The sequence below is a fragment of the Vogesella oryzae genome, assembly GCF_902829295.1.
Classification (GTDB): domain Bacteria; phylum Pseudomonadota; class Gammaproteobacteria; order Burkholderiales; family Chromobacteriaceae; genus Vogesella; species Vogesella oryzae.
Genome location: NZ_CADEPL010000008.1, coordinates 1 through 56,446, shown reverse-complemented (window position 1 = coordinate 56,446; position 56,446 = coordinate 1). Strand labels below are relative to the sequence as shown.

Here is a 56,446-nt window from a genome sequence, read left to right as displayed (position 1 = left end):
TCAGTGCCGCCAGCGTCTGCCGCGCTGCCGGCGCGCCCAGCATCTGCAGCGCGAGGAAGCGCTCCAGCGTCTGCTCGAAGGCGCCGTCCAGGCTGGCACCGACGCCCTCGATGGCGGCACGTTGCTGCGCATGCGGCCAACTGTCGTCGCGCACGAAGCGCGGACTGGTGGCGATCAGCGCCAGACTCTTGACGCCGGCAGGATGGCGGGCGGCCCAGTGCTGCGCGATCAGCCCGCCCAGCGACCAGCCCACCACCTGCACCGGCAGCGGGAAGCGCTCGGCCAGCTGGCTGGCGATGGTATCCGGGTTGAAACTGAGGCTGGCGGCGCTGCCGCCGTGACCGGGCAGGTCGACCAGATGGACGCAGAATTCGCCGGCAAGGTTGGCCGCAATGCGGTCGAACACGCCGCCGTGCAACCCCCAGCCGTGCAGCAGTACCACATCCGGACCACGGCCGTGGCTTTCGATAAAAAGGCTCATGAAACAACAAGGTGGGGCAAAAGCGCATTTTCGCAATACTGCCGGCGGAAAGATACCCGCCGTTGTGCCGGGGCGTGAAAACGCCGCCCGGTCATGACAACGGGGCGGCGTGCGGCACGGCGTTGTGACGCCGGTCTGGTTATCAGGCGCTCAGCGCGGCAGTGGCGGGCTCGATGCCGCCCAGACGATCCCAGTCCAGCTGTGCGGCCGGTGCCGGACGGGCAAAGTAGTAGCCCTGCAGCCGGGTGCAGCCCAGTTCACGCAGCGCCTGTACCTGCGCCGGCGTTTCCACCCCCTCGGCCACCACTTCCAGCCCCAGCGCGGCGGCCAGTGCCAGGATGGCGCGCACGATGGCGGCGGACTCGTCCTGGCAGTGCACTTCGCGCACGAAGGACTGGTCGATCTTCAGCACATCGAACTGGTAACGGTGCAAATAGGACAGCGCCGAGTAGCCGGTACCGAAATCGTCCAGCGCCAGGCAGATGCCCTGCTCCTTCAGCTCCTGCATCACGCGGATGGCCAGATCCGGCACGTCGATCAGCGCGCTTTCGGTCACCTCCAGATGCAGGGTGCCGGCCGGCAGCCCGTACTGGCGCAACAGCGGCAACAGCCAGTCCAGCAAGGTGCGGTCGTGGAAATGGGTGGACGACAGATTGATGTGCAGGCACACCTCGCCGTCCAGCCGGCCCTCGGCATACCAGGCGGCCAACTGGGCGCAGGAACGCTCGATCATGTAGCGGTCGAGCTTGAGGATCAGGCCGCTTTCTTCCGCCATCGGCATGAACACGCTGGGCGAAATCATGCCGCGTTGCGGGTGGTGCCAGCGCACCAGCGTCTCGAAGCCGGCCAGACGCCCGGTCTGGCTGTCGACGATGGCCTGGTAGTACGGCACCAGCTCGTAGTCGTTGGTCAGCGCGTGACGCAGCTCGGCCTCCAGCGCCAGCTGGTCGGCCTGGTCGCGGCGCAACTCTTGGTTGAACAGGGTGTAGCCGTGGCGGCCGCGCTGCTTGCTGCGGTACATGGCGTGGTCGGCATCGCGCAGCATGTCTTCGGCACGGCTGTAGTGGCTCTTGTCTGCCAGCACCACGCCGAGACTGACGGTGGTGAACACTTCGCGGCCGGACAGCACGATGGGGCGCTCGAACGACGCCACCAGCTGGCGGGCGATCTCCTCGCACTGGTCCATGGTATCGACACAGGACAGCAGCACCGCGAACTCGTCACCGCCGAGGCGGGCGAGGAAGTCGGCAAACTGCAAGGTGCCCTGGATGCGCTGCGCCGCCTCGATCAGCAGCAGGTCGCCGGCAAGATGGCCCAGCGAATCGTTGACCAGCTTGAAACGGTCCAGATCGATGAACAGCACCGCGAAGCGCTGCTCCGGGTCGAGCTGGAAGGCGTCCCAGCTGCGTTTGAGCACGCGACCGAAATAGTTGCGGTTCGGCAGCTTGGTCAGCGGATCGTGCAGGCTGTCGTGCTGCAGCTGGGCATTGACCGCATCCAGCTGGGTGGTGCGCTCGCGCACCCGCTGCTCCAGGTCGGCGTAGGCACGCTGCAGATCGTCCAGCGCCTGTACCCGCGCCAGCGCGCTGCCGATATGGTTGGCGACAAACTCCAGGATCTCCTGCTCCCGCCAGCTGTAACGGGTTTCCGCGGTATAGCTTTGCACCGACAGCACGCCGCGCAGCACGCTGCCGCTATACAGCGGCACGCCCAGCCAGCAGCAGGGGGGCGACTCCAGTGCCTCGTCGCCATCCAGCTGCCAGCGGGCATCGGCCAGCAACAGCGGCCGGCCGCTATGCAGCACCTGCTCTACCGGCCCGCGGCCCGGCGCGCGCGGCGCCAGTTCCGACTGGTACAGGTCGGCACAGTACGGGAAGCTCAGTTCGTCACGTTCCAGGTCATACAGCGCCACCTGGCAGTTGCCGGCATCGATCAGCTCGGCCAGCAGGCGGTGCAGGCCGGCGAAGAATGCTTCCATCGACAGGCTGGTATTGGACAGCTCGGCCATGCGGAACAGCATGGTCTGCAGCTGCTCGGTACGCTGGCGTTCGGCAACTTCGGCGCGCAGCCGCGCATTGGCGGTTTCCAGCTCGGTAGTGCGGCGCCAGACCTGCTTTTCCAGATCGGCACGGAACAGCAGCCGGTCCAGCGCGGCGGAAATATGGTGGCCGACAAACAGGAAGGCGGCCTCGGCATGCGGCTCCGGCCGTGGTTGGCCGTGGTAGCCCTGGATCACCATGGCGCCCATCACCCGGCCGCTGCCATTGCTCAGCGGCATGCCCATCCACCAGTCGCAGGCGGCGCCATGTTGCGGGATGCCTTCGCGCCGGCACAGCGAGACCAGGTCGTCGCCACCGAGCATCAGGCACTGGTTCTCGCGGATCAGCCAGGCCGTCAGCGAGGCATCCGGACCACGCGCCGGAAAGGTCTGTTCCGGCTGTGGTTTTAATGCATCACTTTGGTCAACAAAGTAGGGAAAACGCAACACTCCGGCGTTTTCGTCGTGCAGCGCGATATAGAAATTGTCGGCCGGCATCAGGAAACGCACCGCCTGGTGCAGCTGCGGCAGCACGGTGGCGAGGTCGTCGGCCTCGCTGGCAAGGCGGCTGATTTCCAGCAGGATGTGATGGGTCAGGCGGGCGGTGGACAGCGCCTCGTTCAGACCGGCGCCAAGCAGGTGGCCCGACAGCAGGTAGGCCAGGCGCGAGGTAAGCTCGTCGGCCACTTTCTGCCCGTGCCAAAGCAGCCATCCCAGCGGGGCGCTTTCACTACCCAGCCGGTGCAGGCGGACATGGTCCGGCAGGCTGGCAGCGGCGTGCAGCTTGTCCGGTTTCGGCAGACAAGCCGTATCGCCCCGCCTGGCCAGACAATGCCAGACAGTGCCTATCTTCCCCCAGACTGTTGCACCGTCAGGAGCCTGCAAGCGGGCCAGGAAATCCAGCGCCGCTTCGGCAGCTTCTTCCGGTGTAAACAGGAAATCAGCCGTACTGTTCATACAGTTCGTGTATACCCACTCGTGAGCGCTTGCACGGGGCATCCCCCCATGCACAGTGGCTGTTTTTATATTGGCAGCTTTTTACAACAAATGAAGCAGCAGTTTTAACTAATTACAGATAGTAATGCGGCTAACAACTCTGCCACGTCGTCGCGTGTATGCCCGGCCGTCAGTGATACGCGTAAACGCGCGCTACCTGCCGGCACAGTGGGCGGTCTGATCGCCGGCACCCAGATTCCGCGCGCACGCAGTGCTGCTGCCAGCTTCAAGACTTCCTTATTGCTGCCAATAATAATCGGTTGAATTGGCGCACGGGAAGAGCACAACGATAAAGAAGTTGCGCGCAAACCATTGCGCAGCACCGATATATGCTCATTGAGTAAATGACGACGCCATTTTTCGTCAGCAATCAGCTGCAGACTGCGCAAAACCGCAGCGGCCTGCGCCGGCGGATGGGCGGTAGTAAAGATGTAGGTGCGCGCCGTATTCACCAGCCAGTCGACCAGCTGGCGGCTGCCGGCCACGAACGCCCCCGCCACGCCGGCGGCTTTACCCAGCGTCGCCATGTACACCACCCGCGGGTGGTGCAGCGCATACTCCAGCAACGCGCCGTGCCCATCGCCCAGCAGGCCGAAACCGTGGGCATCATCCAGATACAGCCAGGCATCGTAGCGCTCGGCCAGCTGCAGTAAGTCGCGCAGCGGCGCCTCGTCACCATCCATGCTGTACACCGCGTCCACCGCGATCAACCGGCTGCGGGCCGGGGTATCGCGCAACAGCTGCTCCAGCTGCGCCAGATCGTTGTGGCGGAAACGCTTGAACTCGGCCCGCGACAGCAGGCAGCCATCGTTTAACGACGCGTGATTGAGGCGATCGGCAAACACCGCATCGCCACGCCCGACCAAACTGGTGATCACGCCGAGGTTGGCCGCATAACCGGAACCGAACAGCAGCGCGGACTCGCAGCCGACAAATGCCGCCAGCGCTTCCTCCGCCTGTTGCTGGATGGCGAAATGCCCGGCCACCAGCGCCGACGCCCCGCCGCCGACGCCCCAGTCGTCTATGCCCTGCTGCATCGCCTGCCGCAGCGCCGGATGATTGGCCAGCCCGAGGTAATCGTTGCTGGCAAATGCCAGATAGTCGCAGCCGTCGATCGTCACCCGCGGCCCCTGTGGCGAAGCCAGCGTGGGACGGCGGCGTAGGCGGTGCTCGGTAGCCAGCTCGCCCAGGGCGGAATCGATTTCGTCGGGACGCATGCGGCCAACCTTTCTAGTGCAATGGTCGAAAAAAAGCACCCGCCGACGGCAAGGTGCTTGTTCGGTGACGCAGTGTAGCGTCAGTGCTGGCGGTGGTTAGCGCCGGCAGCAGGTTACAGCGGTTGCAGACCCAGCTTGTCCATCAGCGCGCGGTCGGCATCGACATCCGGATTGCCGGTGGTCAGCAGCTTGTCGCCGTAGAAGATGGAGTTGGCGCCGGCCAGGAAGCACAGCGCCTGCATTGCCTCCGGCATTTCGCGGCGGCCGGCCGACAGCCGGATATAGCTCTTCGGCAGCGTCAGGCGCGCCACGGCGATGGTGCGCACGAATTCGGTCCAGTCCAGTTCCTCGGCGCCGTCCAGCGGGGTACCGGTTACTTTCACCAGATTGTTCACCGGCACCGACTCCGGCTGCGGGTCGAGGTTGGCCAGTTGCAGGATCAGCCCGGCGCGCTGCTCGCGGGTTTCGTTGAGGCCGACAATACCGCCACAGCACACCGACAGGCCGGCGCCGCGTACCTTGCCGAGGGTGTCGAGGCGGTCTTCATACTCACGGGTCTGGATGATGTCGGCGTACTTGTCCGGTGCGGTATCCAGATTGTGGTTATAGAAGTCCAGCCCGGCATCTTTCAGCTTCTCGGCCTGGCCGTCTTTCAGCAGCCCGAAAGTGGCACAGGTCTGCAGACCCAGCGCCTTGACCTGCTGCACCATGTTCAGCGTCTTTTCCAGATCGGCATCCTTGGGGCCGCGCCAGGCAGCGCCCATACAGAAACGCCCGGCACCGTTGGCCTTGGCATGACGCGCGGCCTCGACCACTTCTTCCACCGTCATCATCGGCTGGTTTTCCACCGGCGTTTCGTGATGCACCGATTGCGGGCAGTAGCCGCAATCTTCCGGACAACCGCCGGTCTTGATGGAAACCAGCGTCGACAGCTGCACCCGGCTGGGGTCGAAATGCTGGCGATGCACCTCGGCGGCACGGAAGACCAGCTCCATGAACGGCAGGTCGTACAAAGCCTCGACTTCCTGCTGGCTCCACAGAGCTTGTTCCGGATGCAGTTTGGGCGGGCGCTGGAAAGCGATGGTGGCCTGGGTCATCTGTGCTACCGTCATAAATTAGAGTAAAAACTAGGCGCATCATGCCGAGGACTGCCGCATGCTGTCAAACCTGCTTGGCCACCTTGTTGACAGCTGTTCATTATTTGAACAGCACTGCCAGTTCTGCGGCCAACGTCCGGCACCGCACGGCGTGTGCCAGTGCTGCCTGCCGGCCCTGCCTTATCAGATCACCGCGCGCTGTCCGCAATGCCATGCCCAGGTCAACAGCGGCCACGCCCCCTGCGGCGACTGCCAGCAACTGCGGCCGGCCTTTGACCGCCTGCTGGCCGCCTACGACTACGATTACCCGCTCGATGGCCTGATCGCGCGTTGCAAATACGGGCCGCAGCCGGCGCTGCAAGGCGCGTTGGCCGGGCTGATGCGAACGCTGTTACAACGCCATCCGGCACTGCCTGTGCCCGACCTCATCATTCCGGTGCCACTGGCGGCCGCCAGGTTGGCCGCCCGCGGCTTTAATCTGCCGGATGCACTGGCCGACGCCCTGGCTGTTACAATGCGCGCGCCACTGGCTCGCGATCTGTGTTGGCGCAAACGCAACACCGTGCCGCAGGCCGGCCTCGACCGTACCGAACGGCTGGCCAACCTGCGTGATGCCTTCGGCGTAAAACACCGCTGTGACGGTCTTTTCATTGCCATTGTCGATGACGTGGCAAGCACCGGCGCCACCTTGCATGCCCTGTCCAAAACCCTGAAAAAAGCAGGGGCAAAACGGGTAGAAGCATGGGTGCTGGCCAAGGCCCATTTTCGTCACACTTGACCAACCTGTTGATTTACTAGAATATTCGCCCCGCAACGATGTTTACCGTTGTTCTCTACCAGCCGGAAATACCGCCCAATACGGGCAATATTATTCGACTCTGTGCCAACACCGGCTGTGAATTGCACTTGGTCAAGCCACTGGGTTTTCCGCTCGAAGACGCCAAACTGAAACGCGCCGGACTCGACTATCACGAGTACGCCCGCATGGTGGTTCACGAGGACTGGGAAGCCTGCCTGGCCCACCTTGGCGAGCGCCGCATTTTCGCGGCCACCACCAAGGGTGCCACGCGGCATGACCGCATCGCCTTCCAGCCCGGCGATGTTTTATTGTTCGGTCCCGAATCACGCGGCCTGCCCGCCGAGATTCTCGACACGCTCCCGTCTACGCGGCGGGTGCGACTGCCGATGCGGCCCGAATCGCGTAGCCTGAACCTTTCCAATGCCGTCGCCGTGCTCGTGTTCGAAGCCTGGCGCCAGCATGATTTTGTCGGAGGGTTCTAGCCGCGCCTGCAACTCACCGTTGGCACAACAGCATAAGGAGAGGTCATGAAACCTTTTTACCGATGGCTGTGGCTAGTGTTCATCAGTGCTTTGCTGGTGGCTTGTACCACCGTCAGACCGGCAACTGCGACGCAGACTGCCAAGGTCAGTTACAAAAAATCTGCCGTCAACTCCGGAGCCTACTTCCAGAACGACGGTCCGGCCCTGCAAACCCCGGTCAACTTGGACCTGATACCGGATGCGATTCCGCAGGATGAGCCGCTGATCGCTTCAGCCAACAAGCCGTACTCCGCCCTGGGCATGAGCTTCCGCCCGGACGCATCGGAGAAGCCCTACCGCCAGACCGGCAAGGCTTCCTGGTACGGCAAGCAGTTCCACGGACGCAAAACCAGCTCCGGCGAACGCTACGATATGTTTGCGATGACCGCCGCGCACCCGACGCTACCGATTCCGAGCTACGCCCGGGTTACCAACCTGAAAAACGGCGAATCGGTCATCGTGCGCATCAACGACCGTGGCCCGTTTCACAAGAACCGCCTGATGGACCTGAGCTACTCCGCTGCCTACAAGCTGGGCATCGTGAAGTCGGGTTTCGGCAACGTGGTGGTGGAACGCGTGTTCCCGGTAGATGGCAGCGACCGTATCGCTACCCGTCCGCCGGCACAGCAGAAAGCGGCGCCGGGCGAGAGCTACTACCTGCAACTGGCTTCCTTCAGCCGCCTGGCCGCTGCCGAGGCCGAGCTGAAAGCGCTGCTGGCCAATCCGGCCAACGCGCATGACGAGAAGCTGGGCATCGTCAACCAGGACGGCCTGTACCGCGTACGCATGGGTCCGTTCAGTGACGACCATGAGGCGCTGCTGGTAGCCAACGCGCTAAACGTGGCACCCGTCATCACCCGTTAAACCGGGCCGGCAACACGGTAAACAACAAAAACGCGAGGCATAGCCTCGCGTTTTTTATTTGCCTGCCGCTGCCGCTCAGGACTTCTTGCAGGTATTGATCCCCAGCATGGCATACGGCGGACACCAGCCGAGCAGGCCGGTTGCCAGCGGCACCAGGCCGAGGAATGCCCACGGCGACTGCGGGCCGACAAAGGCCAAGGCGGTGATGGCCACGCCGGCCACGATGCGGATGATGCGTTCGGTACTGCCGATATTGCGCTGGAACATGGTTGCCAATCTCCGTGGCATGCTGACGGTCTTACTATATGCAGAAATATAGTGATTGGCAAAGCAGCCCCCGCGCGCGCTTGCGCCAGCGCAAACAAGCGCCCACCGCGCCGCAGTCGCCTGGCATCGATAATCGCCGGCAATTACCCCGCCGCCACGGCGGAACTGGCCTATGCCTGTAGCAGGGCAGACAGCCGCCTGCCTCCCGGGTTAACAGGAGGTCCCCATGAAAATGTTACTCACCGTCGATTTTCCGCACGAACCGTTCAACACCCTGGTGCGTAACGGTCAGGCCGGCGCCGTCATCGGCCGCATTCTGGACAGCATCCAGCCGGAAGCCGCCTACTTCACCGAACAGGACGGTCACCGCTGCGCGATCTTCGTGGTGGAAGTCGCCAATGGTGCCGCGGTACCGGCCCTGGCCGAGCAGTTCTTCCTCAATTTCAACGCCGGCTGCCAATTCCGCATCCTGATGACGCCGGCCGAACTGCAGCAGGCCGGGCTGGACGAACTGGGCAAACGCTGGAGCTGAGCCAGCTCCGTACCCGTTTCGCCCACCCGCAAACGACAAGGGCAAGCCATCGGCTTGCCCTTGTCGTTTGCCTCTGCGGCCAACGTTGGCCGCACGCTTTACTCTGCCAGCTGCGCCAGCAGCTCGGCCTGGCGCTCGGCCAGCAGCGCGTCGGTCAGCTCCACCATGTCGCCGTCCATCACGTAATCCAGCTTGTACAGCGTCAGGTTGATGCGGTGGTCGGTGACGCGGCCCTGCGGGTAGTTATAGGTACGGATGCGCTCGGAGCGGTCGCCGGAGCCGATCAGGCTCTTGCGCTCCGCCGCTTCCTTCTGCTGCTGCTCGCGCAACTGGATGTCGTAGATGCGCGCCGCCAGCACGCGCATGGCGCTGGCCTTGTTGGCGTGCTGCGAACGGCCGTCCTGGCACTCGGCCACGATGCCAGTCGGCAAGTGGGTGATACGCACCGCCGAGTCGGTCTTGTTGATGTGCTGTCCGCCGGCGCCGCTGGCGCGGAAGGTATCGATGCGCAGGTCGGCCGGGTTCAGCACCCCTTCGGCAATCTCGTCCGCTTCCGGCATCACCGCCACGGTGCAGGCGGAGGTATGGATGCGGCCCTGGGTCTCGGTGGCCGGCACGCGCTGCACGCGATGGCCGCCGGACTCGAACTTCAGCCGCGAGTAGGCGCCGTCACCGGCGATACGCACGATCACTTCCTTGTAACCGCCAAGGTCGGACTCGCTGGCGGACAGGATCTCGGCCTGCCAGCGGTTGCGCTCGGCGTAGCGGGTATACATGCGCAAGAGGTCGCCGGCGAACAGCGCCGCTTCGTCGCCGCCGGTGCCGGCGCGGATTTCCAGCAGGATGTTCTTGTCGTCGTTCGGGTCCTTGGGCAGCAGCAGCTTCTGCAGCTCCAGGTCCAGGGAATCCATGCGCGCCTTGGCTTCTTCAATCTCGGCCTGGGCGAATTCCTTCATCTCCGGATCGGCCAGCAGTTCGCCGGCCGTGGCGATATCGGCTTCGCTCTGGCGATAGGCATTGAATGCCTCCACCACCGGGGTCAGTTCGGCGTGTTCGCGGGTAAGCTTGCGGAACGCGTCCATGTCCGCGGTGGCGTTTTCGGCGGCCAGCAAATGGGTGACTTCTTCCAGCCGCTCGCAAAGGGTGGCCAGTTTCGCCGCAATCGACGGTTTCATTACTGCTCCGGGTGTAAGCGATACAGACGCGCGATCAGTTCGACCTGCGCATCGTGCGCCGCGCCGCTGCCGGTAGACAGCGCCTGCGTCGGCGGGTGCATCAGTTTGTTGGTGAGCTGCAGCGACAACGCTTCCAGCACTTTTTCGGGGGCGTCGCCACGCGACAGCTGCTTCAGCGCAGCGTCCAGCGCGTGACGGCGGATACGTTCCGATTCGTCGCGCAGCGCGCGGATCAGCGGCACCGACTCGCGGCGCTTGAGCCAGTCGACGAACTCCACCACACGGTGGTTGATGATGGTCTCGGCCTCTTCGGCCGCCTGGTTGCGCGCCTGCTGGCCCACTTCCACGATGCTGGCGATGTCGTCGACGGTGTACAGGTAGACGTCGTCCATGCGGCCAACCTCGGCCTCGATATCGCGCGGCACCGCCAGGTCGAGCATGAACATCGGGCGGTGGCGGCGCGCCTTGATCGCGCGCTCCACCATGCCCTTGCCGATGATCGGCAGCTGGCTGGCGGTGGAGCTGACCACCACGTCGTAGTGCTGCAGCTGATCCGGCAGCTCGGACAGGGTGATCGCGTTACCGCCGAACTCGGCAGCCAGCCGTTGGCCGCGCTCCAGTGTGCGGTTGGCGACGGTGATTTTCTGCGGCTGGCGGGCGGCAAAGTGCGTCGCCACCAGCTCGATCATCTCGCCGGCGCCGATGAACAGCACATTCAGCTCGCCCACCGAGGCAAAAATCTGCTCCGCCAGTTTTACCCCGGCGGCGGCCATCGATACCGAGCTGGCGCCCACCGCGGTCTGGCTACGTACATCCTTGGCCACGGCAAAGGTTTTCTGGAACAGGCCGTTGAGCAGGCTGCCCATGGTGCCGGCGCGCTCGGCATTGCGTACCGCGTCCTTGATCTGGCCGAGGATCTGCGTCTCGCCCAGCACCATCGAGTCCAGCCCGGAGGCGACGCGGAAAGCGTGGCGCGCGGTTTCGGCGGCATCCAGCTGGTACAGGTACGGCGCCACCTCGTCCAGCGCCATGCCGTGGTAACCCACCAGCCAGCGCAGCACCTGCTCCGGCTGCGCGGTGGCACAGTACAGCTCGGTGCGGTTACAGGTGGAAACGATGGTGACCTCGCGCGCGGCATGCGACTCCACCAGCTGCGCCAGCGCTGCCGACAACGTCTCGGCCGGAAAGGCCAGACGCTCGCGGATGGCAAGCGGAGCGGTGTGGTGATTGAGACCGATGGCAACCAGCTGCATGGGCAGGGCAATAACGCGCAGGGAGAAAACGGGCATTCTATACCAGCTAGCGCGCCGGGGCGACGTGCCGGCAAGCGGCGAGCCGAGTATCATGTCGCCAATCAAGGAGGGCACCATGCCGCTGAATCTCGCCGATATCCGTCTGGAATACAGCAAGAAAGAACTTTCCCCCGACGATTGCCTGCCGGATGCGGTGGCACAGTTCGAGCTGTGGCTGCACGAGGCCATCGCCGCCGAGGTGAACGAACCCACCGCCATGCACATTGCCACCGTGGACGAGCACGGCCGCCCGTCGGCGCGCATCGTGTTGCTCAAGGGGGTGGAAAACGGGCAACTGGTGTTCTACACCAACTACCTCAGCCGCAAGGGCCGCCAACTGACGGCCAACCCCTACATCGCGGTAACCTTCTTCTGGCCGGAGCTGGAACGCCAGGTACGCCTCGAGGGCAAGGTGCAGCAGGTAGCGCCGGAAGTCTCCGACGAATACTTCGCCAGCCGCCCCTACACCAGCCGCATCGGCGCCTGGGCCAGCGAACAGAGCAGCGTCATCGACGGCAAGAGCGTGCTGGTGACCCGCGCCGCCACCTTCGGCCTCAAGCACCCGCTGACCGTGCCGCGCCCGCCGCACTGGGGCGGTTACGCCATCGTGCCGGACCGCGTGGAATTCTGGCAGGGTCGCCCCAGCCGGCTGCACGATCGCGTGCTATATACCCTGCAGGCCAATGCCGGCTGGGAACGCTGCCGCCTGGCGCCATAACGCGCCGCCCACGCCTGCCACGTTGGCCGCAGCAATGCGGCCAAACTTTTTGCTGGCCAGCCGCGACAGCACGCCATCGCCGGCCGCACCCCACTACGGACACCCCATGCTTAACAACGACATCCTGCGCAGCGTGCGCTTCATCCTCAATATCGGCGACGCCAAGATGCTGGCCATCCTGCAGCACGCCGAACCGTACGCCGACGACGACTTCACCGCGCTGCTGAAGAAAGACGACGAAGCCGGCTTCCAGCCCTGCAGCGACGAACTGCTGTCGGCGTTTCTCGATGGCCTGATCATCGAAAAACGCGGCCGCCGCGACGATGCGCCGCCGCCGGCACCACTCTTGCGCCTGAACAACAACGACATCCTGAAAAAGCTGCGCGTGGCGTTCGAGCTGAAGCAGGAAGACATCGAGGCGCTGATCGCCCTCACCGGCCTGCAGGTCTCCAGCGCCGAAGTCGGCGCGCTGTTCCGCAAGCCCGGCCACAAGAACTTCCGCCTGTGCGGCGACCAGTTCCTGCGCTACCTGCTCAAGGGGCTGAGCATCAAGCTGCGCCCGGGCGCACAGCCGAAAGGCAACTGATGCTGCTGCAATGCCTGTACGGCTTTAGCGGCGCGGACGGCACGTTGCTGGAAGTGAAGCGGCTGGACCTGCCCGCCGGCAGCGCAGCGGATGCGGTGTACCACTGGCTGTGGCAACCGGCTGGCAGCGGCGGCTGGCAAAAGCTCACCTTCGCCGCCATGACCAGCGAACCGCAGCCCTATCGCCGCTTCGCCGAGGGCGAACTGTGGTTCGATGCCACTGGCGCACGGCTGCAACTGGGCAGTAGCGAACATCTGCTGGCCAGCGGCGTGGCCGATGGCTGGCAGGCGTCGGTGGCGGAATGGTTGCAGCGGCGATGATGCCGCCCGGCTTGCGGCAAGCACAGCGGATGAAGCTTGTAGACTGCGCGCCAAAGCGCCTGCGGCCAACCATACTGTGTTTGTCCGCCACCACCAGGAGTCATCCCATGCGATACATTCTGAGCAGCGCCGCCCTGCTGCTGGCCGCCGTGCCGGCGCTGGCCTTCGATGTCACCAGTCCGCAGCTGCTGCCGGGCAAGCCGATGAGCAAGGCGCAGGAATACAACGGTTTTGGCTGCAACGGCGGCAATGTGTCGCCGGCGCTGCGCTGGAAAGATGCCCCGGCCGGCAGCAAGAGTTTTGCCGTCACCGTCTACGATCCGGATGCCCCCACCGGCAGCGGCTGGTGGCATTGGCTGGTCTTCAACCTGCCGGCCGACACCCGCGAACTGGCCAGCGGCGCCGGTAATCCGGGCGGCGTGCTGCCGGCCGGCAGCGTGCAGAGCCGCACCGACTACGGCGTGCCCGGCTTCGGCGGCGCCTGCCCGCCGCAGGGCGACCGGCCGCACCGCTACATCTTTACCGTGCATGCGCTGAAAGTGGACAAACTGGAGCTGGGCGCCGATGCCATGCCGGCGCTGGTGGGCTATATGCTGAATGCCAACAGCCTGGGCAAGACCAGCCTGATCGCTACCTACGGCCGCTAGCACCTGCCCGCCGCCGGCTTGACAGCCCGGCGGCAGGCCACCAGCATGCGGCTCAGTCCCTCTCTGGAGCCGCCATGACAGCCCCCACCCTGCACCCTGCCACGCTGGCCGTCCGCGCCGGCGAAGAAGCCCACCGCCCGCACGCCGCGCTGGCGGTACCCATCGAGTTCGGCATCGCCCACGGCTACCCGGATGTGGACAGCTGGGAGCAGGTGGCGCGTGGCGACGTGCCCGGCCCGCTGTACGCGCGCAACACCGCCCACCCCACCAGCCTGGCACTGGAAGCCAAGCTGGCGGCGCTGGAAGGCGCGGCGGCGGCGGTGAGCTTCGGCAGCGGCATGGCGGCGATCAGCAGCACGCTGATGGCGCTGCTCAAGCCCGGCGCGCGCGTGGTGGCCGGCAAGGACACCTACGGCGGCAGCCACTACCTGCTGCAGCACACCCTGCCGCAGTGGGGGGTGCAGGTGACGCTGTGCGACACCACCGATGCCGCCGCCTTCATCGCCGCGCTGGCTGATGGCTGCGACCTGCTGTACCTGGAATCGCCGACCAACCCGCTGCTGAAAGTGCAGGACATCCGCCGCCTGGCCGCCGCCGGCCATGCCGCCGGCGCGGTGGTAGTGATCGACAACACCTTCGCCACCCCGGTAAACCAGAACCCGCTGGCGCTGGGCGCCGACCTGGTGCTGCACAGCGCCACCAAGTTCCTCGGCGGCCACGCCGACGCCATGGGCGGCATCGTCTGCGGCAGCAAGATGCTGACCGACCGTATCCGCCACTACCGCGAAATCCACGGCGCCTGCCTCGACCCGATGAGCGCGTTCCTGATCCTGCGCGGCATCAAGACCCTGGCGCTGCGCATGCGCCAGCACAACGACAACGCGCTGGCGCTGGCACAGTGGCTGCAACAGCAGCCGGCGGTGCGGCAGGTGAACTATCCCGGCCTGCCGGAGCACCCGCAGCACGCCATCGCCCGCGAGCAGATGCACGGCTTCGGCGGCGTGCTCAGCTTCGAGCTGGCCGGCGGTTTTGCCGCCGTGCGCCGGCTGCTGCCGCGCTGCCAGCTGCTGATCCGCGCCGCCACGCTGGGCACGGTGGATACCCTGCTGGGCGTGCCCAGCACCACCAGCCACGTGGAATGCAGCGAGGAGGAGCGCATCGCGCTCGGCATCCCCGGCGGGCTGGTGCGCTGCTCGGTGGGCATCGAGGACATCCGCGACATCATCGCCGATCTGCAGCAGGCGCTGGCCGAGTGACCCCAACAGCACAAAACGTTGGCCGCATGTCTTGCGGCCAACCTTGCACACCATGAGCTGGTACCTGTACCTGCTGGAATGCCGCGGCGGCAGCCTGTACACCGGCATCAGCAATAACGTCGAGAAACGCTACGCCGCCCACCTCAAAGGCAAGGGTGCGCGCTACACCCGCAGCTTCCCGCCGGAGCGCATCGCGCTGGTGGTGGCATTTGCCGACAAGAGCGAGGCACTGCGCGCCGAACTGGCGGTGAAGGCGATGAGCGCGGCGCAGAAGCGGGCGTGGCTGGCGGCGCAGCTGGGCCAGACAAGCGATTAGCCAGGCTAATCACACGCAGCAGTAATGCTGGCTTGTCGCCGCCAGCGGCCACGCGCACACTGCCGGGCATGTTCTGACCGGAAAGCGCCATGTTCCCTCTCGATACCCTCCCTAACGCCCTGCGCCACGGCCAACCGCTGCTGTGGCACAACCCCTCCCTGCAACCCGCCGCCGAGGCGCTGGCCGCCAGCCGCTACGGCCGCGCCAACATCGAAGCCGCCATCGCCCGCTGGCAGCGTTTCGCGCCGCTGCTGGCGCGGCTGTTTCCGGACAGCGTCGCCGCCGATGGCCGCATCGATTCACCACTACTAAGCCAGATCGACGAGCACGGCCAACCCTTGTGGGTGAAAGCCGACCACGCGCTGCCGATCACCGCCTGCATCAAGGCGCGCGGCGGCGTGTACGAGGTGCTGTGCCATGCCGAGGAGCTGGCGCTGGCCGCCGGCCTGCTGCCGGCCGGCAGCAGCTACGCCGTGCTGGCCGAGGCGCCGGCACGCGCGCTGTTCGCGCAGCACCGCATCCTGGTCGGCAGCACCGGCAACCTCGGCTACAGCGTCGGCGTGATGGCGCGTGCGCTGGGTCTGCAGGTGGAAGTGCATATGTCGCACGATGCCAAGGAGTGGAAAAAGCAGCGCCTGCGCGCGCTGGGCGCCGGCGTGGTGGAGCACCAGGGCGACTACGCACTGGCGGTGGCCGCCGCGCGCGACATCGCCGCTGCCGACCCGCACGCCTATTTCATCGACGATGAAAGCTCGCTGCTGCTGTTCTTCGGCTATGCCGCCGCGGCCTGGGACCTGGCGCCGCAGCTGGCAGCCGCCGGCCTGCGGCCAACTCCCGAGCAGCCGCTGCGCGTCTACCTGCCGTGCGGCGTGGGTGGCGCCCCAGGCGGTGTGGCTTTCGGCCTGAAGTGTCTGTTCGGCGACGCGGTGCAGTGCGTGCTGGTGGAACCGGTGGCCTCGCCCTGCATGCTGCTGCGCCTCGCCACGGACGACGACACGCTGTCGGTGTACGACATCGGCCTCGACAACCGCACCGTGGCCGACGGCCTGGCGGTGCCGCGCGCCTCCGCCACCGTGGCCGGCATCGTCGGCCCGCTGATCGACGCAGTGATCACCGTCAGCGACGCCAGCCTGCTGGCCGAAGTGCGCCGGCAATGGCAGCAGCACCGCCTGCGGCTGGAGCCCTCCGCCGCCGCCGGTTTCGTCGCCCACCAGCTGGCCGGCGAACAATGGCCGGGCGACATCATCCCGGTGGTGTGGACCACCGGCGGCAACGGCCTGCCGGACGAGGTATTCCTGCCGCTGCTGGCTGATTGATTACTCAATCAAGCAAACGCAAAAAGGTTGGCCGCAAGCTGCTCATGGCTTGCGGCCAACCTTTTTTATTCATTCGAGGTAAACGCCGGGCTTCGCGATACTCAGCACCAGCCTACCCCCCCCGACTTACCGCGTTGTCTAGCATAGACTACAACTCGACCATGACTGCGTTCCCAGTAATAGTGGTCAGCGGCAGGATTAAACAGAAGAGTTCCGGACATGCTCATTCACTCTGCAGCCATTTTTAGAAAATTAAACTATCTCCGCCTAATGACACTACTCAACACCTCCATTTTTGCCAATAAAGCAGCATCCAATACTTGGCCAGTCATCATGCGGTCCAATGCATCGACCGTCACATATTTTCCATTGTACTTGTCTAACATGGCATCGAATGTTATGGAAATTTTGCTACTCCCAAATGTTCCCATTTTATCCATTGCACTATTAAAATCATCTTGTATGGCTGCGAAAAAAAATCAACAAAAGTAGAGAAATTGCGATATAGCTCATCTGGCAATTTTTCACCATTACCCATGGTGAAGGTGTTAATTGAATCATCCTCACCAATTTTCATATCGTGCAATGCCTCGTCCCCAAATTTAAGGACGTTCACCACATGATATCTATACATTGCCGACTGCAGCGCCACTGTAATAAAGTATGTAATGAAATCATTAGCTACTTTTGAGTCCTTCATTGAATCCAAAAGTCTGTGAGATTCCTTATCAGACATACGAACCGCCCAAAAACCCATTTCTTTATAGGACACATAGGTAGGATTGTTATCTACAAGCAAGACAATTGGTTTATGCGAATCAATGGCGCCATTGCCATTTTTCTCTGACTGACGAATAAAGTAGGCAAAAGACGCAAACATCAAAGCTACAATAAAAAATCCAACAATAACTCCAATCATACCGCCCCCTTATTACAAAATTGCAAAATCAATAGCGCATTGAGGCCCGCTTATAGCGGCTATCCGTTAGAAAATCATACAAAACAGATATTTACTCCGCACCAGACGCAGCCACAACGCAATCAACAGTCCCGGCGCACTGGCTAACAGCCATATCCACTACAACTCAGACAGCAACACAGCTAAGCCGATGGTCAGCGCTACAGCTCAGTGGGATAAAATGAAAGGCATGCGGGCTCCATGAGCGATATGGTCAAACAAGCTGTTGGCATGTTAGCAGACCAGCCATGAGCTGGTGTGAACATGCAGATCGGATAAGCCAACGGCGCATCCGGGGCCGGAGTGCCTGCCTTTTACCGGGGTTCGCGGCACTTATCGAGCTACCGGGCTTGCATCTCCCCACACAGCCACGCCCCCAGTGCCGCAACCGCCGCGCTGCTGCCAACCGCATACAACGCGTAATAGCCCAGCAGCAACGGCGGCTGATCGTCCAGCCGGCACAGGCTGCCATCCTGCAGGTAGCGCGCCACCAGCAGCTGGCGGCCCAGTGCCACGCCATCGCCGGCCTGCGCGCTGCGGTAGGCCAGTTGTGCCTGATTGAAGTGGCGTTCGCCGGCGTCGCAGCCGGATGGACGGCCGTGGGCGGCCAACCATAGCGCCCACTCGCTGCCGGCCGGTGTTGGCGTGCTCCACGGCGCATCGTCGTGCAGCAGGCGGCCACCGTGGCCGGCGGGGTCGAAAGCGGGGGCGGCGACCGGGTAGCCGTACTCCGGCAGCACGAAGGCGGCATCCTGCGGCGCGTGCGGCAGGTAGCGCAGCGCCAGGTCAATGCCGGCCTGACGTAGCGCCGCCGGGCTGTAGGGCTGGTTGTCGGCCAGCAGATCGACGCTGATGTCCGGCTGCAGGCGGGCGAAGCGGCCCAGCCGCGGCAGCAGCCATTCCAGCGCCAGCGACGGTGGTGCCGCCAGCTGCACGCTGGCCGGTGCGGAATCACGCTGCAATGCGACCAACGTTGTTGCCACGGTATCGAAGCCGCTGTCACAGGCGGCAAACAGCTGCTGCCCGGCGGCGGTGAGCTGCAGGCTGCGGCCGCCGCGCTGCAGCAGGCTCAGCTGCAGCCGTGCTTCCAGCCGCTGCACGCGCTGGCTGACCGCGCCCTGCGTGACCGCCAGCTGTTCGGCGGCGCGGCGGAAACCGCCGCACTGCGCCACCGCGTGGAAGAACCACAGGTCGGCCAGCAGGGTAGCGTCGAGGCGGCGGCTCATGCGGCGGGCTTAGTAGGCGAAGCGCTCGCGCAGTTCTTCCAGGTTCAGCTCGCGCAGGATGCTCTCCTGCCGCTCGCGGGCGGCTTTTTTGCCCTTGCTGGTTTTCTTGGCGATGATCAGCTCGTTCTTCATCGAGTGTTCCCAGCCCACCAGCTCGGTAACGGTGACCTGGTAGCCGCGCGCTTCCAGCTGCAGGCAGCGCAGCACGTTGGTGAGCTGGCTGCCGAACTCGCGGGTGTGGATCGGGTGGCGCCACAGCTCGGACAGCGGCGTCTTGCCGAAGGTCTCGTTCTTCTTCTGCCGCAACACGGCGGCCACCTCGGCCTGGCAGCACGGCACCAGCACGATGTACTTGGCGTCCTTGGCCAGCGCGAAGCGGATGGCGTCGTCGGTGGCGGTGTTGCAGGCGTGCAGCGCGGTGATGATGTCCACCTGCGGCGGCAGCGCGTCGGAGGTGATCGACTGCTCGACGGTGAGGTTGAGGAAGCTCATGCCGTCAAAACCCAGCCGTTTGGCCAGATCCACCGACTTGTCCACCAGATCCTGTCGCGTTTCCACGCCGTAGACGTAGGCGGCGGGTTTGTCCTTCAGGAACAGGTCGTAGAGGATGAAGCCGAGGTAGGACTTGCCGGCGCCGTGGTCGGCCAGCGTCAGGCTGCCTTTTTCCGTCAGCACGTCGGCCATCAGCGGCTCGATGAACTGGTACAGGTGATAGACCTGCTTCAGCTTGCGGCGAGTGTCCTGGTTGATCTTGCCGTCGCGGGTGAGGATGTGCAGTTCTTTCAGCAGTTCGACCGACTGCTGCGGTTTGATTTCCGGGATCAGGCTCATGATGCTTTCTCGATTTTCACTGCCGCTATTGTAGCGCCTTGGTCAAGTCACCGGCCGGCTGGCTTACAATGTGCCATTCCCGTTTTCAGGTAGCAGATCATGGCCTTGCAGCTTCACGTCATTCCGGTCACCCCGTTCCAGCAGAACTGTTCCGTGCTGTGGTGCGATGTCAGCAACGAAGCGGCGGTGGTGGACGCCGGCGGCGATATCGCCCGCATCCGCGCCTTTATCGACGCCAAGGGCCTGCAGGTGACCAAGCTGCTGCTTACCCACGGCCATATCGACCACGCCGGCGGCGCGCGGGCGCTGGCCGATGCGCTGGGGGTGCAGATCGAAGGCCCGCAGCGCGCGGAAAGTTTCTGGCTGGACCAGCTGCCGCAGCAGGGGCAGATGTTCGGCTTTGCCCCCAGCCCGGCGCTGACGCCGGAGCGCTGGCTGGAAGAAGGCGACACGGTGCAGGTTGGCCGCGAGGTGCTGGAGGTGCTGCACTGCCCCGGCCACACCCCGGGCCATATCGTATTTGTCAGCCGTGCGGCCAACCTGTGCGTGGTCGGCGACGTGCTGTTCCAGGGCTCCATCGGCCGTACCGATTTTCCGATGGGCAACCACCAGCAGCTGATCGACGCCATCCGCAACAAGCTGTTCGCGCTGCCGGACGACATGACGGTGGTGCCGGGCCACGGCCCGTTCACCACCATCGGCGACGAGCGCCGCAGCAACCCGTTCGTGGCCGACCGCCGCTACGGCTGATGGACGCCGCCTTCCAACGCGCGGTGCTGGCGCAGCTCATGGCGATTCCGCCGGGGCAGGTCAGCACCTACGGCACGCTGGCGCAGCTTGCCGGCTACCCGCGCCATGCCCGCCACGTCGGCAAGCTGCTGGGCAATGCGCCGGAGGGCGCCGGCTGGCCGTGGTTTCGCGTGGTCAGCGGCAGCGGCAAGGTGTCGCGACCGGGCTCGGCGGAGGCGGATTTCCAGATCCTGCTGCTGGAAGAAGACGGCGTGGAAGTCGGCGCCGGCGGGCGAGTGAACCTGAAGCGCTACGGCTGGCCCGCACAATATTTCATTCCAAAGTCATGAAACGTTGTCATTAAATGTCGGCAATAAGACATTAATGCGACAGTTCTGCTGCAAAAACCGGCCAAGCGTGCCGGTTTTTTGTTGGCTTCTGCTATGCTCCGCGCCCCGCGGCGCCAGGCAAACAAGTGTTTGTCACACAAACAACCTTGCCGGCGCGGCGGGTTTTCATCCAACACGCAAGCAACAGAAGCACATCATGAACACTCGCACTACCCTGCTCGCCCTGGCACTGGCCTCCTGTGCCGGCTTTGCCCACGCCGACTACTCCTTCAGCAATGTCAGCGCCAACTGGCTGGACTGGTCCAATGGCACCCAGCAGCGCACGCAAAAAGGCCCGTTCGGCGGCAAGAACGATTTCGGCTACCTGGAAGCCGAAGGCGGCATGGGCGGCAACTGGGGCGACCTGTACGGTTTCCTCGATATCGAAAACCCGGACAAGAGCACGCATGAAGCCGCCGGCCAGAACCGCCGCTACGCCTCCAAGCTGGTAGGTCGTTTCAACGTTGGCCGCATCGGCGATCTGCCGGTACAGGTGTACGCCCATGTCTACGACTTCCGCGACGCCGACTTCTACGACCAGAACCGCGTACTGGGTCTGGGCACCGCGCTGTCCCGCGGCAACTTCTGGATCAAGCCGTTCCTCGGCGCACACCAGGAGTTCAAGCAGGGCGTCGGCGCCCACCGCAACGGCATGATGGCTGGCTGGGTGCTGGGCTACAGCTTCAACCTGGCGGGCCAGGCGATGATGGTCACCCAGTGGCACGAAACCGAATTCGCCCGCGAAGACGCCTACCTGGCCATGGCCAAGGATGGCGACGTGGTCCGCGCCCGCAAACTGGCCAACAACGGCGCGGTATCGCTGTGGTGGAACGCCACCAAGTCGGTAACCGCCGGCCTGACTTACCGCTACGCCGACCAGAAGCTGGGTTCTGCCACCTACCAGAACGCCTTCATCTCCACGCTGAAGTACAACTTCTAACCGTGTCGCCGCGCCGGGTGGTGCAGTAAACCACAGCCGGCCTGCATTATTTTGCAATGCAACAAAAACGCCAGTGCCTTGATGTACTGGCGTTTTTTGCTTTCTACGACTTTCGTTTATGTATCCAACAAGTTGCCTGATGCGCAAATAGTGTGATAAAGACTAAGGATAATTTTCGCTTTCGAACGCGCCGCCATGAGCCGATCTCCACGACACGACAAAATCCTGCAGCTGGTCCGCGAAAGCGGTTTCATGCCGATTGAAGAGCTGGCCCGCCTGCTGGATGTGACGCCGCAAACCATCCGCCGCGACATCAACCAGCTGTGCGAAGCCAATCTGCTGCGCCGCTATCACGGCGGTGCCGCGCTGGGCAACAGCGTGGAAAACGAGGACTACTTCTCGCGCAAGGGCAAGCTGCAGAGCGAAAAGGCGCACATCGCCGACATGATCGCGGAGAACATTCCCGACCATGCCTCGCTGTTCATGAGCATCGGCACCACCATCGAGGCGGTGGCGCAGGCGCTGACCACCACCCACAAGGGCTTGCGCGTCATCACCAACAACATCCATGTGGCGTCGATCATGTCGGCCAACCCGGATTTCACGGTAATGATCACCTCCGGCGTGGTGCGCGCCTCCGATGGCGGCATTACCGGGGTGGCGACGCTGGACTTCATCAACCAGTTCAAGGTCGATTACGCGGTGATCGGCGTCTCCGGCATCGAGACCGACGGCTCGCTACTGGACTTCGACTACCGCGAAGTGCGCGTGGCGCAGGCAATGATGAACAATGCCCGCCATCGCTTCCTGGCCGCCGACCACAGCAAGTTCGGCCGCAATGCGCTGGTACGCATGGGCCACATCAGCGAATTCAACGCCATCTTCACCGACGCGATGCCGCCGGAAAGCCTGAAAAAGCTGCTGGAAGAACACGGCGTGCGCATGTACCAGGCCGACCCGCTGTAACGCCTGGCCGCAGACAAAGACAAGGGCGCCGCTGGCGCCCTTGTGCTTGTTGCCGCCGCAGCGGCTACTCCTGCTCCGGCGTCCAGCGCACCACGCAGTTGCGCCCGGCCGCCTTGGCGCGGTACAGCATGCTGTCGGCGCGCTGCACCAGCGCCACCACATCCCACACCCCGTCGCTGCTGCACACCCCGGCGCTGAAGGTCTGGCGGAAGCGGCCGCGCGGCGATACCTGCTCCAGCCGCGCGAAGGCATCGCGCAGATCATCCAGCAGCTGCGTAGCCTGCTCGCAGCCCATGCCCGGCAATACGATGGCGAACTCCTCGCCACCGTAACGGCCGATCAGGTCGGAGCGGCGCAGCCGTTCGCGCAGGAAGCGCGACAGGCTGACCAGCACTTCGTCGCCGGCCTGGTGGCCATAGCTGTCGTTGACGTGCTTGAAGTGGTCCAGGTCCAGCATCACCATGCTCAGCGGCCGGCGCTCGCGCTGGGCGCGGGCAAACTCGTATTCCAGCCGCGCGAACAGATGGCTGTGGTTGAGCAGGCCGGTCAGGCTGTCGGTGGAGATATAGGACCGCAGCTGGCGGTAGCGGCTGGCGCGGGTGCTGACCGTCACCACCAGCTCCTCGCTGGACACCGGCTTGGTGAGGTAGCCGTCCACCCCCAGCGTCAGCGCGTCCAGCTGCATGTGCTGGCGCTTTTCCATGGTCAGGAAAATGATGGGGATGCCGTCCATCAGCCGCTGCTGGCGGATGATGCGCGCCAGCACCTGGCCATCGCACTCCGGCATATACATGTCCATCAGGATCAGGTCCGGGCGGAAGCGCTCGATCGCCTCCAGCGTCTGGCTGGGGCGGGTGACTTCCTCGGTGAGAATGCCGTGGCGGTTGAGTACCGCCGCATACAGTCCGGCCAGCGAGCTCATGTCCTCCACCAGCAGCACACGCAACGGGTTGCGGCGGTCCGGCAGCATCGGCTGTACCAGGCCGTCCAGCAGCTCGCGTACCGCCAGCGGCCAACCCAGAAACCCCTGCCCGCCGGCATTCACCGCCTGCAGCCGGGCGGCAAAGTCCCGTCGCGGGCTGGCAAACAGCAGCGGACAGTTCAGCGGGCCGATAAGCGGCAGCATGCTGTCGGCCTCGAAGCTGTGGTAGACGATCACCGCCCCCGGCTCGTGCAGTTGCAACGCCTGCTGCAGCGCCGGCTCGTCATGGAACACTTCCAGCGCGTAACCGAAACACGCCAACTGCTCCAGCAGCGCCGCTGCCGGCGCCTGAGCCTGGGGTGCCAGCAGGAACAGGCGGTGGCTCGGCGTCACGTTGGCCGCCAGCGGTTTGCCGGCGCCCGGCAACGGCAGGCTGGCCAGCTGGGTCACCAGTGCCAGCTGCTGGCGTAGTGCCAGGTTGTCAGCGTTGCCCAGCCGGCGCTTGCCGATATGCCGCCACAGCGTGGTCAGTTCTTCGTTGGCACGCAGCACCGGCTCGACGGCCAGCTGCTCGGCCAAACCCTGCAGGCACTGGCTCAGCGCCATGAAGCGGCGCTGCAGTTCCGGATCCCAGCGTTGCAGCAATTGCTGGCCGACGTGGTCCATCTCGCGCGCAACGCTGGCCAGGGTTTGTGAAGCAGGCGTGGTCATAGACATTACAAACGATTGCAAATGGATGTGGCGAGTATAGCGGCAGCACGCCGGCCGAAGGTGGGCAGCTGCTATAATTGTTCCTTTTCACCCTCGGACAGGGCAGAGCCTGGCTCTGCAACGGCAGCATGAACGTCTTTTACGAAGAAAGCGGCAGCTTCAAGGTCGGCAGCGTGGTTTCCCGCGCCGAAGCCAGCCTGCAGATCGATACCCAGCATGGCAAGCGCACCAAGCTGAAAGCGGCCAACGTATTTCTGGAATTCAGCAGCCCGCTGCAGGATTTCCTGCCGGCTGCGGAAGCCATCGCTGCCGATATCGACGTGGATTTCCTGTGGGAATGCTGCGGCCAGGACGAGTTCGGCTTCGAGACGCTGGCTGCCGATTACTTCGGCCACGCGCCCAGCGCGCTGGAAAACGCCGCCATCCTGCTGCGGTTGTACGCCGCGCCGATGTACTTCTACAAGAAGGCCAAGGGCAGCTTCAAGGCCGCGCCGGAAGAAACGCTGAAAGCCGCGCTGGCCGCCATCGAGCGCAAGAAGCGCGAGCAGGAGCAGATCGACGCGCTGGCCGCCGAGCTGGCTGCCGGCAGCCTGCCGGACATCATCCGCGACAAGCTGATGACCCTGCTGTACCGCCCGGACAAGAACACGCTGGAATTCAAGGCCTTCGACCAGGCCTGCAAGGCCACCGGCCTGCCGCCGCTGCGGCTGGCGGACAAGGTCGGCGGCATCCAGTCGGTGCCGGCCTACCTGATGGCCGGTTTCGAACTGGAGCACTTCCCCAAGGGCACCGGCTTTGGCAACTATGTGCCGGCCAGCATGCCGGAAGAGCTGCCGCTGGCCACGGTCAAGGCGTTCTCCATCGATGACGCCGCCACCACCGAGATCGACGATGCACTGTCGGTACAGTGGCTGGATAACGGCAACATCCGCGTCGGCATCCACATCGCGGCGCCGACGCTGGGCATCGCACAGGGCTCCGAGCTGGAAAAGATCGTGCACCAGCGCCTGTCCACGGTGTACTTCCCCGGCGACAAGATCACCATGCTGCCGGACGATGTGGTGCAGCAGTTCACGCTGAAGGAAGGCCACGACTGCCCGGCGCTGAGCCTGTACGTGGACGTGACCCCGGCGTTCGAGCTGGTGGAGTTCGACAACCGCATCGAGCTGGTACACATTGCGGCCAACCTGCGCCACGACCAGCTGGAGCAGGTGTTCAACGAAGACACGTTGGCCGCACCCGGCTTCGGCCCGGATTACGCCTTCAAGCGTGAACTGGTATGGCTGTGGCAGTTTGCGGGTGCCCGCGAGGCGTTCCGCGGCAAGACCCCGGACCCGAACCGCCCGCCGCAGGTGGACTACAACTTCAACGTGGTCGACGGCAAGGTGATCATCAGCATCCGCAAGCGCGGCTCGCCGATGGACAAACTGGTGTCCGAGCTGATGATCCTCGCCAACAGCGAATGGGGCCGCATGCTGGCCGAGGCCGACATTCCGGCCATGTACCGCGCGCAAAGCATGGGCAAGGTGCGCATGACCACCCGCCCGGAACCGCACGTCGGTCTGGGCGTGCAGCAGTATGCGTGGAGTACCTCGCCGCTGCGCCGCGCCGCCGACTTCATCAACCAGCGCCAGCTGGTGGCGATGATTCGCGGCGAGGAGCCGCAGTACAAGCAGGGCGACGCCATGCTGTTTGCCATGCTGCGCGACTTCGATGCCGCCTACAGCGCCTACCTCGGCTTCCAGGACAAGATGGAGCACTTCTGGTGCCTGCGCTGGTTCAGCCAGGAAGGCATCAGCGAGCCGACCGCCACCTACATCAAGGAAGACCTGGTGCGGGTGGACGGAGTGCCGATGCGGCTGCGTATCGGCGGCCTGCCGGAGCTGGCCAACGGCGACCGCATCCAGCTGCAGATCGTGCGCATCGACGAGTTGCAGCAGGAGATCGAATGCCGCTACCTGGCGGTGCTGGAGCGCAAGCAGCCGCTGCCGCAGGACGAAGCGGAACAGGCGTAACGCCGGCGGCCAACGTTGGCCGCAACAACAAGGCCCCGCCATGGCGGGGCCTTGTCATGTCTGGCGTTGCAGCGTGCTACAGCAGCGCATCCACCGTGGTGCTGACTTCCTTCAGGTGCGGCAGCGCCTCGGCCATTTTTTCTTCGCTAATGCCAAGCTCGGCCAGCAGCGGCAACGGCAGCATCGCCTGCATTTCCGCCTCGCTCATGCCGTGGTTGAAACCGGCCACGATGTAGGACGACAAGCCGGTCAGCAGCGCGTAGTGCGATACCTGCGACGGCTCGGCCAGATGGTGCTGGTCGCGGATCGCCTGCTGGATGGCATCCGGAAAATTCCAGCGCCGCGCCAGCTCGGCACCGACCTCGGTCAGGTCCATGCCCAGCACCATGCGCTCGGTCGCCAGCCGCTCGGCACCGCCTTCCACCACGCGGTCGATCTGCACCGCCTTTTCCGGCTCCGCCACGTGCAGCACCAGCTCGCCGATATTGGCCAGCAGGCCGCAGGTATACGCCAGCTGGGTGTCCTGCGCGGCCAGCTTGGCCAGCACCTTGCTGGTATTGGCCATCTCGAAGCTACGGCCCCAGAAGCCGCGCATGTCGAAACCGGGAATCGCCATGCTGGCACCGGCAATGCCAGAGGCAATCACCAGCATGCGCACATTGTCGAAGCCCAGCATCACCACCGCATCGTGCAGCGAGCCGATATTGCGGCTGCCGCCGAAGCGGGCACTGTTGGCCAGCCGCAGCACCCGCGCGCTCAGCACCTGGTCATGCACTACCTTGTCGGTGATGTCGTCGATATTGATATTGCTGTCCTGGAAGCTGGCAATCAGCTCCTGCACTACCTTGGGCACCATCGGCAGCCGCCCGGCGGCCTGGTCGAACAACTCGGCAACTTTCATGTCGCATCCCCTCCGTAACTCGTCGTTGGCATTACCAGATGAGCTTAGGCAATCGTTTTGGGATTTACAGCCGAATTTGCCGGTGGCATGAGCACAGAAAAGAAAAACGGCCCGCAGGCCGTCAAGGAGAGTCGCTCCTGCAAACAGGAGATAACACGGAATCTCAGGCTACTTCGTAGCCACGGGCCGCCTGTAGCAGCGTAAACCACTGCTGGCGATCCAGTTGCAGCCGGCAGGCGGCGGCAGCATCGTCCAGCGAGGCCAGGCGGCGCGAACCGACAATGGGCAACGGCCGGCACGGATGGTGCATGAGCCAGGCCAGCGCCAGCGCAGCGGTGCTGACGCCCAGCTCGCCGGCCAGCAGGTTCAACGCCGCCGCCAGCGCCGGGTTGGCCGCCGCATCGAACAGCCGGCCACCGGCCAGCGGCGACCACAGCATCGGCCGCACGCCCAACTGCAGGCACTGGTCGAAGCTGCCGTCGAATAGCGGCGCGGTGTGCAGCAGCGACGCCTCCACCTGGTTGGTCACCAGCGGCGTGCGCGACGCCAGCAGCGCGTACTGGCTGGGGCTGAAGTTGGACACCCCGAAGTGGCGCACCTTGCCGGCATCCCGCAGCCGCGCGAAGGTTTCCGCCACCTCGTCCGGGTCCATGAGCGGGTCCGGGCGATGGATCAGCAGCAGGTCGAGGTAATCGGTACCCAGATGCTGCAGCGAGGCATGCACGCTGGCGGTGATGTGCGCCGCCGAGGTGTCGTAGTGCTTTACCCGCCAGCCGCGCGCCGCATCCGGCGGCTTGATGCCGCACTTGCTCACCAGCTGGATGGCGTCGCGCCGCGACGGATTGGCCTTCAGCCAGCGGCCGAACAGCGCTTCGCAACGGAAGCCGCCGTACAGGTCGGCGTGGTCGAAGGTGGTGATGCCGAGACTGATGGCATGCTCCACCCACGCCGCCAGTGCGGCGTCGTCAAAGCCCCACTCGTCCAGCCGCCACACGCCCGCCGCCACCGGCGACAGCAGCGGGCCGTCTGCGGCCAACCTTTGCAGAGCCAGCACGCTCATCAGGCGATCCGTGCTTCGGTGGCCGGGTCGAACAGCACCGCCTTGGACACGTCGAACACCAGATCCATGCTCTGGCCCGGATGCTTGGCTTCGGTGGGGTGGGTGCGGCAGCACACCTTGGTGTTGTTCAGCGATACGAATACCAGCGTGTCTGGGCCGGTCGGCTCGATCACGTCGATATGGCAGCTCATTTCCGGCAGGCCGTCGCGGTGGGCGGTGCGTGCGTCGGTGATCTGTTCCGGACGGATGCCGAAGATCACTTCCTTGCCCACCCACTGTTGCAGCTTGGCCTTGTCGTGCGGCAGCGGCAACACCACGCAGCCCTTGTCGTCGCACACTTTCACGCCGATCTGGCCGGCCGATTCCACCACCGTGGCCGGGATGAAGTTCATCGACGGCGAGCCGATGAAGCTGGCGACGAACAGGTTGGCCGGGTTGTCGTAGATGTCCTGCGGGCTGCCAAACTGCTGCACGATGCCATCCTTCATCACCGCGATCTTGTCGCCCAGCGTCATCGCCTCGATCTGGTCGTGGGTCACGTAGACGATGGTGGACTTCAGGCGCTGGTGCATCAGCTTGATTTCGGTCCGCATCTCGACGCGCAGCTTGGCGTCGAGGTTGGACAGCGGCTCGTCGAACAGGAAGATCGACGGGTTGCGGGCCAGCGCACGGCCCATCGCCACGCGCTGGCGCTGGCCGCCGGACATCTGCCCCGGCTTGCGTTCCAGCAGGTGCTTGATCTGCAGCATCTCGGCCACGCGGTTGACGGTGGCGTCGATCTCGGCCTTGGGCACCTTGCGGATTTCCAGTCCGAAGCTGATGTTCTCGCGCACGGTCATCGACGGGTACAGCGCGTAGCTCTGGAACACCATGGCGATGTCGCGATCCTTCGGCGACAGGTCGTTGACGCGCTTGTTGCCGATCACGATGTCGCCGCTGGTGATGTCGTCGAGGCCGGCGATCATGTTCAGCAAGGTGGACTTGCCGCAGCCGGAGGGGCCAACCAGGATCAGGAACTGGCCATCTTCGATAGCGATGTCGATGCCCTTGAGCACGTCGGTGCCGTTGGCGTAAGTCTTGTATACGTTGTTGATGGAAAGAGCGGCCATCGCATTAACCTTTCACAGCACCGGCAGTCAGACCGCGCACGAAATAGCGGCCGGCTACCATATAAACGAACAGGGTCGGCAGGGCGGCAATGATCGCCGCTGCCATGTCCACGTTGTATTCCTTCACCCCGGTGGAGGTATTCACCAGGTTGTTCAGCGCCACCGTGATCGGCTGCGACTCGCCGGCGGCAAACACCACGCCGAACAGGAAGTCGTTCCAGATCTGGGTGAACTGCCAGATCACGCACACCACGAAGATCGGCCCGGAGATCGGCAGCAGGATGCGGCCGAAGATGGTCCAGAAACCGGCGCCATCGATGCGTGCCGCCTTCACCAGCTCGTCCGGCACGGTGATGTAGAAGTTACGGAAGAACAGCGTGGTAAACGCGGTGCCGTACACCACATGCACCAGCACCAGGCCGGTGGTGGTATTGGCGATGCCCATCATCCCCAGCAGCTGCGCCATCGGCAGCAGTACCACCTGGAACGGAATGAAGCAGCCGACCAGCAGCATGGTGAACAGCGCGTCGGAGCCCTTGAAGCGCCACATCGACACCACGTAGCCGTTTACCGCCCCCAGCAGGGTGGAGATCAGCACCGCCGGCACCGTCATCTTCACCGAGTTCCAGAAGAAGCCCTTCATGCCGCCGCATTCCACGCCGGTGCAGGCTTCGGCCCAGGCCTTGACCCAGGCGCCGCCTTCCCATGCCTGCGGCAGCGCCAGCATATTGCCGTTGCGGATGTCGTCCAGGCTCTTGAACGAGGTGGTCAGCATCACGTACAGCGGCAAGAGATAGTAGATGGCCACCAGGAGCAGCGCGGCATACACCAGCGCGCGGCCAACGGTAAGGTTCTTAAACACGTTTGGCACTCCTTGTTTCCATGTACATCAGCGGTACCAGCACGGCGACGATGGTGAACAGCATCATCATCGCGGAGGCGGCACCCTGGCCCAGCTGGCCGCGGGTAAAGGCGAACTGGTACATGAAGATCGCCGGTACGTCGGACGAATTGCCGGGGCCGCCGCCGGTCAGCGCCATCACCAGGTCGAAGCTCTTGATGGCGATGTGCGACAGGATCAGCAGCACGCTGAAAAACACCGGGCGCAGGCTGGGGATCAGAATGCGGCGGTAGATGGTGGGCAGGCTGGCGCCATCCACCTGCGCCGCCTTGATGATGGAATCATCGATACCGCGCAGGCCGGCCAGGAACAGCGCCATCACGAAGCCGGAGCTTTGCCACACACCGGCAATCACCACGGTGTAGATCGACATGTCCGGGTTCACCAGCCAGTCGAAGGTGAAATTGGCAAAGCCCAGGTCGTTCATCACCTTCTGCAGGCCCATGTCCGGATTCAGCATCCATTTCCAGGCCGTACCGGTGACGATGAACGACAGCGCCATCGGGTACAGGTAGATGGTGCGCAGCGCGCCTTCGGCGCGGATTTTCTGGTCCAGCAGGATGGCCATCAGCAGGCCGACCACCAGACAGCAGACGATGAACAGGCTGCCGAAGATGCCGAGGTTGGCCGCAGCCGTCCACCAGCGCTCGTTTTCAAACAGCGCCTGGTATTGCACAAAGCCGGCCCATTCAAAACGGGGCATCAGGCGGGATTCGGTAAAGGAAAGCCAGCCAGTCCAGGCAATGAAGCCGTAGACGAAGATCAGGCTGGCAGCCAGCGTTGGCGACAGCACCAGCTTGGGCAGCCAGCGGTCGGCCAGCGCACGCAGGCCTTGATTAGCGGAGGCAGACATGTGAGTTCCTTGCTGTCTCGGGTAAAGCGGCACCGTTCACGCTGCCTGGCGGCAGCGTGGGCGAACGGCGAGACAAGACACCCACCCCCGCCGCCGGGCGGCGGGGAGCGGATGCAGTTACAGCGTCAGGATCAGCGTACCGCGCTGGCCTTGGCCAGACGTTCGGCAGCTTGCTGCGGGGTCATCTTGGAGTTCATGAACTGCGAGATCACGTCCACCATGGCGCCTTCGGTCGCGGACGGCATCGCCATCTTGTGCGCGAAGCTCGGCACCAGCTTGTTGCTCTTGGAGGCGGCGTTCATGTCGAAGTTGGACTTCTTGGCGCAGTCGTCGAACTTGGCCAGCGGAGTATCCAGACGGGCCGGGATGGAGCCCTTGTTCAGGTTGAACACTTCCTGGAAGTCCTTGCTCATCACGGTGCTGGCCAGGTCAGCCTGCGCCTTCACGGCTGCCGGCGACTTCTGCTGGAACATCGCCAGCGAGTCGATGTTGAAGGTGAAGGCATTCTGGGTGCCCGGGGCATCTACGCACAGGAAGTCCTTGCCCGGTACCTTGCCGGCGGCGGTGAATTCGCCCTTGGCCCAATCACCCATGAACTGCATGCCGGCCTTGCCGTTGATCACCATCGCGGTGGCCAGGTTCCAGTCACGACCGGCAGCGCCCTTGTCGATGTAGCCCTTGATCTTGCCCAGGGTCTCGAACACCTTCACGGTGGTGGCGCCACCGACGGTAGCCTTGTCCAGCTTCACGAAGGCATTGCGGTAGTAGTCGGCACCGCCCACACCCAGGGCCACGGATTCAAACAGGGTAGCGTCCTGCCACGGCTGGCCGCCATGCGCGATCGGCTGGATGCCGGCTTTCTGCAGCTTGTCGGCGGCAGCAAAGAATTCCGGCCAGGTCTTCGGTACGGTAGCGCCGGCTTTCTTGAACGCTTCCGGGTTCACCCACAGCCAGTTCACGCGGTGTACGTTCACCGGTACCGCCACGTACTTGCCCTTGTACTTCATCACATTGCTGACGACCGGCGGCAGCAGCTTGTCCCAGTTGCCGGCCTTGGCAACCAAGTCGATGTCGGCCAGCACGCCCTCGGCACCCCACTCCTGGATCGCCGGGCCCTTGATCTGGGCGGCGGTCGGCGGGTTGCCGGATACCACGCGGGTCTTCAGCGCGGTCATGGCGTTATCGCCACCACCGCCGGCCACGGCGAAGTCTTTCCAGGTCACGCCCTTGGCGTTCATCATTTTCTTCAGTTCGGCAACGGATTTGGCCTCGCCGCCGGAGGTCCACCAGTGCAGTACTTCCACTTCGCTTGCCATGGCTGTTGCCGGCAACAGGGTAGCGGCCAGTACGGCCATAGTCAGACGCTTCAATTCCATGTTCCATCTCCTGTCGTGTTGTGCAAGTCGCCCGGCGGTATTGGTTTATGTGCCGGCAGACTTCCGCCGCGGGGCAACTCTCCTTGCCGGTTCCGCGGTTGGGTGAACTATAGCCGCGCGATGTAAGCTTTGCGTAAGTTTTTGACAGGATTGCTGTAAGGAAACGCCCCATATTGGGTGCGCCGCATCATGACACTGACGTTAATTGCGCCAGAATTGGGCATTGCCGCGATATTGCACCGCAACAAAGCCGCCAAAAGTAGTGTGTCAACTACACACCTGTTGCGGCCAGGCTGGCACTACGGCGGGTGATTATTGCCCGTTTGCTACCGCCAGCGGCATTAACAGGCAGGCGCGCAGCCCGCCACCCGGATTGTCTGCCAGCGGGATGCGGGCACCGTGGCGACGGGCGATTTCCAGCACGATGGCGAGGCCCAGACCGCAGCCCTTGCCCTTGCCTTCGGCACTGCCGCGATAGAAACGGCTGAACACCCGTTCGCGCTCGCCCTCCGGTATTCCCGGGCCGTTGTCGCGCACTTCCAGCCGCACCTGGCCGTCTTCGCGTGCCAGCCACAGCGTGATTTCGCCGCCGCGCGGGGTATAGCTGATGGCGTTGTCCAGCAGGTTGGCCACCAGCTCGCGCAGCAGGCCGGCGTGGCCGTTGACCGGCAACGCACCCTCCTCGCCTTCCACCCCCAGGTCCTGCCCGGCGGCCAACGCCCGCGGCACCGCCTCGGCGGCCACCTCGCGCGCCAGCGCCGCCAGGTCCAGCGGCGCCAGTTGCAGCCCGGCCTCCGGCTCGGCGCGCGCCAGTGCCAGCAGCTGGTTCACCACCCGGATGGAACGCGCGACGCTGGTTTCCACCTGCCGCAGCTGGCGCAGCGCCAGCGGCAGGGCCGGGGCGGCCTCGGCCCGCTCGGCCTGTACCAGTTCGGTCTGCGATTTCAGCCCCGCCAGCGGCGTGCGCAGCTGGTGCGCGGCATCGGCAATGAAGCGCCGCTGCTGCGCCACCTGGGCATGCACTTCGTCCAGCAGGGTATTGATGGCGGAGGCCAGGGTGCGCACCTCCGCCGGGGCGTCGTCGATCTCGATCGGCGCCAGATCGCGCGGGCTGCGGTCTTCCACCGTGCGGCGCAGGCTGCGCAGCGGCGACAGCCCGCGGCTGACCCCGGCCCACACCAACACGCTGGTCAGCGAGATCAGCAGCAACAGCGGCAGCCCCATGTCGAACAGGATGCGCCGCGCCAGTTCCGCCGACAGCGCACGGCTCTTGGCCACCTGTACCAGCATCAGCTCCGGCTTGTCCGGCGTGCCGGCCGGCAGATACTGCGCCGCTACCCGTACATCCAGCTTGCCGAGCTTGCCGTTGTAGAAAAAGGTGGTGCCAGTGGGGGCGCTGCTACCCAGCGGCGGGCGCGGCATCGCCGGCTCGCCCAGCAGGAAGGCTTCCGGCGGCGAGCTGACCATGTAATACACGCGGTCGTCCGGGTCCTGCTCCAGCACATCGCGCGCCGCGCGCGGAAAGTCGACATAGAAACCGTTGCCGAACGGTTTCACCTGCCGCGCCAGCGCACTGCTGGACTTGGCCAGCGTGCGGTCGATCACCTCGTTGGCGTAGGCCAGTGTCAGCTTGTAGGCGAGAAACGCCGCGCCCAGCCACAGCACCAGCTGCGGCAGCAGCAGCCACAGCAGCAACTGGCGGCGCAGCGACAGCTGGCGCGGACGGCTGGCGCTCATGCGGCCAACCTTGCGGCTAACGGCAGACGGCGCGGCATGCTCACTCCGCCGCCAGCAGGTAACCGAGGCCGCGTACCGCGCGCACCGCCACCCCGCTGCCATCCAGCTTCTTGCGCAGCCGGTGCACATACACCTCCACCGCGTTGGCACCCACTTCCTCGCCGTCGCCGGACAGCTCGCCGGCGATCTGTTCCTTGGTCACCACCCGGTCGGCATTACCCATCAGGATGTCCAGCAACTGCAGTTCTCGCGCCGACAGCTCCAGCGGCTGGTTGTCGGCCCAGGCGCGCTGGCCGCCGCGGTCCAGCCGCAGGCGGCCGAAGCGCAGCTCGTCGCGCTGCGGGCTGTCGCCGCCGACGCGTTGCCGGCGCAGCAGCGCACGGATGCGCGCCTCCAGCTCCGGAAACTCGAACGGTTTGACCAGATAGTCGTCGGCGCCGGCGTCCAGCCCGGCGACGCGGTCTTCCATGCTGTCCAGCGCGGTGAGGATCAGGATCGGCAGCGCCGGCTTGTGCACGCGCACATTGCGCAGCACCTGCAAACCGTCCAGCCCGGGCAGGCCGATGTCGAGGATCACCGCATCGAAGTTGTCGTCCAGCAAGCGCTGCTGCGCCGCGATGCCGTCGGCAGCGTGTTCGGTATCAAATCCCAGCCGCGCCAGCCGCGTCAGCAGCGCATCGGCCAGAACGGTATCGTCTTCGGCAACAAACAGTTTCATGGTGGGAACCGGCTAAGTGACAGTGGCAGATGGTATGCCAAAACCGCGCGCGGCGGCACCGCAAACGCGCGCGGCCAACCCCGGCCGGGCGCAGGCCAACCCCGGCCGGGCGCAGGCCAAAAAAAGGGCGTGCCGGGGAGAGTCGGCACGCCTTCAAAGGAAACGAAAAGCAACAAAACACACCATCCCGCAGCGCGTGTCTGACGGAAAGGATAGGGTGGCCACCACCGGCCCCGGCTGTCAGACGTCCAATCCGGGACAGCCAGGCCGGCAGCAACCGCCGGCCGGAGCCGGCAAAAACGTCATCCCGTGCGCGCTTAACGCACGGCCAGGGCGCAGGCCTCCTTGGCCAGCGCGGTGATCTTGGCCCAGTCTTGGGCGGCGATGGCCGCTTCCGGCGTCAGCCAGCTGCCACCGACGGCCAGCACGTTCGGCAGTGCCAGGTAGTTGGCCGCATTGTTGGCGTCGATACCGCCGGTCGGGCAGAAGCGCAGCTCCGGCAGCGGGCCGGCCAGCGACTTCAGCAGCTTGATGCCGCCCACCGCCTCGGCCGGGAACAGCTTGAGGATGTTGAAACCTTCGTCCTGCGCGTGCATCGCTTCGGACGGGGTGGCCACGCCCGGAATGAACGGCACGCCGGAGGCGCGCGCGGCGGCGGCCAGTTCCGGGGTCAGCCCCGGGCTGATGCCGAATTGCGCGCCGTTATCCAGCGCCGCTTCCAGGTGGGCGCGGGTGCGCACGGTGCCGGCACCGACCAGCGCATCCGGCACTTCGTCACGGATGCGGCGGATGGCGGCCAGTGCCGCCTTGGTGCGCAGGGTGATTTCCAGCGTGCGGATGCCGCCGGCCACCAGCGCGCCGGCCAGATCCACGGCGACTGCGGCGTCGTTCACGACGATGACCGGTACTACCGGGCCCTGGCGAAGCAGATTCAAAGCGTCCATGTCTGTCCTTTCGAGCCGCTAACAAAACCCCTGATCCTGCGTTGCGCCACCTTGGCGCAGATGCGATGCGGGGTTTTGTTAGCGGCCCTTGTTAATGGCTGGCTGCGGCCAACCTTCTGAATCATTGCGTAATGCGATCAGCCCTGCTGCGTCCACAGCGGGTGCGAGAAGGTCATCGCCCCCTCTTCCGCCGCTGTAGCCAACTGGCGCATGCCGGCGAACAGGTCGCGGCCGGTGCCGAACTGGTTGCGGGCCAGATCCGCCTGCACCGGCTGGCGGGCCGCCCATTCGGCGGCCGGCACCAGTACCGTCAGCTCGCCCTTGTCGGCATCCAGGCGCACCAGGTCACCGTTCTGCACCTTGCCGATGTCGCCACCGAGCAGCGCTTCCGGCGACACGTGGATCGCCGCCGGCACCTTGCCGGAAGCGCCGGACATGCGGCCGTCGGTGACCAGCGCTACCTTGAAGCCGCGCTCCTGCAGCACGCCCAGCGGCGGGGGCAGCTTGTGCAGTTCCGGCATGCCGTTGGCACGCGGGCCCCCGGAGCGGGGCCCCGCCCCCAAAACTTTTTTCACCCCCCCCCGCCTTGAACCCCCCAGCCGGTCGTTCTTGTCCCGGGCCCCCCCCGCCCTACCCGCCCGCTGACCGGAAACCGTAACGGGTGGGCTTTACTGCTGCTAATGTCATAGCAAGACCATAACGCCAAATCAGGGGAGACAAGATGAAGCTTTCGACACGTTTGCTGGTGCTGATTGCCGCCAGCCTGCTGGGCTTGGTGCTGCTGGGCGGCTTTGCCCTGCATGCCATTCACCGCACGCTGGTCAATGAAAAGGAACTGCAGATCACCAACCTGCTGAAGGTGGCGGAGCACGTGGTGGCGCAGCAGGTGAAGCTGGCGCAGGACGGCAAGCTGCCGGAAGCGGATGCCAAACAGCAGGCGCTCAAGACGCTGGGCATGATCCGCAATGACGAGATGTACTTCTTTGCCCGCGACAGCGGCAACGTGATGCTGCTGCATCCCAAGGCCGAGCGTATTGGCAAGGTCGATGACGGTGGCAAGACGCCGGACGGTCGTACCTCGGTGCAGGTCTACGAAGACGCGCTGAAAGCGCAGCCGTACGGCATGGTGTATATCACCGCCGCCCGCCCCGGCGGCAACGAGGAGCTACTCAAGCTCAATGGCGTGGTGCGGGTGCAGCCGTGGGGCTGGGTGATCGGCACCGGCTTCTTCGTCGATGACATCGACACCGTATTCTGGCACGAGGCGCGCACCATGCTGCTGCTGGCGGTGCTGGGCGTGGTGGTGGTCGGGGTGCTGGCGCAGTTCATGGCGCGCAGCATCCTGCGCTCGCTGGGTGGCGATCCGGCCTACGCCGCCAGCGTGGTTGGCCGCATTGCCGAAGGCGACCTGACGCAGCAACTGGAAGTACGCGGCCCGGCCAACAGCGTGCTGGGCAGCATGCAGCAGATGCAGGCCGGCCTGGCGCACATCATCAAGCAGATTCGTGACGACAGTGAACAGATTGCCGATGCCGGCGAGGCGCTGCAGGGCCAGATGTCGCACCTGCGGGCGGTGTCGCACAGCGCCAGCGAGTCCACCTCCTCCGCTGCCGCGGCCATCGAGCAACTGTCGGTCAGCATCGATCACGTTACCGCCAGCGCACGCGAAACCGAGAGCGATGCGCAGCAGACCGCCGAGCAGGCGACCAGCGGCGTCGGCCTGACCGGGCAGGCGATGGGCAGCATCCGGCAGATTTCCGGCCAGGTGGGCGAGGTCAACGGCCTGGTGGCATCGCTGTCCGAGCGCACCCGCAACATCAGCGGCATTGCCGAGACCATCCGCGACATCGCCAACCAGACCAATCTGCTGGCACTGAACGCGGCGATCGAGGCGGCGCGTGCTGGCGAAACCGGCCGCGGTTTTGCCGTGGTGGCCGACGAAGTACGCAAGCTGGCCGAGCGCACCGCGCTGGCCACCGACGAAATTTCCAGCATCGTGCAGGCGGTGGTGGCGGAAACCGGCAGCGTGACCGAGCATGTGCAGGCCATCTCGCCGTCGGTGGCGCTGGGGGTGGAGCAGGTGCAGGAAGCATCGCAGGCGCTGGGCAGCATCAACGAGCGGGCCCACGACTCGCTGCAGCGCATCCGCGCGGTGGCGCTGGCGATGTCGGAGCAGAGCAAGGCCGGCACCAGCATTGCCGGCAGCGTGGAGCAGGTGGCGGGGGTGGTGGAAGACGCGCTGTCTGCCGCCGACAACGCGGTGCAGCAGGTGGAGGACATCTACCGCCGCGCCGAATCGCTGCGCGTGGCGGTCAACCGCTTCCGCATCTGATTTGCCGCGGCAAGGTTGGCCGCAAGCCCGCTGCGGGGTAATGCCCGCCGGGCTGCCCTGTCCGCCCGCCAGGACGCGTGATGCCCGCGCGCGTCCTCAGTCATCCCAGTCCAGGGTGCGGTAGTCGAAATCGGTCGGCCGCTCCGGTTTGATGATCTGGAAATACGGCGAAATATCGAAGTCGCGCGGGGTAAACAGCCGGTAGTTGCGGATATGCAGGATCTCGCGGTAACAGGCTGCCCGCCCCGGGTGGTCAACCGCGATATGCCGTATCTCCGGCAGGATCGGGTAGTGGATGCTGGCAAACAGTTGCGCGATCAGGGTCGAACAGATGGCCTTGGTCGGGTCGCCGGCACCCAGCGCGATCATCCGCCGCCGCCAGCGCGTCGGCACCGGCGGTGCCGGTAACAGGTAACGGGCCAGATCGACAATATTCCTCAGGTCGTAGCTTTGCCCCACCCGTTGCAGTGCGTCCCCGATTATCCGTTCCAGATCGCCCGGCTGCAGTTTCTCCGGCCGGCAGACCCGGGTGTGCAGATGGGCATAGGTGGCAAGCGGCACCAGCCGGACTCCGGTCTGCACGTCGGCTTCGATCAGCATCGGGCCATCACTGCCGGGTGCGTGGTTGCCGACATAGAACGCGGCATGTGACCAGGTGGATTGCGTCAGGTACTTGATTGCCATGCTCAGCCGCGAGTGCCCTTCCACCAGCAGCACGTCGCCCGGCTGGAGTATCGCCGCCAGTTTCTCCGGCGGGATGGTGGCTACCGGCGCGTATGACTTCAGCGGCTTGCTCAGGTAGCGCGCCAGCGCGCGGCCGATGGCGTGGAGGATTTGGTCGAGCATGGCGGGCCCTCGTCAGTCTGCGGTGCCGTGGCGCGCTGCCGCCGCGCGATCCGGCGCGGGACACCGGCTCATGCCCGCGTGGCGGCCGGGACGGCTATTCGGTGCGTTCGCGCCAGGTCAGCCACACCCGCATGTCGAACTCCAGCTGGTGGTAGTCCGGTTCCATGTGGCAGCACAGCTGGTAGAACGCCTTGTTGTGGTCTTTTTCTTTCAGGTGCGCCAGCTCGTGTACCACGATCATGCGTAAAAACGCTTCCGGTGCCTCGCGGAACAATGCGGCAACGCGGATTTCGTTCTTGCTCTTCAGCTTGCCGCCCTGCACCCGCGCCACGAAGGTATTGGTGCCGAGCGTGCCTTTCACCGGGTGTTGCTGGCTGTCGAACTGCACTTTGGCGATGGCCGGGGCGTTCTTCAGGTAGCGCTGTTTCAGCTCGGCCACGTACTGGTACAGCGCCTTGTCGGTCTGGATGTCGTGGCGCTCAGGATACTTGCGCGCCAGCCAGGGGCCGAGCTGCCCCTGCGCCAGCAGGGCCTGGATGCGCTCCAGCAGCGCCGCGGGGTAGCCGTTCAGGTAGTGAAGTGTGGTCATGGCACGATGGTACTGTCTGGCACGGGATCGCGACAGCGGCAGATACCGCCGACCCGCCTGCCATGCCGCCGCGGCACTAGTCGTCGGCCTGCAGGCAGCGGTTGCGCCCGGCCAGCTTGGCGGCGTACAGCGCCTGGTCGGCGCGGGCCAGCAGGGTGTCGATATTGTCCTGCGGCGACAGCATGCCGGCGACGCCGATGCTGACCGTGAGCTGGATCATGCGTTCATGCCAGCTCAATTCCAGGTTGGCAATGGCATCGCGCAGGCGGTTGGCCAGCTGCAGGGCGCGTTCGCCGTCTTCCTTTGGCAGCAGGATGCAGAACTCCTCGCCGCCCCAGCGGGCGATCTGGTCGGTATCGCGCAGCTGCTGGCGCAGCAGCTGGGCAATCTCGCACAGCACGTAGTCGCCGGCGGCATGGCCCAGGCCGTCGTTGATCAGCTTGAAGTGGTCCAGATCCAGCATCAGCACGCTGAAGCTGGTCTGGTAACGCTGCAGCAGCTGCAGCGCACCCTGGCAGCGCTCCAGAAAGGCGCGGCGGTTGGCAAGGCCGGTCAGCGGATCGACACTGGCCTGCCGTGCCAGCTCGGCCTCTGCCGCCTGCCGCGCCAGCTCCAGATCGCGCACGTGCAGCAGCGAGCCGATGTTGTCGGCCAGGGTGGCTAGCTGCGCCACCAGCTCCTGCTCGTAGCCGTCCGGGCGGTCGGCCAGCACCATCAGCCCCTTTACCGTACCGTGACAGAAACAGGGAATCGCCAGCAGCGAGGTCAGCTGCGCCAGCCGGGTGTCGTCTTCGGCAAACAGCCGCGGCTGGTTGATCACCAGCGGGTCGCCCTCGCTCAGTGCCGAGGCGAGGATGTGGTCGAAGCCGTACAAGCGGTAGCTGCCCTCGTGCTTGTGCAGCAGCGGCAGCAGCCAGGCCATGGCGACGGGGTCGTTCTGCGCCAGACCGAGGATGTCGAGGTACAGGCTGCCGTCGTGGTCCAGCTGGCAGCTGGCGATGAAGCCCAACTTGCTGCCGCTGCTTTCCAGCAGCGGCGCCAGAATGGTCTGGCTGGCCGGCTCCATATTGCGTGTCGTACAGGCTGCTCAGGTCGACGCCGCTCCAGAACTTCTGCTCGAAGTCCTGGGTGGCGCGGCGGGTACGCCCCAGTACCGCCAGCTTGTTGAAGATAACCGCCCAGGACAGCAGCGACAGCACTGCCAGGCCTGCCATCACCAGCTGCACCGGCAGGCTGGCATGAAGGATCAGGCTGAACATGGAAATTTCCTGCACTTTGGCTCCTCGGGATCAACGCAGCACGCGGCCGCTATCCAGGTCGATGATGGTAGAAGGTTTGCGGCGTTTGCCGATGCGTCCGGACAAGGTGTGGACGCGCTCGCCGAACGCGATGCGACAGGCGCGGGCGGTACGCAGCGATTTCTGCCCGGCGCGGTTGGCCGAGGTGGACACCAGCGGCGAGCCTAGCGCCTGGCACAGCGCGGCAGCCGGGCCGTGGCCGGTGATGCGCACCGCGATTTTGTCGTGGCGGCCGCGCAGCAGGTGCGGCACCCGGCGCGAGGCCGGCAGCAGGAAGGTATACGGCCCGGGCCAGTACTGGTTGACCACCGCCAGCTGCGCCGGCGTCAACGGCCGGATCAGCGGCCGCAATTGCGCCAGGTTGGCCGCAATCACGATCAGCCCCTTGTGGTTGGGACGGGCCTTGATGGCGAGGATGCGGCGGATGGCATGCACATTGAACGGGTCACAACCCAGGCCGAAGCAGGACTCGGTGGCGTAGGCCAGCACCCCGCCATGACGGAAACGGGCACGGGCAGTATGCAGCGCGGCAGCGCGCGGTAGTTGCGGCAAAAGTTTTCTCACGGCAGATGGCAGTCGGGACAACGGGGAACAGACTGCGCCACGGCGCGCCTGGTTCCCGTTCAGTCGGGCAGATAATGGGCGTTGATTTTAGCGACAGTGCCGTCTTTCTGCATCTTGCGCAGTGTGTCGTTGAGTTGGGACACCAGCTGGTCGTTCATGCCGACATTACAGGCCAGATAGAGGAAGGTGGTGTTGAAGGTAAGCACCGGCCGGACATTGCTGATTTTCTCGCGCGCCAGCAGCAGGGCGCCGCTGTACTTGCCGGTGGCCCAGTAGTCGATGCGCCCGGCCTGCAACTTGCGCACGTTCTGCACATCGTTGTTGGCCAGGTCGACATCGAAATTGCGCGCGATCAGGTACTGCGCCAGCGCATCGCCACTGTAGCCGCCCAGGCGAAAATTGCGGGCATCCTCCAGATTGTTCAGCACCCGCGGGTTGTCGTTGCGCGCGTACAGCACCCAGGAAGTCTCCGCCACCGGCCCGATCCACTTGAACTGGGGCTCGCGCTGCTCGGTACGGGTGGTGGCATACACGCAGGTGGCCGGTTCCATGACCGCGCGGTTATAGGCGCGCAGCCACGGCAGCAACTCGATGCTGTAGCGGATACCGCTGCGCTGCAGCAGCTCGCGCACGATATCGGTCGCCGAGCCACCGATCTGCCCGCCCGGCAGTGGCATATTGAACGGCGGATAGTCTTCGGTCAGCAGTTTGAGGTTGAGCGGCTCGGCGACCACGTAGCCGGTAGCCGCCAGCAGCAGGCAGAGAGCAAGGCGACGCATGGCAGACTCCCCCGTGGTGGCATGTTCTGAGTGTAGACAGCAACAAACTGCGCGCCAGAAAAACAATGGCCGCCTAAGCGGCGGCCAGACTCCATCAGGAGAACGTCAGAATGGTGAAGTCTTCCGTTGCCCCAGCAAGTCCCGAATATTATTGTCCAGCGGTAACGCATAATCGTGTGCCGCCAGCACAATATTGCCACTCGGATGCACCAGCTTCAGGTTGACATACAACATGCTGCCTGACGCTGCATATGTACCCACCACAACGGCACGAGCATTGTGCGCTTTACTTACTTCGCTGACTTCACGCGATAGCAACAACTCGCCTTCGTTCTGTTTCATGAACAGGTTTTCACGCAGCTTCAACTCTTTCACCGGGAAGCCACGTTTGGTCAAGCGTGTTGCAATCTGCTCGGAGAACAAGCGACCCAGCCGCGACGACTCGGTCAATACATCGACATTGACCAGTGTTGCCACCAGCAAGGGTTGGTCAGTCGTCAACGGCATGCCAGCCAGCAGGGCATCAACTGCCTCATAGTTAGCCGCGATCAGATTGCTGCGCACTTGGGTCGGTTCTACCGATGCGCAACCACCCAGTGCAAAACTCAGCATCAATACAGCCAAAAGCGCTCTCATTGTCCCACCACCTTCCAGCTGTTCATTGGCTCCTGCGCCGTGTAGAGACCTGCATCTTCACGCTCGATGTAATACACGTCCGATGTGCTGGCGATATATCGCTGATTTGCTTCTACCTCGGTGGTAATCAACACCTCCGTCCGGGTTGGCCCTCCGCTAGCAGTGCCATTGAGGGAGAGGTTAGCCGCATCAATCCCTGCCCCTGCAGCCAACCCGATCAAGGTATAGGCAGTGGCTGAATGCTGGAAGGTCAGATCACGAAGCACGGCGATACCGGCAGCCAGCGATGTTGCCTTCAGCTGCACGCTATTGCCTGCACTACTGTTATGGCGCACCAATTGCGCATCTACCTTGAGGTCGACACAGTCAGCGCCGGGACGGGTAGCAACCTCTACACCTTTAGCAAGCAACTGATTAATAAGCAGCTTTCTGAAACCCTGATGAAAAGCAGAATTGGCAACCGGCACTACATAGACCGCCTTCGACAGCGCTTTGGTTTGCAGCTTGTCTGCGACCCGTGTTGCCACATCCTCCGCCAATACCTCCCAGTGATGCACTGCCCTCGCCTTTTTCTGCGAAGAAGCGGCGTAGTTGTCAGCCCGTGGCACATCCAGCGTCTGGGTCGCGCACGCGGATGTCAGCAGCGCCCCCAGCAGCAATGAAACAGCAACGTTTGATTTCATGAAGATTTCTCAATGATGTAGGCAACGACATAAGAATAGCGCATTCATCATACAAAACGGCACGAACTGATATCACAAAGCATGATCAGTGCTCCGGCCACTGCAAAAAACAACGGCGCCCGCAGGCGCCGTTGTCTCAGCCGGGTTGGCCGCTTACTTCTGGCGGCCGATGGCGCGGTTGCCGATATCGCGGCGCAGCTGCTTGCCGGCAAACTCGATCTGGTCGGCCACGGCATAGGCTTTCTGCTGTGCCATGCGCACGCTGTCACCCAGCCCCACCACACACAGTACACGGCCGCCGCTGGTCACCAGCTGGCCGGCGGCATCGAAGCTGGAGCCGGCATGGAAGGTCATGGTTTCTTCGGTAGCGGCCGGGATATTGCTGATCAGGTCGCCCTTGCGCGGCGCTTCCGGATAGCCGTCGGCGGCCAGCACCACACCCATCGCCACGCGGCGGTCCCACTCCGCTTCCACCTTGTCGAGGCTGCAGTTGACGCCGGCCTCCAGCAGCACGGTGAAGTCGGACTTCAAGCGTGCCATGATCGGCTGGGTTTCCGGGTCGCCGAAGCGGCAGTTGAATTCGATGGTGAACGGGTTGCCGTCGGCATCGATCATCAGGCCGGCGTACAGGAAGCCGGTGTAGGCATGGCCATCGGCCTTCATGCCGCGCACGGTGGGCAGGATGATCTCGCGCATCACGCGGGCGTGGATTTCCGGCGTCACCACCGGTGCCGGGCTGTAAGCGCCCATGCCGCCGGTGTTGGGGCCCTGGTCGCCGTCTTTCAGCCGCTTGTGGTCCTGGCTGGTGGCCATCGCCAGCACGTGCTCGCCATCCACCATCACGATGAAGCTGGCTTCCTCGCCTTGCAGGAAGTCCTCGATCACCACGCGCGCGCCGGCATCGCCCATCTTGTTGCCGACCAGCATGTCGTCGATGGCGGCATGCGCTTCGTCCAGCGTCATCGCCACTACCACGCCCTTGCCGGCAGCCAGGCCGTCGGCCTTGATCACGATCGGCGCGCCCTTGCGGCCAACGTAGTCGTGGGCTGCAGCGGCATCGGTGAAGGTCTCGTAGCCAGCGGTGGGAATGCCGTGGCGCTGCATGAAGGCCTTGGCAAAGTCCTTGGAGCTTTCCAGCTGCGCGCAGTATTGCGTCGGGCCGAAGATTTTCAGCCCGGCGGCGCGGAAGGCATCCACCACGCCGGCAGCCAGCGGTGCCTCGGGGCCGACCACGGTCAGCTCCACTTTCTCGGCGCGGGCAAACTCGACCAGTTCGGCAATGGCGGTAATGGGCACATTGGTCAGGTTCGGGTCCAGCTGGGTACCGGCATTGCCGGGCGCCACAAACACCTTGGACACGCGGCGGGATTGCGCAATGCGCCAGGCCAGCGCGTGTTCACGGCCGCCGGAACCGATTACCAGGATTTTCATGCTGTGTGCTCTCCATCTGGGTGATGGCGGGTCTGCCCCTTGCCATCACCGCATTTTGCTAACTCATCGTCCGGGCTTGTCGGACAACTGCCAACGCGCCCAGGTAAACAATACATTGCCGGCGCCTGCCGCACCCGGAATATAGGTGGACTGCAGCGAGAAGCGGCCATACTCCACCGACACCGTCGGCAACACCACCGGCAGCGGAACATAGTTGTAATCGCTGCGCATGGTCAGGCCGGCAGTCACCCCGGCGCCCAGTCGCCAGTCGCCGCCCGGACGCCAGATTTTCTGGTAACCGTAGCCGACGATAGGCTCGACATCGTGGTGCGAATCGAGAAACGCCATCGCATACCAGGCCTGCCAGTTGCCGTCGGCATCGTAACGGTACTTGCCGACCCCCAGCCCCCACGGGTTTTCGTTGTAGCTGCGGATTTTCTCCGCGCTGTACATCGCACGGTTGTGCCAGGTATGCAGCGGGATGTACAGCTCGTAATCCGACGACCCCCAGGTCTCGGCCATGTTTTCCAGCGTCTTGTCACCGGCACGGCGGCTGCTTTCCAGCAAGTTGGCCGCAAGGTCGTCCTGCTTGCCGGACTGACCGGCGGCTTCGCTGGCAAAAGCCGGCACACTGATGGTCATCGCCACAACGGCCACGGCTACTGCACGGGTTACTGCTTTCACTGCCAAACCTTTCTTCCCCGCGGCGACCAACAGCAACCGCGGGATCAAGAATAAAACCTGGCATTTTACTGCACTGCAACATTCCGTGGCATGGCAGTTTGTTGGCAGAGTGTTAACAAAGGTTGGCCGCATGCGGCCAACCTTTGCGCCATCACTTAGTGACGGAAGTGGCGCACGCCGGTCAGCACCATGGCGATGCCGTGCTCGTCGGCGGCGGCGAACACTTCGTCGTCACGCATCGAGCCGCCCGGCTGGATGATGGCCTTGATGCCCTGCTCGGCGATGACGTCGATACCGTCGCGGAACGGGAAGAAGGCATCACTGGAGGCCACCGCACCCTGCAGTGTCAGGCCGGCATCCTGCGCCTTGCGCGCGGCGATGCGGGTGGAATCGACGCGGCTCATCTGGCCGGCGCCGATACCGGCAGTCTGGCCGTTCTTGCAGAACACGATGGCGTTGGACTTCACGTACTTGGCGACGCGCCAGGCGAACAGCAGGTCGGCCATTTCCTGTTCGGTCGGGGCACGCTTGGTCACCACGCGCAGCTCGTCGAGGCCGACGTTGCGGATGTCCGGGGTCTGTACCAGCACGCCACCACCGACACGCTTCAGTTCGAAGCGGTTGGCACCGGCTTCCAGCGGAATCTCCAGCACGCGCACGTTTTTCTTGGCCGCGATCAGCGCCTTGGCTTCAGCGGTGAACGCCGGTGCCAGCAGCACTTCCAGGAACTGGCCGGTTACCGCTTCCACGGTTTCGGCATCCACCGGGCGGTTGAAGGCGATGATGCCGCCGAAGGCGCTGGTGGTATCGGTAGCGAACGCCAGCTTGTAGGCGGTCAGGGTGTCGGCAGCAATGGCCACGCCGCACGGGTTGGCGTGCTTGACGATCACACAGGCCGGGGCGTCGAAAGTCTTTACGGCTTCCCAGGCGGCATCGGCGTCGGCGATGTTGTTGTAGGACAGTTCCTTGCCCTGCAGCTGGCGGTAGTTGGCGATGGAGCCAGCAGCCGGGTCCAGATCGCGGTAGAAGGCGGCGGCCTGGTGCGGGTTCTCGCCGTAGCGCATGTCCTGCACTTTCACGAACTGGGCATTGAGGCGGTTCGGGAAGGCGAAACGTTCCGGCACGCCGCTGTCCACGCCTTCGGCCAGGCTGGTCAGGTAGTTGGAGATGGCGCCGTCGTAGGCAGCGGTATGGGTGAACGCCTTCTTCGACAGGTTCAGACGGGTCAGCTTGGACAGCTTGCCGGCGTTGGCCTTCATCTCTTCAACCAGCGCCACGTAGTCCACGGCATCGGTGACGATAGCCACGTGCTGCCAGTTCTTGGCGGCGGAGCGCACCATGGTCGGGCCGCCGATATCGATGTTCTCGATGGCGTCTTCCAGCGTGCAGTCATCTTTGGCGATGGTGGCTTCGAACGGGTAGAGGTTGACGCACACCAGATCGATATTGCCGATGCCGTGTTCCTGCATGGTGGCCACGTGCTCCGGCAGGTCGCGACGGCCGAGGATGCCGCCGTGCACTTTCGGGTGCAGGGTCTTGACGCGACCGTCCAGCATTTCCGGGAAACCGGTGTAGTCGGATACATCGATTACCGGCACGCCGGCATCACGCAGCAGCTTGGAAGTGCCGCCGGTGGAGAGGATTTCGACACCAAAGCCGGCCAGAGCCTGGGCAAACTCCAGCACACCGGTTTTGTCAGAAACGCTGATCAGCGCACGTTCGATCTTGGTCATGGTTTTCTACCGTCTTCAAAGTAACACGTGGCAGCGGGCACGCCCGCGGCCAACTCAAATCTTGCTGTCTACCGGCTGGCGCCACGGCGCCGGCCAGTACTGGTGATCAACCTTATTGATAACTTCATCGCCCCCGCCCCTGCCTTGCAGGGGAGTTCGCTAGTCAAAATAAAAGCCACCCGGCTGGCCGGATGGCTGGTGAATCAGATCAGGTCGTACGCCTTCATCTTTTTGCGCAGGGTGTTGCGATTGAGGCCCAACAGTTCGGCCGCGCGCGTCTGGTTGCCCTGGGTGTGGGTCAGCACCACTTCCAGCAGCGGTTTTTCCACACAGGCCAGCACCATGTCGTAGATGGCAGCCGGGGTCTCCCCGTCCAGGTCGCGGAAATACTGTTCCATCGCCAGGCGCACGCTCAAGGAAATATCGTCATTGTTTTGCATGATGTTATCGACTATTCCGGGTTCTCAATCGGCCACCGCGTCGGCCTCGGCCACGCTGTCTGCCAGGTATTCCAGCCGTTCGGAATGCTCCGCCAGCCAGGTAAAGTAATCTGCCACCGCCACTTGCTGCTCGGCGGTGCTTTCCAGCTTGTACATTGCCTGGCGGAAGTCATTGCTGCCGCGCAGCCCTTTGGTATACCAGGCGATATGTTTGCGCGCGATGCGGCAGCCGCTGTATTCGCCGTAGAAGTCGTACAGCTCGGTAAGGTGGGCCTGCATCACCACCGCGATCTCGGCGATGCGCGGCGGCGGCAACAGCTCGCCGCTGTCCAGGTAATGCTGGATTTCGCGGAAGATCCACGGCCGGCCCTGGGCGGCACGGCCGATCATGATGGCGTCGGCGCCGGTGTACTCCAGCACGTACTTGGCTTTTTGCGGGCTGTCGATGTCGCCGTTGGCCACCACCGGAATGCTGATCGCCTGCTTCACCGCGGCGATGGTGTCGTACTCGGCGGCACCGCGGTACATGTCCTCGCGGGTGCGGCCGTGCAGCGCGAGGGCGGCAATGCCGGCATCCTCCGCCATGCGCGCCACCTGCAGCGCGGTCTTCACTTCGCTACTCCAGCCGGTGCGGGTCTTCAGCGTCACCGGCACATCCACTGCCTTCACCACCTGCTCGAGGATGCGGCCAACGTTGGCGAGATCGCGCAGCAGCGCCGAACCGGCGGCCACATTGCACACCTTCTTCGCCGGGCAGCCCATATTGATGTCGATGATCTGCGCGCCGTGTTCCACGTTCAGCCGCGCGGCATCGGCCAGCATCTGCGGCTCGCCGCCGGCGATTTGCACCACGATCGGCTCTACCTCGCCTTCGTGATTGGCACGGCGCAAGGTCTTGGGCGTGGTCCACAACGCCTTGTTGGCGGTGATCATTTCCGATACCGCCATCCCGGCGCCCATCTGCTTGCACAGCATGCGGAACGGCCGGTCGGTGACGCCCGCCATCGGGGCCACGATCAGGCGGTTCTTGAGCTGGTAGGGGCCGATTTGCATTGCAAAATAAAGGGATGGCAGCGGAAAAGGGTCGCCATTGTACTGCCTTTTGTCACGCCGGTAAAAAGCTTTTTGCCTATTTTTTAAGCTATGACAATTGCCAGCAACAATGCCTGCCGCCGGAAACGAAAAGCGCCCGTGTCGGGCGCGTTGGCCGCGCGCTGCGCAGCCGGGAATGGGGGTGGGAAGTCGGTCGATAAGCCGGGTTCTGTCATTGGACAGTCATTCCTCTAGTACTGCCGTTACCGACAGTCTCAAGCAACCTACCCGGGTACAGCGCGGGCCACGCCAATGTACCCCTATTTGGTCTTGCTCCGGATGGGGTTTAGCCTGCCGTCCGCATCACTGCGTCCGCGGTGCGCTCTTACCGCACCTTTTCACCCTTGCCTGTGCCTTGTTACCAAGGCCATCGGCGGTTCAGCTCTCTGTTCCACTTTCCGTCGCCTCACGACGCCTGGCCGTTAGCCAGCATCCTGCCCTGCGGAGCCCGGACTTTCCTCCCCGTGCAAGCACGCGGCGACTGTCTGGCCGACTCCCCGGCGCGGATTGTACTCCATACGCTGTCATAAAGCTGCCGGCGCTGACAAATATCACCCGGGCGCGGCAGCGCCTCAATATAATCGAGCCACCCCCCGCCTATACAAGAAACCACACACATGCATCGCGTCCAGAACAAACTGGCCCGACTCCAGCTCTTCGGCATGCTCGGAGCGGTGACGGCCGTTGTCCTGCTGCTGGCCGGATTCTTCTTCTACCAGCACCTGCAGGACTACAAGGCCGAACGCGCCACCAGCCAGCAGCAGGCCACCCTGCGCGGCCAGACCTTCATGCGCGCCTGGGGCGAACAGGGCCGCGTGCTGCTGCAAGGCCTGCACGGCCAGACCCAGCAGCTGCTGCGGCAGCGCATCCGCGAGCAGGTCGATAGCGCCTACGCGCTGGCGACCGCGCTATACCAGCGGCAGAAGGGCAGCCACCCGCCGGAGCACATCCAGCGCGACATCATCGAATCGCTGCGGCCGCTGCGCTACTTCGAGGGCCGCGGCTATTTCTTTATCGACAGCATGAACGGCGACTGCCTGCTGCTGCCGACTGCGCCGGAACGCGAAGGCTCGTCGCTGCTCGACAACCGCGACGACCAGGGCACCTACATCATGCGTGCGCTGATCCACGCCGTCAGCGGTCCGCAGCAGGCCGGCTTTACCAGCTACCGCTGGTTCCGCCCGGACGAGTCGGTCATGGCCGAGAAAATCGCCTATGCCCGCTACTTCGCTCCCTACCGCTGGCTGATCGGCGGCGGCGAGTACGTGCCCAACGTCGAGGCCGACCTGCAACGGCAAGGGCTGGCGCTGCTGGCCAAACAGCACATCCTGGGCAGCCGCAGCGGCTTCAGTGTCTTCAATCACCAGGGCAAGAGCCTGCTGGCGTTCGACGGCAGCCTGCCGCCACCGGACGGCAACAACCAGCTGCAGGCACTGGCCACCACAGCCGTTTCTGGTAGCGTGTTCAGCTTCGTGCAACAGGAAGGCGCGCGCCGCGTCGCCTACACCGCCTACCTCAGCGAGATGCCGCAATGGGGCTGGCGCATCCTGGCGATCGCCCCCACCGAGCAACTGACCAGCAGCTACAGCTACAGCGATGCCGGCCTGCTGGCCGCCACCATGCGTAACCGCATCATCGCCACCAGCGCCATCTTTGCCGCCACCTTGCTGCTGGCCCTGCTGTTCTCGCTGTACTACTCGCGCTGGCTGCGGCGGCTGGCCAACGAATACCGCCAGCAACTGGAAGAAAAGCAACGCCAGCTGGAAGCCGGCGCCCGCGACATCGAACTGACCCGCCACATGAACGACAGCGCCGCCGACATCATCGTGCTGCGCGACGCGCGCGGCCACGTGGTGTACCAGAACCAGCGCGCCCGCGACTGCTTCGCGCCGCCCAATGCCGCGGCACTGGAACAGCTGTTTGTGGCCGCCGCCGAGGACGGCCGGCAGCTGGAACTGGTACTGGACAGCCGCCAGGGCAGCCTCACCGTCGAAGTGCAGTACTCCGGCATCAGCTTTGGCGGCGAGCGCTACCAGTGCGCCACCGCGCGCGACATCAGTGCCCGCGTGGCGCAACAGCATGAGCTGCGGCTGGCGGCCAAGGTATTCGAGGCCAGTACCGAGGCGATCCTGATCACCGATGCCGCCAGCCGCATCGTGGCCGTCAACCGCGCCTTCAGCACCATTACCGGCTACACCGAGGCCGAAGTGCTGGACCGCAGCCCGTCGCTACTGTCTTCCGGCCGCCACAACCAGCAGTTCTACGAGGACATGTGGAATCACCTGCGCGCCCGCGGCCAGTGGAGCGGCGAGGTGTGGAACCGCCGCAAGAACGGCGAGGTGTATCCGGAGTGGCTGACCATCAGCGCGCTGCGCGACGAGCACGGCCAGCTCACCCACTACGTGGCGCTGTTTGCCGACATCAGCGAGCGCAAGGAAGCCGAAGCGCGGGTGCAGCACCTGGCGGAATACGACTACCTGACCGACCTGCCCAACCGCCTGCTGCTGGCCGACCGTCTGCAGCAATCGCTGCACATCGCCCAGCGCGCCAGCCACAAGGTGGCGGTGCTGTTCATGGATCTCGACCGCTTCAAGAACATCAATGACTCGCTGGGCCATGCCACCGGCGATGCGCTGCTCAAGGCAGTGGCGCAGCGCACCCGTGGCGAGCTGCGCGACATGGACACCGTTGGCCGCACCGGCGGCGACGAGTTCGTGATCATCCTGCCGGAGCTGACCGACAGCGCCCAGGCCGCCAGCGTGGCCGAGCGCATTCTGGAAGCACTGCAGGCGCCGTTCTCGCTCGGCGGCCAGCAGCTGGTGATCAGCGCCAGCATCGGCATCGCCATCTATCCGGACGACGGCCACGGCGCCGAGCTGCTGCTGAAGAACGCCGACATGGCGATGTATGACGCCAAGGCCAGCGGCCGCAACAGCTTCCGCTTCTTTACCCTGCAGATGACACAGGAAGCCAACCAGCGGCTGCTGCTGGAAAGCCGCCTGCGGCAGGCGCTGGGCCACGGCGAGCTGCACCTGGCCTTGCAACCGAAATTCCACATGGCCAACCGCCGCCTCACCGGCTTCGAGGCGCTGCTGCGCTGGACCGACCGCGACGGGCGCAGCACGCCACCCACCGAGTTCATCCCGGTGGCGGAAGACTCCGGCCTGATCGTCGACATCGGGCTATGGGTCATGCGCGAGGCGTGCAATATCGCCGCCGCCTGGCCACGTGACGGCGCCGCGCCACTGACCATCGCCGTCAATGCCTCGCCGCGGCAACTGGCGCAGCCGGGCTTTGCCGGCGAGGTTGGCCGCATCCTGCACGATTGCGGCCTGCCGCCGGCACAGCTGGAGATCGAGGTCACCGAAAACGCGCTGCTGGAAAAAACCGGGGTGGTGCAGGAAACGCTGCAGCAGCTGAAACAGCTGGGAGTACGGCTGGCGGTAGACGACTTCGGCACCGGCTACTCCAGTCTGGCCTACCTGAAAAACTTTGCCCCTGACACGGTGAAGATCGACCGCTGCTTCGTCACCGAGCTGCCGACCCGCCGCGACAATGCCGCCATCGTGCTGGCCATCATCACCCTGGCTCGCAGCCTGGGCATGGAGGCACTGGCCGAAGGGGTGGAAACCGAGGCGGAATTCGCCGCGCTGCTGGCGATGGGCTGCGACACGGTACAGGGCTACCTCACCGGCAAGCCGCTGCCGCTGCCGGAAGCGGCGGCACTGGTGGCGGCGCAGCAGGCGCTGGCCTGATTGCCGCTTCGCCGGCAGTCAAAAAGCTTGGCCGCAGCGCCATAACGGCATGCGGCCAAGCTTTCTTTGTCTGCGAGCGGTCTAGTCGAAGCGCAGCGTGTAGCGCACCTCGCTGGAGGCTTCACGCCCGGCACGGGCGATCAGCGACAGCTTCTGCGACAACTGGTAGCTGAGGCGCACCGCCTGCTCGGCACTCTTCAAGCCGTACTCGTAGCCGACGTACAACTCGCGCGTCAGCTGCTTGCCCAGCGTCACCACCTGCTCGGCCGGGTTCACCGTACCGTCGCTGCCGGTGCTGGCGGCGCGCGACTGCACGCCGACATCGTCGAACAACCCGATGCGGTCGTTGAGCATGCCGGCCAGCAGGCCGCCGGCGGAGGCGCCGCCGCTGTCGTTGCCGCTCTCGCCCGGCGTGGCCGCCCGCCCCAGCACCAGATAGGACAGCTTGTCCTTCTCCGACATCGCCTCGTCCGCCACCAGCGTCACCGACGGCAGCAGCACCGAACCGGTAATTTCCACCCCGGCGCCGACCGCGGAATTGCGCCGCGTGGCGCGGATGTCCAGCAAGGGGTTGTCCAGCGGGCCGTTGAAGGTAATCAGCCCCTTGTCGATGTCCATATCCTGGGCGTAGGCCTTGAAGCGGCCCTTGTCCACGCTCACCTGGCCGCGCGCGCGCAGCTCGCCGCCCGGCTCCGCCAGCAGCCGCACGCTGCCGCCCAGCCAGGCATCCAGCCCGTTGCCGCTGAAATGGAAGTCCTTGCCGAGGGCGATGTTCAGATCCACCCCCAGCGGCAGGGTGGTGTTGTCATCGGCCGCCACCTCGCGGCCAACCACCACCACGTCGGACGACAGCCTCGGCCCGCCCAGCTTGGGCAGCTCCATGCGCGCCTGATCCACCGCCAGCTCGCCGCGCAGGAACACCTTGCCCTGCTCCAGCGTGATGCGGCTGTTGCCGGACACGCTGAGACGGCGCCCCGGGCGCTCGATCAGCGCGAAGCGTGCCAGCTTGAGATTGACGGCGGCGCCCGGCTGGTCGCCGTCCAGCGCCAGGCTGCCGCTGGCCTGCAATTCGCCCTGCTTGCCGAAGCTCAGCTTGTCCAGCAGCAGCGTGCGCTGTTGCAGCCGCGCCGCCAGCACGCCGTCTTCCAGCCGGATGCCGTTCTTGCGCTCGCTAAAACGCAGTTTCTGGCCGCGGATGTCGCCGTTATACAGCGGCGCCAGCAGCGGGCCGGACAGCCGCACGTCGGCATCCAGCGCACCATCCACATCGTAGCCATTACCCAGCCACGGCCGGAACGCCGCCAGCGTCGGCAAGGCCAGCTGCACGCGGGCGGCAAGCTGCGCCGCGTCCAGCGGACCGCTGGCCGGCAACTGCAAGGTGCCCTCGCCGCTGACGCGACCGAAACGGCTGTCCAGCTGCAGCCGCAGCGGCGCCGCCGGCCCCAGGCCCAGCTGCAGTTCGGCGCGGCTCAGGCCCAGCGCCAGCGGGCTGCGCCCCTGCTGCGGCAGCTGCACATCGCCGCGCTCGCGGCGCAGATTGAGATGGCCCTGCGGCCAACCTTGCTGCCCGGCCAGCGCCCAGTCGGCGGCCAGCACCAGATCCTGCTGCAGCGGTAGCTGCCACCACGGCGCCAGCGCCGCCAGCGCCAGGCTGTTTACCCGGCCGCTACTGTGCCAGCCGCTGCCGCGCTGCCAGCCGCTGTCGGCCAGTTGCCACTGCGTGCCCAGCGCCTGCCAGCGGCTGGCGCCCAGCGTCACGCTATCGGCGGCCAGCTGCAATGTCGCCGGCGCCTCCAGCCGCAACGGCAGCGCACCACCGGCCTGCAGGCTGCTGATCCGCCCCTGCCAGCGCAGGGTTTGCGGCGCCAGCCCGCCCGCCAACGCCAGCGTCAGCGTTTGCGGCTGGCCCTGCAGTTGGCCGCGGGCATCCAGTTGCAGCTGGTGCGCGGCACGGTTGCCGCTGGCCTGCAGCTGCAGGCTGTCCAGCCGCTGGCCGGCGGCCTGCAACTCGCGGCCGCTCAACTGCACACGGAACGGGCTGTCCTGCTGCAGACCGCTGCTACCCTCGCCCTGCAGGCTGCCAATGCTGAAGCCGCCGGGCAGCCGCAGTGCCTGCGCCGCCAGTTTGGCGCTGATGTCCGGCCGCGCCGGCGTACCGGCCAGTTGCAGGCTGGCGTTCAGCTCGCCGCCGAAGGCCGGCCCCAGCAGCGACAGCTGCGGTGCCGCCAGCTGCAACGCCAGGGTGTCGCCGGCATGGCCGTAGGCGCCGCTGGCCTGCAGCCGGTTGCGCCCCAGTGTCAGGTCGGCCAGCAGCTGGCTGATGCGCTGCGGCTGCCACTGCAGGCGGAACTGGCCGCCCAGCGGCGCACCGCCGAGCTGGCTGGCCGCCAGTTTCAGCGCCAGCTCGCCCTGCGGCGTGGCGGCCAGATCGGCCCGGCTGTCCAGCGCGCCATTGATATTGCCGTGCGGCCAACGTGGATCGACCCTGGCCGGATCGAAGCCCTGCAGCTTGCCGGCAAAGACCAGCTGCCGGCGCTCGAACAGCCAGCTGCCTTCGCCCTGCAGGCGGCCGAGGCCGGTGCGCAGTGCCAGTTCCGCCACTTCCAGCCGCCGCGGTGCCTCGGCCAGCCGCAGGCGGCCATCCAGCCCCAGCTCGCCGCTGTCCAGCTTGACCCGCAGTTGCGGCTGGCGCGCGCGGCCGGCGGCATGCAGCTCGCCGTCGATCAGCTGCGCCGGCAGCGAGGCATACAGCTGGCGGCTGTCGATGTGGTGCAGCACCGCGTCCAGTGCCAGCGCGTCGGCCGCGGCGCTGCCGCTGATGGTCAGCTCGCCGCCGGCCAGCTGCGCCCGCAAGCCGGGCAGGTGCAGGGTATCGCCATCGATACGGAATTCGCCCCACAGCAGCGATAACGGAATGCGCTGCGCCGATGCCGGCCCCGGCTCGCTGTTGAGCAGCGAGATGCCGCCCTGTACCGAGTCGGCATCCAGCGGCTCGGCGCTGACCGCCAGCGCCAGCCGCGCCTGTGGCAGCCCCGGCAGCAGCGCCTGCGGATTGACGCCGCCGACGCGCGCTTCCAGCCGGCGCAGCCGCTGCAACGGCACCGCGGCAAACGGCCGCCACTCGCTATCGAGCTTGAACAGCAGCCCCTGCGCAGTGATGTCGCCGGAGACATGCGGCTGCTGCAGCGACCCGGCCAATGCCAGCTCGCCGCGCGCGGCCACGCCCTCCAGCTCGCCCTGGTAGCGCAGCTGCCCGGCCAGCCGGAACGGCGCGCTATCCAGCACGGTAAAGCCGACGGTGGCACCGCCCCACGGCGTATCCAGCTGGCGCAGGGTGAACTGGTGGCGGCCAGACTGGTAACGGTAGCTGGCGCGCAATGCCGACAGCAGCGGCCGCCCCGGCTGGCTGAAGCTGTCTACCGCCAGCTCGTCCAACCGCAGTTGCAGCGGCAACGCCAGCGAGCGCGGCAGCTGCGGCGGCGTCACCGGCTTGGCCGACGGCTTGCCGGCATAGCGGATCGCGCCGATGGCCAGCCGCTGGATATGCAGTTGGCCGCGCCACAGCGCCGCCGGTTGCCAGTCCAGTTGCAGCCGATTGATGTCCAGCCGCGTGCCGGCACGCTGCCAGGACAGCTGCTGCAGGGTGAAGCCCTGCCACAGCGTGCCTTCGCTGCGGCCAACCTTGAGACTGCCGCCGCTGAGGCTATCGGCCCAGCGCCACAGGGTGGCAAAACCGGCCTGGCTGGCAGTGAGCCAGACCAGCAGCGCGGCGGCCGCCAGCAGTAGCAGCAGCGGCGTCGCCAGCAACCATGGCCACCAGCGCCGGCGGGGCGGCGGCGCTGGTGGCCATGGTTGCTGGC

The 56,446-nt window shown here is 64.9% G+C and carries 52 protein-coding genes and 1 other RNA gene (1 of these 53 cut by a window edge); 18 read left to right on the top strand and 35 right to left on the bottom strand.

Translation table 11 applies throughout. From position 1 onward, the window contains the following. The 4 genes from bioH to bioB all read right to left on the bottom strand — a co-directional run. On the bottom strand, positions 1-481 hold the 5' portion of the coding sequence (gene bioH, locus HU218_RS03035) for a pimeloyl-ACP methyl ester esterase BioH (protein WP_174873472.1). It extends 284 nt beyond the left edge of the window; 481 of the gene's 765 nt are visible here — the first part of the coding sequence; it begins with the start codon at positions 479-481; its stop codon lies off the left edge, out of view. 142 nt (positions 482-623) lie between these two features. Continuing rightward, the gene (locus HU218_RS03030) at positions 624-3,476 is read right to left on the bottom strand and encodes a bifunctional diguanylate cyclase/phosphodiesterase (protein WP_246210707.1); all 2,853 of its coding nucleotides are present in this window, start codon (positions 3,474-3,476) and stop codon (positions 624-626) included. Positions 3,477-3,580: 104 nt separating this feature from the next. Beyond that, positions 3,581-4,732: an 8-amino-7-oxononanoate synthase gene (gene bioF, locus HU218_RS03025; RefSeq protein WP_174873470.1), complete on the bottom strand. Its 1,152-nt coding sequence runs from the start codon at positions 4,730-4,732 to the stop codon at positions 3,581-3,583. A gap of 113 nt (positions 4,733-4,845) precedes the next feature. Then, complete coding sequence (gene bioB, locus HU218_RS03020) at positions 4,846-5,829, bottom strand: biotin synthase BioB (RefSeq protein ID WP_174873469.1); 984 nt, start codon at positions 5,827-5,829, stop codon at positions 4,846-4,848. Positions 5,830-5,887: 58 nt separating this feature from the next. Between bioB and HU218_RS03015 the strand changes: the two genes are divergently transcribed. Genes HU218_RS03015 through HU218_RS03005 form a run of 3 tightly spaced genes read left to right on the top strand, consistent with a single transcriptional unit; the run spans position 5,888 to position 8,013 of the window. Next, complete coding sequence (locus HU218_RS03015) at positions 5,888-6,607, top strand: ComF family protein (RefSeq protein WP_174873468.1); 720 nt, start codon at positions 5,888-5,890, stop codon at positions 6,605-6,607. Positions 6,608-6,645: 38 nt separating this feature from the next. Beyond that, a complete protein-coding gene (gene trmL, locus HU218_RS03010; RefSeq protein WP_174873467.1) occupies positions 6,646-7,110 on the top strand; it encodes a tRNA (uridine(34)/cytosine(34)/5-carboxymethylaminomethyluridine(34)-2'-O)-methyltransferase TrmL in 465 nt (154 codons plus the stop codon). A 45-nt stretch (positions 7,111-7,155) separates the two neighbouring features. Beyond that, a complete protein-coding gene (locus HU218_RS03005) occupies positions 7,156-8,013 on the top strand; it encodes a septal ring lytic transglycosylase RlpA family protein (protein WP_174873466.1) in 858 nt (285 codons plus the stop codon). 75 nt (positions 8,014-8,088) lie between these two features. Here the strand turns inward: HU218_RS03005 and HU218_RS03000 are convergent, their stop codons facing one another. Further along, on the bottom strand, positions 8,089-8,280 hold the full coding sequence (locus tag HU218_RS03000; RefSeq protein ID WP_174873465.1) for a YgaP family membrane protein: 192 nt from the start codon (positions 8,278-8,280) through the stop codon (positions 8,089-8,091). Positions 8,281-8,506: 226 nt separating this feature from the next. Between HU218_RS03000 and HU218_RS02995 the strand changes: the two genes are divergently transcribed. Next, entirely contained in the window at positions 8,507-8,812 is a 306-nt protein-coding gene (locus HU218_RS02995; RefSeq protein ID WP_174873464.1) for a panthothenate synthetase, read from the top strand. 98 nt (positions 8,813-8,910) lie between these two features. Here the strand turns inward: HU218_RS02995 and prfA are convergent, their stop codons facing one another. Next, a complete protein-coding gene (prfA, locus tag HU218_RS02990) occupies positions 8,911-9,987 on the bottom strand; it encodes a peptide chain release factor 1 (RefSeq protein ID WP_174873463.1) in 1,077 nt (358 codons plus the stop codon). Continuing rightward, on the bottom strand, positions 9,987-11,240 hold the full coding sequence (hemA, locus tag HU218_RS02985) for a glutamyl-tRNA reductase (RefSeq protein WP_174873479.1): 1,254 nt from the start codon (positions 11,238-11,240) through the stop codon (positions 9,987-9,989). The genes prfA and hemA overlap by 1 nt, the downstream gene beginning before the upstream one ends. Before the next feature lie 115 nt (positions 11,241-11,355). Here hemA and pdxH point away from each other — a divergent pair, with 115 nt between their 5' ends. From pdxH to dsdA, 7 genes are all read left to right on the top strand, one after another. Next, positions 11,356-11,997: a pyridoxamine 5'-phosphate oxidase gene (gene pdxH / locus HU218_RS02980; RefSeq protein ID WP_174873478.1), complete on the top strand. Its 642-nt coding sequence runs from the start codon at positions 11,356-11,358 to the stop codon at positions 11,995-11,997. A 106-nt stretch (positions 11,998-12,103) separates the two neighbouring features. Then, entirely contained in the window at positions 12,104-12,583 is a 480-nt protein-coding gene (locus HU218_RS02975) for a YehS family protein (RefSeq protein WP_174873462.1), read from the top strand. After that, complete coding sequence (locus tag HU218_RS02970) at positions 12,583-12,903, top strand: hypothetical protein (RefSeq protein ID WP_174873461.1); 321 nt, start codon at positions 12,583-12,585, stop codon at positions 12,901-12,903. The genes HU218_RS02975 and HU218_RS02970 overlap by 1 nt, the downstream gene beginning before the upstream one ends. A gap of 107 nt (positions 12,904-13,010) precedes the next feature. Further along, complete coding sequence (locus HU218_RS02965; protein ID WP_174873460.1) at positions 13,011-13,550, top strand: YbhB/YbcL family Raf kinase inhibitor-like protein; 540 nt, start codon at positions 13,011-13,013, stop codon at positions 13,548-13,550. Between the two features lie 74 nt (positions 13,551-13,624). Continuing rightward, entirely contained in the window at positions 13,625-14,806 is a 1,182-nt protein-coding gene (locus HU218_RS02960; RefSeq protein ID WP_174873459.1) for an aminotransferase class I/II-fold pyridoxal phosphate-dependent enzyme, read from the top strand. Positions 14,807-14,858: 52 nt separating this feature from the next. Next, a complete protein-coding gene (locus tag HU218_RS02955; protein WP_174873458.1) occupies positions 14,859-15,122 on the top strand; it encodes a GIY-YIG nuclease family protein in 264 nt (87 codons plus the stop codon). A gap of 89 nt (positions 15,123-15,211) precedes the next feature. Next, positions 15,212-16,438 carry a D-serine ammonia-lyase gene (dsdA, locus tag HU218_RS02950; protein WP_174873457.1) on the top strand — a complete coding sequence of 409 codons (1,227 nt, stop codon included), beginning with the start codon at positions 15,212-15,214 and terminating at the stop codon, positions 16,436-16,438. 397 nt (positions 16,439-16,835) lie between these two features. Here dsdA and HU218_RS02945 read toward each other — a convergent pair whose 3' ends face one another. The 3 genes from HU218_RS02945 to HU218_RS02935 all read right to left on the bottom strand — a co-directional run bounded on the left by HU218_RS02945 (position 16,836) and on the right by HU218_RS02935 (position 19,453). Next, a complete protein-coding gene (locus HU218_RS02945) occupies positions 16,836-17,357 on the bottom strand; it encodes a hypothetical protein (protein ID WP_174873456.1) in 522 nt (173 codons plus the stop codon). Between the two features lie 380 nt (positions 17,358-17,737). Beyond that, the gene (locus tag HU218_RS02940) at positions 17,738-18,622 is read right to left on the bottom strand and encodes a LysR family transcriptional regulator (RefSeq protein WP_174873455.1); all 885 of its coding nucleotides are present in this window, start codon (positions 18,620-18,622) and stop codon (positions 17,738-17,740) included. Positions 18,623-18,631: 9 nt separating this feature from the next. Then, entirely contained in the window at positions 18,632-19,453 is an 822-nt protein-coding gene (locus tag HU218_RS02935) for a class I SAM-dependent methyltransferase (RefSeq protein ID WP_174873454.1), read from the bottom strand. 99 nt (positions 19,454-19,552) lie between these two features. Between HU218_RS02935 and HU218_RS02930 the strand changes: the two genes are divergently transcribed. The 4 genes from HU218_RS02930 (at position 19,553) to HU218_RS02915 (ending at position 22,477) form a co-directional block, all read left to right on the top strand. Beyond that, positions 19,553-20,203, top strand: a complete 651-nt coding sequence (locus HU218_RS02930; protein WP_217450694.1) for an MBL fold metallo-hydrolase — start codon at positions 19,553-19,555, stop codon at positions 20,201-20,203. After that, positions 20,203-20,532: an MGMT family protein gene (locus HU218_RS02925; protein WP_174873453.1), complete on the top strand. Its 330-nt coding sequence runs from the start codon at positions 20,203-20,205 to the stop codon at positions 20,530-20,532. Before HU218_RS02930 ends, HU218_RS02925 begins: the two co-directional genes overlap by 1 nt. Before the next feature lie 196 nt (positions 20,533-20,728). Continuing rightward, positions 20,729-21,511, top strand: coding sequence for an outer membrane protein OmpK (locus HU218_RS02920; protein ID WP_174873452.1), 783 nt, complete (start codon positions 20,729-20,731; stop codon positions 21,509-21,511). Positions 21,512-21,706: 195 nt separating this feature from the next. Further along, positions 21,707-22,477, top strand: coding sequence for a DeoR/GlpR family DNA-binding transcription regulator (locus HU218_RS02915; protein WP_174873451.1), 771 nt, complete (start codon positions 21,707-21,709; stop codon positions 22,475-22,477). Positions 22,478-22,541: 64 nt separating this feature from the next. On the opposite strand, the gene HU218_RS02910 is transcribed toward HU218_RS02915, so the two are convergent. Further along, complete coding sequence (locus HU218_RS02910; protein ID WP_246210706.1) at positions 22,542-24,110, bottom strand: GGDEF domain-containing protein; 1,569 nt, start codon at positions 24,108-24,110, stop codon at positions 22,542-22,544. Positions 24,111-24,238: 128 nt separating this feature from the next. On the opposite strand from HU218_RS02910, the gene HU218_RS02905 reads away from it, so the two are divergent. Further along, positions 24,239-26,125, top strand: coding sequence for a ribonuclease catalytic domain-containing protein (locus HU218_RS02905; RefSeq protein ID WP_174873450.1), 1,887 nt, complete (start codon positions 24,239-24,241; stop codon positions 26,123-26,125). Positions 26,126-26,201: 76 nt separating this feature from the next. Here the strand turns inward: HU218_RS02905 and HU218_RS02900 are convergent, their stop codons facing one another. From HU218_RS02900 to HU218_RS02855, 10 genes are all read right to left on the bottom strand, one after another. Further along, the gene (locus tag HU218_RS02900) at positions 26,202-27,026 is read right to left on the bottom strand and encodes an HDOD domain-containing protein (protein WP_174873449.1); all 825 of its coding nucleotides are present in this window, start codon (positions 27,024-27,026) and stop codon (positions 26,202-26,204) included. Positions 27,027-27,189: 163 nt separating this feature from the next. Beyond that, the gene (locus HU218_RS02895) at positions 27,190-28,086 is read right to left on the bottom strand and encodes an aldo/keto reductase (RefSeq protein ID WP_174873448.1); all 897 of its coding nucleotides are present in this window, start codon (positions 28,084-28,086) and stop codon (positions 27,190-27,192) included. Continuing rightward, a complete protein-coding gene (locus HU218_RS02890; protein ID WP_174873447.1) occupies positions 28,086-29,195 on the bottom strand; it encodes an ABC transporter ATP-binding protein in 1,110 nt (369 codons plus the stop codon). Before HU218_RS02890 ends, HU218_RS02895 begins: the two co-directional genes overlap by 1 nt. A gap of 4 nt (positions 29,196-29,199) precedes the next feature. Continuing rightward, positions 29,200-30,057: a carbohydrate ABC transporter permease gene (locus tag HU218_RS02885; protein ID WP_174873446.1), complete on the bottom strand. Its 858-nt coding sequence runs from the start codon at positions 30,055-30,057 to the stop codon at positions 29,200-29,202. Next, entirely contained in the window at positions 30,050-30,949 is a 900-nt protein-coding gene (locus HU218_RS02880; protein WP_174873445.1) for a carbohydrate ABC transporter permease, read from the bottom strand. The genes HU218_RS02885 and HU218_RS02880 overlap by 8 nt, the downstream gene beginning before the upstream one ends. Positions 30,950-31,080: 131 nt before the next feature. Beyond that, positions 31,081-32,325, bottom strand: a complete 1,245-nt coding sequence (locus tag HU218_RS02875) for an ABC transporter substrate-binding protein (protein WP_174873444.1) — start codon at positions 32,323-32,325, stop codon at positions 31,081-31,083. 312 nt (positions 32,326-32,637) lie between these two features. Continuing rightward, positions 32,638-34,062, bottom strand: a complete 1,425-nt coding sequence (locus HU218_RS02870) for a sensor histidine kinase (RefSeq protein ID WP_174873443.1) — start codon at positions 34,060-34,062, stop codon at positions 32,638-32,640. 40 nt (positions 34,063-34,102) lie between these two features. Beyond that, positions 34,103-34,780 (bottom strand): response regulator transcription factor, encoded by a 678-nt coding sequence (locus tag HU218_RS02865; protein WP_174873442.1) that lies wholly within the window; start codon positions 34,778-34,780, stop codon positions 34,103-34,105. Positions 34,781-35,097: 317 nt separating this feature from the next. Continuing rightward, positions 35,098-35,724, bottom strand: coding sequence for a bifunctional 4-hydroxy-2-oxoglutarate aldolase/2-dehydro-3-deoxy-phosphogluconate aldolase (locus tag HU218_RS02860; protein WP_174873441.1), 627 nt, complete (start codon positions 35,722-35,724; stop codon positions 35,098-35,100). Between the two features lie 137 nt (positions 35,725-35,861). Beyond that, positions 35,862-36,299 (bottom strand): dihydroxy-acid dehydratase domain-containing protein, encoded by a 438-nt coding sequence (locus HU218_RS02855; RefSeq protein WP_425509243.1) that lies wholly within the window; start codon positions 36,297-36,299, stop codon positions 35,862-35,864. Between the two features lie 146 nt (positions 36,300-36,445). On the opposite strand from HU218_RS02855, the gene HU218_RS02850 reads away from it, so the two are divergent. Then, positions 36,446-38,056 (top strand): methyl-accepting chemotaxis protein, encoded by a 1,611-nt coding sequence (locus tag HU218_RS02850; protein WP_174873440.1) that lies wholly within the window; start codon positions 36,446-36,448, stop codon positions 38,054-38,056. A gap of 96 nt (positions 38,057-38,152) precedes the next feature. Here the strand turns inward: HU218_RS02850 and HU218_RS02845 are convergent, their stop codons facing one another. The 13 genes from HU218_RS02845 to rnpB form a co-directional block, all read right to left on the bottom strand. Then, entirely contained in the window at positions 38,153-38,902 is a 750-nt protein-coding gene (locus HU218_RS02845) for a YiiX/YebB-like N1pC/P60 family cysteine hydrolase (RefSeq protein ID WP_174873439.1), read from the bottom strand. A gap of 94 nt (positions 38,903-38,996) precedes the next feature. Then, entirely contained in the window at positions 38,997-39,491 is a 495-nt protein-coding gene (locus HU218_RS02840) for a M48 family metallopeptidase (RefSeq protein WP_174873438.1), read from the bottom strand. 76 nt (positions 39,492-39,567) lie between these two features. Next, positions 39,568-40,557, bottom strand: a complete 990-nt coding sequence (locus tag HU218_RS02835; RefSeq protein ID WP_174873437.1) for a GGDEF domain-containing protein — start codon at positions 40,555-40,557, stop codon at positions 39,568-39,570. A gap of 223 nt (positions 40,558-40,780) precedes the next feature. Then, positions 40,781-41,353, bottom strand: coding sequence for an L-threonylcarbamoyladenylate synthase type 1 TsaC (tsaC, locus tag HU218_RS02830; RefSeq protein ID WP_174873436.1), 573 nt, complete (start codon positions 41,351-41,353; stop codon positions 40,781-40,783). A gap of 59 nt (positions 41,354-41,412) precedes the next feature. Continuing rightward, a complete protein-coding gene (locus HU218_RS02825) occupies positions 41,413-42,132 on the bottom strand; it encodes a substrate-binding periplasmic protein (RefSeq protein WP_174873435.1) in 720 nt (239 codons plus the stop codon). 105 nt (positions 42,133-42,237) lie between these two features. Then, positions 42,238-42,768 carry a FlgO family outer membrane protein gene (locus HU218_RS02820; protein ID WP_174873434.1) on the bottom strand — a complete coding sequence of 177 codons (531 nt, stop codon included), beginning with the start codon at positions 42,766-42,768 and terminating at the stop codon, positions 42,238-42,240. Next, positions 42,765-43,451: a hypothetical protein gene (locus HU218_RS02815; protein WP_174873433.1), complete on the bottom strand. Its 687-nt coding sequence runs from the start codon at positions 43,449-43,451 to the stop codon at positions 42,765-42,767. Before HU218_RS02815 ends, HU218_RS02820 begins: the two co-directional genes overlap by 4 nt. 153 nt (positions 43,452-43,604) lie before the next feature. Next, complete coding sequence (purD, locus tag HU218_RS02810) at positions 43,605-44,882, bottom strand: phosphoribosylamine--glycine ligase (protein ID WP_174873432.1); 1,278 nt, start codon at positions 44,880-44,882, stop codon at positions 43,605-43,607. A gap of 63 nt (positions 44,883-44,945) precedes the next feature. Continuing rightward, a complete protein-coding gene (pagP, locus tag HU218_RS02805) occupies positions 44,946-45,566 on the bottom strand; it encodes a lipid IV(A) palmitoyltransferase PagP (RefSeq protein ID WP_246210705.1) in 621 nt (206 codons plus the stop codon). 155 nt (positions 45,567-45,721) lie between these two features. Continuing rightward, entirely contained in the window at positions 45,722-47,299 is a 1,578-nt protein-coding gene (gene purH, locus HU218_RS02800) for a bifunctional phosphoribosylaminoimidazolecarboxamide formyltransferase/IMP cyclohydrolase (protein ID WP_174873431.1), read from the bottom strand. Between the two features lie 203 nt (positions 47,300-47,502). After that, positions 47,503-47,739: a helix-turn-helix domain-containing protein gene (locus HU218_RS02795; protein WP_174873430.1), complete on the bottom strand. Its 237-nt coding sequence runs from the start codon at positions 47,737-47,739 to the stop codon at positions 47,503-47,505. Positions 47,740-47,763: 24 nt separating this feature from the next. Next, positions 47,764-48,792, bottom strand: coding sequence for a tRNA dihydrouridine synthase DusB (gene dusB / locus HU218_RS02790; protein WP_174873429.1), 1,029 nt, complete (start codon positions 48,790-48,792; stop codon positions 47,764-47,766). Between the two features lie 181 nt (positions 48,793-48,973). Further along, an RNA gene (rnpB, locus tag HU218_RS02785) (RNase P RNA component class A) lies at positions 48,974-49,328 on the bottom strand. Positions 49,329-49,448: 120 nt separating this feature from the next. Here rnpB and HU218_RS16995 point away from each other — a divergent pair. Further along, complete coding sequence (locus HU218_RS16995; RefSeq protein ID WP_217450693.1) at positions 49,449-52,586, top strand: bifunctional diguanylate cyclase/phosphodiesterase; 3,138 nt, start codon at positions 49,449-49,451, stop codon at positions 52,584-52,586. Positions 52,587-52,667: 81 nt separating this feature from the next. Here the strand turns inward: HU218_RS16995 and HU218_RS02775 are convergent. Then, positions 52,668-56,446, bottom strand: a 3,779-nt coding sequence (locus tag HU218_RS02775) for a translocation/assembly module TamB domain-containing protein (RefSeq protein ID WP_174873427.1), incomplete at its 5' end; no start/stop codon positions are given.

Excerpts from the sequence above, each read along its gene's own strand:
- dsdA (WP_174873457.1), top strand. The coding sequence starts at position 15,212 with ATGTTCCCTCTCGATACCCTCCCTAACGCCCTGCGCCACGGCCAACCG.
- pdxH (WP_174873478.1), top strand. The coding sequence starts at position 11,356 with ATGCCGCTGAATCTCGCCGATATCCGTCTGGAATACAGCAAGAAAGAA.
- HU218_RS02925 (WP_174873453.1), top strand. The coding sequence starts at position 20,203 with ATGGACGCCGCCTTCCAACGCGCGGTGCTGGCGCAGCTCATGGCGATT.
- HU218_RS02820 (WP_174873434.1), bottom strand. The coding sequence starts at position 42,768 with ATGAGAGCGCTTTTGGCTGTATTGATGCTGAGTTTTGCACTGGGTGGT.
- HU218_RS03015 (WP_174873468.1), top strand. The coding sequence starts at position 5,888 with ATGCTGTCAAACCTGCTTGGCCACCTTGTTGACAGCTGTTCATTATTT.
- HU218_RS02960 (WP_174873459.1), top strand. The coding sequence starts at position 13,625 with ATGACAGCCCCCACCCTGCACCCTGCCACGCTGGCCGTCCGCGCCGGC.
- HU218_RS02825 (WP_174873435.1), bottom strand. The coding sequence starts at position 42,132 with ATGCGTCGCCTTGCTCTCTGCCTGCTGCTGGCGGCTACCGGCTACGTG.
- HU218_RS02870 (WP_174873443.1), bottom strand. The coding sequence starts at position 34,062 with ATGAGCGCCAGCCGTCCGCGCCAGCTGTCGCTGCGCCGCCAGTTGCTG.
- prfA (WP_174873463.1), bottom strand. The coding sequence starts at position 9,987 with ATGAAACCGTCGATTGCGGCGAAACTGGCCACCCTTTGCGAGCGGCTG.
- purH (WP_174873431.1), bottom strand. The coding sequence starts at position 47,299 with ATGACCAAGATCGAACGTGCGCTGATCAGCGTTTCTGACAAAACCGGT.
- HU218_RS02845 (WP_174873439.1), bottom strand. The coding sequence starts at position 38,902 with ATGCTCGACCAAATCCTCCACGCCATCGGCCGCGCGCTGGCGCGCTAC.
- HU218_RS02850 (WP_174873440.1), top strand. The coding sequence starts at position 36,446 with ATGAAGCTTTCGACACGTTTGCTGGTGCTGATTGCCGCCAGCCTGCTG.
- HU218_RS02875 (WP_174873444.1), bottom strand. The coding sequence starts at position 32,325 with ATGGAATTGAAGCGTCTGACTATGGCCGTACTGGCCGCTACCCTGTTG.
- HU218_RS16995 (WP_217450693.1), top strand. The coding sequence starts at position 49,449 with ATGCATCGCGTCCAGAACAAACTGGCCCGACTCCAGCTCTTCGGCATG.
- HU218_RS02945 (WP_174873456.1), bottom strand. The coding sequence starts at position 17,357 with ATGATTGGAGTTATTGTTGGATTTTTTATTGTAGCTTTGATGTTTGCG.
- HU218_RS03005 (WP_174873466.1), top strand. The coding sequence starts at position 7,156 with ATGAAACCTTTTTACCGATGGCTGTGGCTAGTGTTCATCAGTGCTTTG.
- hemA (WP_174873479.1), bottom strand. The coding sequence starts at position 11,240 with ATGCAGCTGGTTGCCATCGGTCTCAATCACCACACCGCTCCGCTTGCC.
- HU218_RS02815 (WP_174873433.1), bottom strand. The coding sequence starts at position 43,451 with ATGAAATCAAACGTTGCTGTTTCATTGCTGCTGGGGGCGCTGCTGACA.
- HU218_RS02930 (WP_217450694.1), top strand. The coding sequence starts at position 19,553 with ATGGCCTTGCAGCTTCACGTCATTCCGGTCACCCCGTTCCAGCAGAAC.
- HU218_RS02995 (WP_174873464.1), top strand. The coding sequence starts at position 8,507 with ATGAAAATGTTACTCACCGTCGATTTTCCGCACGAACCGTTCAACACC.
- HU218_RS02965 (WP_174873460.1), top strand. The coding sequence starts at position 13,011 with ATGCGATACATTCTGAGCAGCGCCGCCCTGCTGCTGGCCGCCGTGCCG.
- HU218_RS02975 (WP_174873462.1), top strand. The coding sequence starts at position 12,104 with ATGCTTAACAACGACATCCTGCGCAGCGTGCGCTTCATCCTCAATATC.
- purD (WP_174873432.1), bottom strand. The coding sequence starts at position 44,882 with ATGAAAATCCTGGTAATCGGTTCCGGCGGCCGTGAACACGCGCTGGCC.
- HU218_RS02880 (WP_174873445.1), bottom strand. The coding sequence starts at position 30,949 with ATGTCTGCCTCCGCTAATCAAGGCCTGCGTGCGCTGGCCGACCGCTGG.
- HU218_RS02915 (WP_174873451.1), top strand. The coding sequence starts at position 21,707 with ATGAGCCGATCTCCACGACACGACAAAATCCTGCAGCTGGTCCGCGAA.
- HU218_RS02795 (WP_174873430.1), bottom strand. The coding sequence starts at position 47,739 with ATGCAAAACAATGACGATATTTCCTTGAGCGTGCGCCTGGCGATGGAA.
- HU218_RS02835 (WP_174873437.1), bottom strand. The coding sequence starts at position 40,557 with ATGGAGCCGGCCAGCCAGACCATTCTGGCGCCGCTGCTGGAAAGCAGC.
- HU218_RS02910 (WP_246210706.1), bottom strand. The coding sequence starts at position 24,110 with ATGACCACGCCTGCTTCACAAACCCTGGCCAGCGTTGCGCGCGAGATG.
- HU218_RS02840 (WP_174873438.1), bottom strand. The coding sequence starts at position 39,491 with ATGACCACACTTCACTACCTGAACGGCTACCCCGCGGCGCTGCTGGAG.
- HU218_RS02865 (WP_174873442.1), bottom strand. The coding sequence starts at position 34,780 with ATGAAACTGTTTGTTGCCGAAGACGATACCGTTCTGGCCGATGCGCTG.
- HU218_RS02970 (WP_174873461.1), top strand. The coding sequence starts at position 12,583 with ATGCTGCTGCAATGCCTGTACGGCTTTAGCGGCGCGGACGGCACGTTG.
- HU218_RS02895 (WP_174873448.1), bottom strand. The coding sequence starts at position 28,086 with ATGAGCGTGCTGGCTCTGCAAAGGTTGGCCGCAGACGGCCCGCTGCTG.
- HU218_RS03030 (WP_246210707.1), bottom strand. The coding sequence starts at position 3,476 with ATGAACAGTACGGCTGATTTCCTGTTTACACCGGAAGAAGCTGCCGAA.
- HU218_RS02905 (WP_174873450.1), top strand. The coding sequence starts at position 24,239 with ATGAACGTCTTTTACGAAGAAAGCGGCAGCTTCAAGGTCGGCAGCGTG.
- dusB (WP_174873429.1), bottom strand. The coding sequence starts at position 48,792 with ATGCAAATCGGCCCCTACCAGCTCAAGAACCGCCTGATCGTGGCCCCG.
- HU218_RS02900 (WP_174873449.1), bottom strand. The coding sequence starts at position 27,026 with ATGAAAGTTGCCGAGTTGTTCGACCAGGCCGCCGGGCGGCTGCCGATG.
- HU218_RS02935 (WP_174873454.1), bottom strand. The coding sequence starts at position 19,453 with ATGAGCCTGATCCCGGAAATCAAACCGCAGCAGTCGGTCGAACTGCTG.
- HU218_RS02940 (WP_174873455.1), bottom strand. The coding sequence starts at position 18,622 with ATGAGCCGCCGCCTCGACGCTACCCTGCTGGCCGACCTGTGGTTCTTC.
- trmL (WP_174873467.1), top strand. The coding sequence starts at position 6,646 with ATGTTTACCGTTGTTCTCTACCAGCCGGAAATACCGCCCAATACGGGC.
- HU218_RS02890 (WP_174873447.1), bottom strand. The coding sequence starts at position 29,195 with ATGGCCGCTCTTTCCATCAACAACGTATACAAGACTTACGCCAACGGC.
- HU218_RS03000 (WP_174873465.1), bottom strand. The coding sequence starts at position 8,280 with ATGTTCCAGCGCAATATCGGCAGTACCGAACGCATCATCCGCATCGTG.
- bioB (WP_174873469.1), bottom strand. The coding sequence starts at position 5,829 with ATGACCCAGGCCACCATCGCTTTCCAGCGCCCGCCCAAACTGCATCCG.
- bioF (WP_174873470.1), bottom strand. The coding sequence starts at position 4,732 with ATGCGTCCCGACGAAATCGATTCCGCCCTGGGCGAGCTGGCTACCGAG.
- HU218_RS02920 (WP_174873452.1), top strand. The coding sequence starts at position 20,729 with ATGAACACTCGCACTACCCTGCTCGCCCTGGCACTGGCCTCCTGTGCC.
- HU218_RS02955 (WP_174873458.1), top strand. The coding sequence starts at position 14,859 with ATGAGCTGGTACCTGTACCTGCTGGAATGCCGCGGCGGCAGCCTGTAC.
- HU218_RS02860 (WP_174873441.1), bottom strand. The coding sequence starts at position 35,724 with ATGGACGCTTTGAATCTGCTTCGCCAGGGCCCGGTAGTACCGGTCATC.